40 protein-coding genes and 1 tRNA gene (1 of these 41 only partly in view) are annotated in these 57,671 nt (G+C 58.6%); 16 read left to right on the forward strand and 25 right to left on the reverse strand.

The window, feature by feature from the left end:
- Positions 1 to 95 precede the first annotated feature (95 nt).
- Positions 96 to 614, reverse strand: a complete 519-nt coding sequence (locus M2447_RS08130) for a peptidylprolyl isomerase (protein WP_277558163.1) — start codon at positions 612 to 614, stop codon at positions 96 to 98.
- A gap of 155 nt (positions 615 to 769) precedes the next feature.
- Between M2447_RS08130 and M2447_RS08135 the strand changes: the two genes are divergently transcribed.
- Positions 770 to 2,209 carry a GAF domain-containing SpoIIE family protein phosphatase gene (locus M2447_RS08135; protein WP_108826277.1) on the forward strand — a complete coding sequence of 480 codons (1,440 nt, stop codon included), beginning with the start codon at positions 770 to 772 and terminating at the stop codon, positions 2,207 to 2,209.
- Between the two features lie 51 nt (positions 2,210 to 2,260).
- On the opposite strand, the gene lpxK is transcribed toward M2447_RS08135, so the two are convergent.
- Complete coding sequence (lpxK, locus tag M2447_RS08140) at positions 2,261 to 3,454, reverse strand: tetraacyldisaccharide 4'-kinase (RefSeq protein WP_277558164.1); 1,194 nt, start codon at positions 3,452 to 3,454, stop codon at positions 2,261 to 2,263.
- A 113-nt stretch (positions 3,455 to 3,567) separates the two neighbouring features.
- Here lpxK and panD point away from each other — a divergent pair, with 113 nt between their 5' ends.
- Positions 3,568 to 3,933, forward strand: coding sequence for an aspartate 1-decarboxylase (gene panD / locus M2447_RS08145; RefSeq protein ID WP_277509564.1), 366 nt, complete (start codon positions 3,568 to 3,570; stop codon positions 3,931 to 3,933).
- A 102-nt stretch (positions 3,934 to 4,035) separates the two neighbouring features.
- Positions 4,036 to 5,124 (forward strand): alanine--glyoxylate aminotransferase family protein, encoded by a 1,089-nt coding sequence (locus M2447_RS08150; RefSeq protein ID WP_277558165.1) that lies wholly within the window; start codon positions 4,036 to 4,038, stop codon positions 5,122 to 5,124.
- A 63-nt stretch (positions 5,125 to 5,187) separates the two neighbouring features.
- Here the strand turns inward: M2447_RS08150 and M2447_RS08155 are convergent, their stop codons facing one another.
- Positions 5,188 to 6,138, reverse strand: coding sequence for an energy transducer TonB (locus M2447_RS08155; RefSeq protein WP_277558167.1), 951 nt, complete (start codon positions 6,136 to 6,138; stop codon positions 5,188 to 5,190).
- Positions 6,139 to 6,298: 160 nt separating this feature from the next.
- Between M2447_RS08155 and M2447_RS08160 the strand changes: the two genes are divergently transcribed.
- The 4 genes from M2447_RS08160 to M2447_RS08175 all read left to right on the forward strand — a co-directional run bounded on the left by M2447_RS08160 (position 6,299) and on the right by M2447_RS08175 (position 16,099).
- Positions 6,299 to 8,401, forward strand: a complete 2,103-nt coding sequence (locus tag M2447_RS08160; protein WP_277558169.1) for an alpha-ketoacid dehydrogenase subunit alpha/beta — start codon at positions 6,299 to 6,301, stop codon at positions 8,399 to 8,401.
- A 143-nt stretch (positions 8,402 to 8,544) separates the two neighbouring features.
- A complete protein-coding gene (locus M2447_RS08165; protein WP_277509567.1) occupies positions 8,545 to 9,069 on the forward strand; it encodes an HAD hydrolase family protein in 525 nt (174 codons plus the stop codon).
- Positions 9,070 to 9,087: 18 nt separating this feature from the next.
- Positions 9,088 to 10,995, forward strand: coding sequence for a hypothetical protein (locus M2447_RS08170; RefSeq protein WP_277558170.1), 1,908 nt, complete (start codon positions 9,088 to 9,090; stop codon positions 10,993 to 10,995).
- Between the two features lie 286 nt (positions 10,996 to 11,281).
- Positions 11,282 to 16,099, forward strand: a complete 4,818-nt coding sequence (locus tag M2447_RS08175; RefSeq protein WP_277558171.1) for an autotransporter outer membrane beta-barrel domain-containing protein — start codon at positions 11,282 to 11,284, stop codon at positions 16,097 to 16,099.
- 9 nt (positions 16,100 to 16,108) lie between these two features.
- Here the strand turns inward: M2447_RS08175 and M2447_RS08180 are convergent, their stop codons facing one another.
- Both M2447_RS08180 and M2447_RS08185 read right to left on the reverse strand, forming a co-directional pair.
- Positions 16,109 to 17,416: a HipA domain-containing protein gene (locus M2447_RS08180; protein WP_277509570.1), complete on the reverse strand. Its 1,308-nt coding sequence runs from the start codon at positions 17,414 to 17,416 to the stop codon at positions 16,109 to 16,111.
- Positions 17,413 to 17,811, reverse strand: coding sequence for a helix-turn-helix transcriptional regulator (locus tag M2447_RS08185; protein ID WP_277509571.1), 399 nt, complete (start codon positions 17,809 to 17,811; stop codon positions 17,413 to 17,415). The genes M2447_RS08180 and M2447_RS08185 overlap by 4 nt, the downstream gene beginning before the upstream one ends.
- Positions 17,812 to 18,118: 307 nt before the next feature.
- Here M2447_RS08185 and M2447_RS08190 point away from each other — a divergent pair, with 307 nt between their 5' ends.
- Genes M2447_RS08190 through M2447_RS08200 form a run of 3 tightly spaced genes read left to right on the forward strand, consistent with a single transcriptional unit; the run spans position 18,119 to position 22,305 of the window.
- Complete coding sequence (locus tag M2447_RS08190; RefSeq protein WP_277558172.1) at positions 18,119 to 19,678, forward strand: adenylosuccinate synthetase; 1,560 nt, start codon at positions 18,119 to 18,121, stop codon at positions 19,676 to 19,678.
- Positions 19,679 to 19,725: 47 nt separating this feature from the next.
- Positions 19,726 to 21,435, forward strand: coding sequence for a phospholipase D family protein (locus M2447_RS08195; RefSeq protein ID WP_277509574.1), 1,710 nt, complete (start codon positions 19,726 to 19,728; stop codon positions 21,433 to 21,435).
- 30 nt (positions 21,436 to 21,465) lie between these two features.
- Positions 21,466 to 22,305: an MBL fold metallo-hydrolase gene (locus M2447_RS08200; protein ID WP_277558173.1), complete on the forward strand. Its 840-nt coding sequence runs from the start codon at positions 21,466 to 21,468 to the stop codon at positions 22,303 to 22,305.
- 46 nt (positions 22,306 to 22,351) lie between these two features.
- On the opposite strand, the gene M2447_RS08205 is transcribed toward M2447_RS08200, so the two are convergent.
- From M2447_RS08205 to M2447_RS08215, 3 genes are read right to left on the reverse strand one after another with little or no spacing between them, the layout of a single operon-like run.
- On the reverse strand, positions 22,352 to 23,539 hold the full coding sequence (locus M2447_RS08205) for an AMP-binding protein (RefSeq protein ID WP_277558174.1): 1,188 nt from the start codon (positions 23,537 to 23,539) through the stop codon (positions 22,352 to 22,354).
- A complete protein-coding gene (locus M2447_RS08210) occupies positions 23,521 to 24,564 on the reverse strand; it encodes an o-succinylbenzoate synthase (RefSeq protein WP_277558175.1) in 1,044 nt (347 codons plus the stop codon). The genes M2447_RS08205 and M2447_RS08210 overlap by 19 nt, the downstream gene beginning before the upstream one ends.
- A 10-nt stretch (positions 24,565 to 24,574) precedes the next feature.
- Positions 24,575 to 25,438: a 50S ribosomal protein L11 methyltransferase gene (locus M2447_RS08215; RefSeq protein WP_277558177.1), complete on the reverse strand. Its 864-nt coding sequence runs from the start codon at positions 25,436 to 25,438 to the stop codon at positions 24,575 to 24,577.
- A 169-nt stretch (positions 25,439 to 25,607) separates the two neighbouring features.
- On the opposite strand from M2447_RS08215, the gene M2447_RS08220 reads away from it, so the two are divergent.
- Positions 25,608 to 26,156 carry a GNAT family N-acetyltransferase gene (locus M2447_RS08220; RefSeq protein WP_277558179.1) on the forward strand — a complete coding sequence of 183 codons (549 nt, stop codon included), beginning with the start codon at positions 25,608 to 25,610 and terminating at the stop codon, positions 26,154 to 26,156.
- A gap of 40 nt (positions 26,157 to 26,196) precedes the next feature.
- On the opposite strand, the gene M2447_RS08225 is transcribed toward M2447_RS08220, so the two are convergent.
- From M2447_RS08225 to M2447_RS08240, 4 genes are all read right to left on the reverse strand, one after another.
- Positions 26,197 to 28,512 (reverse strand): hypothetical protein, encoded by a 2,316-nt coding sequence (locus tag M2447_RS08225; RefSeq protein ID WP_277558180.1) that lies wholly within the window; start codon positions 28,510 to 28,512, stop codon positions 26,197 to 26,199.
- A gap of 21 nt (positions 28,513 to 28,533) precedes the next feature.
- A complete protein-coding gene (locus tag M2447_RS08230) occupies positions 28,534 to 31,206 on the reverse strand; it encodes a helicase C-terminal domain-containing protein (RefSeq protein WP_277558182.1) in 2,673 nt (890 codons plus the stop codon).
- A gap of 165 nt (positions 31,207 to 31,371) precedes the next feature.
- On the reverse strand, positions 31,372 to 32,010 hold the full coding sequence (gene eda, locus M2447_RS08235; protein ID WP_108826295.1) for a bifunctional 4-hydroxy-2-oxoglutarate aldolase/2-dehydro-3-deoxy-phosphogluconate aldolase: 639 nt from the start codon (positions 32,008 to 32,010) through the stop codon (positions 31,372 to 31,374).
- A gap of 181 nt (positions 32,011 to 32,191) precedes the next feature.
- Positions 32,192 to 33,556, reverse strand: coding sequence for an MBL fold metallo-hydrolase (locus M2447_RS08240; protein WP_277558184.1), 1,365 nt, complete (start codon positions 33,554 to 33,556; stop codon positions 32,192 to 32,194).
- A 107-nt stretch (positions 33,557 to 33,663) separates the two neighbouring features.
- Here M2447_RS08240 and M2447_RS08245 point away from each other — a divergent pair, with 107 nt between their 5' ends.
- From M2447_RS08245 to M2447_RS08255, 3 genes are all read left to right on the forward strand, one after another.
- Complete coding sequence (locus tag M2447_RS08245) at positions 33,664 to 34,221, forward strand: bifunctional nuclease domain-containing protein (RefSeq protein ID WP_108826297.1); 558 nt, start codon at positions 33,664 to 33,666, stop codon at positions 34,219 to 34,221.
- 71 nt (positions 34,222 to 34,292) lie between these two features.
- Positions 34,293 to 36,335: an O-antigen ligase family protein gene (locus M2447_RS08250; protein ID WP_277558185.1), complete on the forward strand. Its 2,043-nt coding sequence runs from the start codon at positions 34,293 to 34,295 to the stop codon at positions 36,333 to 36,335.
- 37 nt (positions 36,336 to 36,372) lie between these two features.
- Positions 36,373 to 37,392 (forward strand): FecR domain-containing protein, encoded by a 1,020-nt coding sequence (locus M2447_RS08255; protein WP_277558186.1) that lies wholly within the window; start codon positions 36,373 to 36,375, stop codon positions 37,390 to 37,392.
- A gap of 103 nt (positions 37,393 to 37,495) precedes the next feature.
- On the opposite strand, the gene tmk is transcribed toward M2447_RS08255, so the two are convergent.
- From tmk to M2447_RS08300, 9 genes are all read right to left on the reverse strand, one after another.
- Complete coding sequence (gene tmk / locus M2447_RS08260) at positions 37,496 to 38,215, reverse strand: dTMP kinase (RefSeq protein WP_277558187.1); 720 nt, start codon at positions 38,213 to 38,215, stop codon at positions 37,496 to 37,498.
- Between the two features lie 35 nt (positions 38,216 to 38,250).
- A complete protein-coding gene (locus tag M2447_RS08265) occupies positions 38,251 to 39,387 on the reverse strand; it encodes a PfkB family carbohydrate kinase (protein ID WP_277558188.1) in 1,137 nt (378 codons plus the stop codon).
- A 168-nt stretch (positions 39,388 to 39,555) separates the two neighbouring features.
- Positions 39,556 to 40,323 carry a Fic family protein gene (locus M2447_RS08270; protein ID WP_277558190.1) on the reverse strand — a complete coding sequence of 256 codons (768 nt, stop codon included), beginning with the start codon at positions 40,321 to 40,323 and terminating at the stop codon, positions 39,556 to 39,558.
- 183 nt (positions 40,324 to 40,506) lie between these two features.
- A complete protein-coding gene (locus tag M2447_RS08275; RefSeq protein WP_277558192.1) occupies positions 40,507 to 42,222 on the reverse strand; it encodes a DUF262 domain-containing protein in 1,716 nt (571 codons plus the stop codon).
- A 49-nt stretch (positions 42,223 to 42,271) separates the two neighbouring features.
- Positions 42,272 to 44,182: a threonine--tRNA ligase gene (gene thrS / locus M2447_RS08280; protein WP_343215384.1), complete on the reverse strand. Its 1,911-nt coding sequence runs from the start codon at positions 44,180 to 44,182 to the stop codon at positions 42,272 to 42,274.
- A gap of 119 nt (positions 44,183 to 44,301) precedes the next feature.
- A complete protein-coding gene (locus M2447_RS08285) occupies positions 44,302 to 45,657 on the reverse strand; it encodes a DUF4424 family protein (RefSeq protein WP_277558195.1) in 1,356 nt (451 codons plus the stop codon).
- A 115-nt stretch (positions 45,658 to 45,772) separates the two neighbouring features.
- A complete protein-coding gene (rimO, locus tag M2447_RS08290) occupies positions 45,773 to 47,185 on the reverse strand; it encodes a 30S ribosomal protein S12 methylthiotransferase RimO (protein WP_277558196.1) in 1,413 nt (470 codons plus the stop codon).
- Positions 47,186 to 47,520: 335 nt separating this feature from the next.
- Positions 47,521 to 48,429 (reverse strand): 1,4-dihydroxy-2-naphthoate polyprenyltransferase, encoded by a 909-nt coding sequence (locus M2447_RS08295; protein WP_277558197.1) that lies wholly within the window; start codon positions 48,427 to 48,429, stop codon positions 47,521 to 47,523.
- A 111-nt stretch (positions 48,430 to 48,540) separates the two neighbouring features.
- Positions 48,541 to 50,664, reverse strand: a complete 2,124-nt coding sequence (locus M2447_RS08300) for a thioredoxin family protein (protein ID WP_277558198.1) — start codon at positions 50,662 to 50,664, stop codon at positions 48,541 to 48,543.
- Positions 50,665 to 50,806: 142 nt separating this feature from the next.
- On the opposite strand from M2447_RS08300, the gene M2447_RS08305 reads away from it, so the two are divergent.
- Positions 50,807 to 50,882 (forward strand) — tRNA-Ile (locus tag M2447_RS08305).
- 81 nt (positions 50,883 to 50,963) lie between these two features.
- Here the strand turns inward: M2447_RS08305 and M2447_RS08310 are convergent.
- From M2447_RS08310 to M2447_RS08325, 4 genes are all read right to left on the reverse strand, one after another.
- Complete coding sequence (locus tag M2447_RS08310) at positions 50,964 to 51,860, reverse strand: rhamnogalacturonan acetylesterase (protein ID WP_277558200.1); 897 nt, start codon at positions 51,858 to 51,860, stop codon at positions 50,964 to 50,966.
- Between the two features lie 48 nt (positions 51,861 to 51,908).
- Positions 51,909 to 54,833, reverse strand: a complete 2,925-nt coding sequence (locus tag M2447_RS08315; RefSeq protein WP_277558201.1) for a Tat pathway signal sequence domain protein — start codon at positions 54,831 to 54,833, stop codon at positions 51,909 to 51,911.
- Positions 54,834 to 54,972: 139 nt separating this feature from the next.
- On the reverse strand, positions 54,973 to 55,287 hold the full coding sequence (gene rhaM, locus M2447_RS08320; protein WP_277558202.1) for an L-rhamnose mutarotase: 315 nt from the start codon (positions 55,285 to 55,287) through the stop codon (positions 54,973 to 54,975).
- A 51-nt stretch (positions 55,288 to 55,338) separates the two neighbouring features.
- Positions 55,339 to 57,510 (reverse strand): hypothetical protein, encoded by a 2,172-nt coding sequence (locus M2447_RS08325; protein ID WP_277558203.1) that lies wholly within the window; start codon positions 57,508 to 57,510, stop codon positions 55,339 to 55,341.
- Positions 57,511 to 57,532: 22 nt separating this feature from the next.
- Here M2447_RS08325 and M2447_RS08330 point away from each other — a divergent pair, with 22 nt between their 5' ends.
- Positions 57,533 to 57,671, forward strand: partial view of a hypothetical protein gene (locus M2447_RS08330; protein ID WP_277558204.1) — the 5' portion only. Its footprint extends 20 nt past the window's final position; the window shows 139 of its 159 coding nt (coding positions 1-139); the start codon lies at positions 57,533 to 57,535; its stop codon lies off the right edge, out of view.

The raw sequence follows: 57,671 nt of genomic DNA on the forward strand, positions 1-57,671 counted from the left end.
TGATTTTTGAATACAAAAAAAACACCCGCGACTGGATTACGGGCGTTTTTGTCTTGGATTGGGTTTGGGAGCGGCGTCGCGGCCGCATGCGCCGATCACGCGGCGGGCACGATTTCGACACTCGTGAGTCCGATGCGGTCGATGGGCGTGCTGCGCTCGCCGGTGGGCTGCGTCGGAACGGTGGCGATGCGCTCGAGCACGTCGTCGCCGGCGATGAGTTCGCCAAAGGCGGTGTATTGCCTGTCGAGGAAACGCGCGTCACCGTGGCAGATGAAGAACTGGCTGCCGGCGGAGTCGGGATGCTGCGAGCGAGCCATCGAGATGACACCGCGCACGTGCGGCTTGGCGTTAAACTCGGCCTTGATCTGGTAGCCGGGACCGCCCGTGCCGGGCAGGCCGCTTTCGCCGTCCTTGGTATTGGGGCAGCCGCCCTGAATCATAAAGCCCTTGATGATGCGGTGAAACGCGGTGCCGTTGTAAAAACCCTCGCGCGCGAGTTTCTTGAAATTCTCCACGGTCTTGGGCGCGACGTCGGGCCAAAACTTGATGGTCATGTCGCCGTAGGAGGTTTTCAGGATCGCGTGTTCTTCGGGTGCTGTGTTGGTGGTGCTCATGTGTAAAAGGCCGAGAGACTGAAGGACAGAAGGGCTGAAAGGGAAGCAGAAACGGACGGTCAAAATTGATGGAGGTTCGAAAATAAAAATGAACGTCGGCTGGAGATTTTGTTGAATGCGGAGCGCGCAGGTTGTTTCCTTGGAGCCATCCCGAAATGTATTTGTTTTTAACAGGCCTGCTCGTCGGTGCGTTCGCGGCATTTTTGTTTTATTGCCGCGCGCGCCGCGGTGCCGCGCCCGCCGAGGACGACCGGCAGGTGGTTTCGCAGGAAACGCAAATCGTGGTGGATTTCATGCACCACATGGCGGAGGCGATGGCGGACAATCCCCGCCGCGAGGCGCTCTATCAGCGCATCGTGCACGCGTCGATTTTGTGCACGGGCGCGCTCAGCGCGTGCATATTTGAAAAAACCGCGGGCAACATGATGCGCGGCGTGGCGGTGGAGGGGCTATTCCCGCCGCACAAGCCGCTGCCGGACTCGGGCCGGGCGGGAATCATTTCGCGGGCGAAGTTCATCGAGCAGGTTTTGAAGTCGGAAACATTTCCCGTCGGCGATGGCGTGGTGGGAAACGTGGCGCAGACCGGCAAGGGGGAGTTGATTCCCGATGCGAAGGCCGACCCGCGCGTGGTCCGGCATTACGACCCGGCGCTTGAGGTGCGCTCGATCATCGCCGTGCCGGTGACATTTGGAAAACGGTTTTTCGGCGTGCTCGCGGTAACCAACCCGGCGGGCAGCCATCCGTTCACGCAAACGGATTTTTCACTGGTGCAATCGCTCGCCGAGCAGGCGGCGATCGCGTTGCACACGGTCGATTTCATCAACTTCCAACTGGAGAAAAAGCAGCTCGACATGGATCTCTCGCTCGCGAGCAACATCCAGCAAATGCTGCTGCCGCACGGGGTGCCGCAGATCGATGGGTTCGACATCGACACGCGTTACTCGCCCGCGCAAAAAGTGGGCGGCGATTTTTACGACTTGTTTGTGCTGTCCGAAACGAAGCTCGGCGTGGCGGTGGGCGATGTTTCGGGCAAGGGCGTCGCGGCATCGCTGCTGATGGCGATTTGTCGCACCAACCTGCGCCAGATCGCGCCGCGGTTCGAGTCGCCCGCGCGCGTGCTCGTGGAGCTCAACCACGTGCTGTCCGAGGACATCCAGCAGGGGCTCTACATCACGATGGTGTTTGCGATCATCGACACGGAATACAACGAGGTCACGTTTGCGCGCGCGGGGCACGAGCTGCCGTTTTTCGCGCGCGAGGATCGCGCGGACAAACACTTCAAGGGCGAGTTTATCGGCTCAGAGGGAATGCCCATCGGCATGGTGGAGGAGATGATTTTCGCCGAGATCATAAAGGACCGGCACGAACCGCTGATGCGCGGCGAGTCGCTCGTGCTCTACACCGACGGGATCACGGAAATGCCAAACGAAGACGGGAAGGAATTTTCCGGCGCGCGGCTCATGGACGCCGTCCGCGCATCGCGCAAGGGCAGCGCGAAGGAAATCAACGACCACGTGCTCGAAAGCGTGTCGCGCTTTGCCGGCCCGGAAAAGCAGCGCGACGATTACACGCTGGTGACGATCAAGCGCGTTTGAGCCGCGCACATGGCGTCCCTTGCCAACAGCGAACCCGCGGCGCAAAACAAATCACGGCAACGCCGCGGCGCCCGGAAAGCAGATGCGCTCCACGGCCTCGTTGAAGTCGGCCGCGCCTTGAAGAATCTCTATCTCGAGCCGCAGGTAATAGATCGGCACGGGGCACGGCATGCCGGGATCGATGCGCACGGCGTCCTTCTCGGTGGTCACGATAAACTCCACTTTTTTCTCGATCGCCTCTTTGAAGATCGATTCGAAATCCGATTTCTTAAACCGGTAATGATCGAGAAACCGGCGCGTGAAAACAATCGAGCCGCCGAGATCGCGAACAAACTTCTCGAAACTCTCCGGCACCGCGATTCCCGAAAACGTGCCCACTCGCTTGCCTTTCAGAAAATCAAGCGGCTGCTTCTCATCGGCTCCGGCGCCGAAGCGTTGCAAATACTGCGGGCGGTGCGCGCACTCGATAATGTCGGCGTGCGGATTGTGTTTTTTGATAAGCTCCTCCAGCTCCAGGTCGCGCTGGCCGTTGGACTTCGTGAGGAAAACGTAGCTCGCGCGCTTGATGTGCTTGATCGGCTCGCGCAGGATTCCGCGCGGCAGCAGGTTGCCATTGCCGAACGGGTTGGTCTTGTCAACGAGCAGCAGATTGAGCCGGCCCTTGAGCGGCAGGTATTGGAAACCGTCGTCGAGCACGAGCGTGTCGCAGCCGAATTTCTTGATCGCATACATGCCGGCTTTCACGCGGTTTTTGTCCACGAGCACGAGCACGCCCGGCAGGTTTCGAGCGAGCATGTAAGGCTCGTCGCCCGCGTGCTCCGAGTCGAGCAGCACGGTCTTGCCGTCGCTCACGATGCGCGGCGGCGGCTCCGCGGCGTGCGTAATCCAGTTGAGCCACTTGCGCCAAAACGGGGGCGACTTGCTCTTGTAGCCGCGGCTGAGGATGGCGACCTTGCGCCCGCGATCGCGAAGCGCCGCGGCGAATTTTTCCACCACGGGCGTCTTGCCCGTGCCGCCCACCGTGAGGTTTCCCACCACCACGACGAGGCACCCGAGCGGCTGATCGTGAAAAATGCGCCTCCGGTAAAGCCAGTAGCGCGCCTGCACAATCCCGCTGAACATGAACGACAGCACCTGCAAGAATCCCGCGAACAATGTCGCCGCCGTCCCCTCCGCGCGCCCGAAGATCACATCGATGGCGAAAGCTTCGAAGCTGCGGATTTTTCTTTGAAACCAGGAGGACATTTGCGGTGCGGGCTTTTACAAAAGGCGTGGATCGTTGCGGTTGGGATTGAGTATTGACGATGAGGGCGGTGTGGCGTTCGTTGGCAGACTTCTATCACGAAGTTGATCCAACCATGCAACTCAATCTCGTAAAATCCAAAATTCATCGTGCCGAAGTCACCGACATGAGCCTCAACTACGAGGGCAGCCTTGCCATCGACATCGAGCTCATGGAAATGGTCGGCCTGCGCCATTACGAAAAAATCCTCGTGAGCAACCTCGCCAACGGCGAACGCTTCGAAACCTACGCCATCCCCGCCCCCGCCGGTTCGCGCATCTTCAGCCTCAACGGCGCGACCGCCCACCTCGGCAAGCGCGGCGACCTCATCACGATCATGAACTTCGCCTTTGTTGACGAAAAGGAGGCCGAAAACTGGAAGCCGCAAGTGCTCCTCCTCTCCGAGGCGAACAAGAAAATCGTGAAACTTTCCCACAAGTGACGCGCGGCGGCCTGAAAAACGCCAAGATTCAACCTAACGCACACCCGTGCAAAAAAATTTCAATCAATCGAAAATCCAAAATCGAAAATCGAAAATTTCCTCATGAGCTACAAACTCTTCATCCCCGGCCCGATCGCCGTCTCTGAAAAAACGCTCCGCGCCATGGCCCAGCCCATGATCGGACACCGCAGCGCCGACTTCGTCGCGCTCTTCAACGCCGTCCAGCCCGAACTCCAGGCGCTGATGTATACGAAAGACCCCGTTTACATCAGCACCAGCAGCTCGTGGGGCTGCATGGAAGGCGCGATCCGCAACGTCGTCAAAAAGAAGGTGCTCAACTGCATGAACGGCGCCTTTTCCGACAAATGGTTCGACGTCTCGAAACGCTGCGGCAAGGACGCCGGCGCGCTCAAAGTCGAGTGGGGCCAGCCCGTCGAACCCGACGCGCTCCGCGCGGAACTCGCCACCGGCCAATACGACGCAGTCACCCTCATCCACAACGAAACCTCCTGCGGCTGCATGAGCGACCTGCCCGCGCTCATGGCCGTGCTGCGCGACTTCCCCGACGTCATCTCGATCGTCGACACCGTCAGCTCCTGTAGCGTCGTTCCGATCAAAAAGGACGAACTCGGCATCGACGTGCTCATCACCGGCTCGCAAAAAGCGCTCGCGCTCCCGCCCGGCCTCTCGCTCATGTCGGTCTCCAAGCGCGCGCTCGAACGCGCCGCCACCGTCGAAAGCCGCGGCTACTATTTCGACTTCCTCGAATTCCAGGCCAACTGGGAAAAAGGCATGACGCCCAGCACGCCCGTCATCCCGCTCATCTACGCGCTCAAGTCGAAGCTCGACGACATCAAGGCCGAGGGACTCGACGCCCGCCACGCCCGCCACGCGCAGCTCAACAAAATGGTGCGCGACTGGGGCTTCGCGAAAGGCTTCAAACTCTTCCCGAAGGAAGGCCACGGCTCGCTTTCGCTGAACTGCTTTGCCAACACGCTCAACTACGACATCGCCGCCCTGAACAAAATCCTCAAGGCCGAGCACAACCTCGTGATCGACGGCGGTTATGGAAAGCTGAAAGGCAAAACCTTCCGCATCTCGAACATGGGCGACGAAACCGTGGAGACAATCACCTCACTCCTCGCCTCCCTCGACGCCGCGCTGGCGAAAACGCCGAAGCTCGCGGCGTAAAAAACGCATCGACGTTTTCAACAACTCATCAACAAAAACACCGCGCCAAAAGCGCGGTGTTTTTTATTCGTCCGAAATTCCGAAAACAACCTGAGTCTCAAACCAATTATCTTGAACCATGCCTTTTCTGGTGCCGGAGGTCCATGTCGTTTGCATGACATGCGCAATCGCATATCGGTCGAAAACTTCGTCACTCGATTCCTTCACGGCCATTCTGGTGGGAACCCCTTCTTCATTTATTCGCACACAAAGCACCACTCTGCCCGAAAAGGCCGAGCGTTTTAACTCAAGCGGGTAAACCAACTTTGGTTGCGATACTTTTTTGGGTTCGGCTATTTTCGTCTCCGTGGAAAACACGACACTGTCAAATGGATACAGCGCGCTGCTAACTTCGGAATCAACAAATGGGATGGGGTATTTTCGATTAATGCGCCCTTTTTTGTCAGGGGCGTCCTTGGTGGCATAATAAAACAATCGGGAATCGGCGCTAAACTCGGCCCAAAATACGCCCATCTGCCACGGTGTTTGATTTCTTTTTTTCATGCTTTCTCTAGCGCTCTCTTTAAGGCGAGCGGACATACGTTCACCCAAATCATAAAATCTCATTCCTTGGGCGTTACAGTAATATAGTTTCATGGATGTAATATTGGGATTATCGCCTGATTCATCGTGTTTCAGAGCGATTCCATAATATGGCTTCTCACTTTCATATGGCTTCTCACTTTCTTCCGATGGATCAGTTATTGCCCAATAGTATGTCGTCCCGTTTTCGTCTCCGACTCCGAATATCCATTTGGGGTTCATCTCTCCCCACACATCTGTGCCGACTTTTGAAAGAGGCATGGGCAGTTCCGCCAAGGCAATCGCGTATGACAACGCATTGATCTCATTTGGCGTTGCCCACTTGGGTTCCGGTTGGGGTTTGTCCGCGGCATCAAGCGCCAATGAAACAAACCAAAGGCAGACGATGCCGAAAAGTCCGGCACATTGGAGCAATTTGAAATAACGCATCATGGTTAATAAGTTTTAAGCCTGTCCGGCGATACCATCTAAATAAACGCTCGAATCCGAGTTTTATTAGCGAGCGAAATCTGAATTTCGCCCGTGTGACACGTCGCTTCTTTCCCTTGCCCGCGCCGCGTTGCGCATACAGCGTGTCGCCTTACATTCCGTCATGGCATCCACGACCAACTTTCCCGCACCGCCCGCCATCCTCAATGAGCGCGATCTCCGCGCAGCCGATTTCAGCGCGCCCGTTGTCGAACCTTCAGCCCTTCAGCCCTTCAGCCCTTCAGCCCTTTCCTCCCCCGCCCTTCTTCGCATTTACGCATGGATGCAACTCGCACGCCTCACGGACAACCGCATCCTTGACCTCTTCCGCCAGGGTTTGATCAAGGGCACCGTCACCGGAGGACAGGGACACGAAGGGCTCGTCGTGCCCCTTGCGCTGCTCGCCGACAAAACAACCGATGTCATTTCCTTCACGCATCGCGGACTCGGCGGACATCTCATTTGGAGCCAGCATCTCTGCACGCACCTCAACCAGTATTTTGCAAACTTCGAAAGCCCCACGCAGGCACGCGAGGGAAACGTCCATCGCGGCGACCCGGCGAATCGCTCGCTCCCGATGGTCAGCCATCTCGGCGCGATGGCGTCCAATGTCACCGGTTGCACCGACGCGCAACGCCGCGCGGGGAAAAATGCCGTTGGTATCGCCATTTTCGGCGAAGGCGCGTCATCCACCGGCGACATTCACGAGACGCTCAACCTCGCCTCGCTGCTCAACATCCCCGTTCTTTTTGTCATCGAAAACAACCGCTACGCCTACTCGACACCCTACGAGGAGGAATGCGCGCCCGGCGCGGCCCTCTGGCAGCGCGCCGCCGGCTATGGCATCGAGGGCCTCGCGCTCGACGGCACAAATCCCGAACTCGCCGCCGCCACGCTTGCCGCCGCGCTCGAAAAAGTCCGCGCCACTTCGCGCCCCATGCTCGTTGAAGCCAGTGTCGTCCGCCTCCGCGGGCACGCCGCTTACGACACTTGCGATTATTATCCGCCCGGCGAGGCAGAGCGCATCGCCGCCGCCGATCCACTCCCGAAATTCCGCGCCCGCCTTGCAGGCGCGGGCCACGCCGCGCAACTCGACGCAATCGACGCCGAGCTCTCCGCCTATCTCGAAACCTGCGTCAAAATTTCGCTCGCCGTGCCGCGTCCCGCCTCCGATGCCGCACCGATGCAACGCGACATTTTTGCCCCCGCCGCCGAACCGATGCCATGGAAACCCGCCATCGAGCTTGCCGACAACTCACCCTTGACGATGGCGCAGGCCATCAACGCCGCTCTTCGCAAAATCCTCACCGAGCGTCCCGAGTCGCTCATACTCGGGCAGGACATCGGAACCTACGGCGGCCCGTTCAAAGTCACCGAGCATCTGTTGCGCGATTTCGGACGCCCCCGCGTCATGAACGTCCCCCTCGCCGAGAGCGCCTGCACCGGTTTCACAATCGGCCTCGCGCTCGGCGGACGCCGTCCAATCGAGGAGTTCCAGTTCGCCGATTTTTCCACGGAGGCAGTCACCCAAATCACACAAAACGCCGCCACCTACCGCTTCCGCTCCGGCGCGCAAGTGCCGCTCGTTTTGCGATTCCCCTGCGGCGGCGGAATCACCCTGGGCTCCTTTCATTCGCAGGAACTCGAATCGCTATTCACCGCATTCCCCGGCCTCAAGGCGCTCTACCCGAGCAATCCGCAGGATGCGTTCAACGCCATCCTCGCCGCCTACGAGGACAACAACCCCGTTCTCGTTTTCGAGCACAAGGGTCTCTACCGACGCGGCAAGTCGCCCATCACGTGGGACTCGAATTACCGAGACATCTGGCAACCCGCGCATCTGCGCGCGGGCGACTTCGCCACTTTTGTTTCCTACGGCGAAATGACTCACATCGCCGCCGAGGCTTGCGATTATTTCACCGCTGAATACGAACGCAACCTCGACCTCTTCGACCTGCGCTGCCTCGCTCCGCTGAACCTCGACTCCATCCGCGAATCACTCTCGCGCACGCACCGCCTGATCGTGTTGCACGAAGGCCGGCGCTCGCACGGTTTCGGCGCCGAGCTCGTGGCGCAGCTCACCGAGGAACTTTTCTTTTCGCTCGAAGCCCCGCCGCTGCGCATCGCATCGCTCGACATGCCGGTGCCCTTCGCCCCCGAACTCGAACACGTCTTCCGCCCCACAAAGGACAGCGTGATCGAAAAAATCACCGCATGGATGGGTTGAGTCGATTTCGGATTTTTGAATTTCGCAAATGCCGTGTTTTCCAAAAAACATACAACGCACATTCAGCACTCCCATCCGTCCCATCTGCCTCATAAAAAATCTCATCGAAAAATCGCCACGCGCAAACAACATCCTCTTTTCCCATGCCCACAAAAAAATCCAAAAAAACAAAATCCAAAATCAGCGCCGCGCAGTGGCGTAAAATCAGGCTCTTCGCCATGGATGTCGACGGCATCCTCACCGACGGCTCGCTCATCGTCTCAAGCGACGGCACCGAGTCGAAAACCTTCAGCATCCTCGACGGCGCCGGCCTCATTTATCTCGGCTGGGCCGGCATCACCACCGCATGGCTCTCGGGCCGCAAATCCGGCGCGACAACCGTCCGAGCCAAGGACCTGAAAATCCCGTATGTTGTCCAGGGCCAGGACGACAAACTCGCCGAACTTAAAAAACTCGCCGCCAAGCTCAAGCTCACCGCCGACCAGATTGTCTACATGGGTGATGACGCCATCGACGCGCCCGCGATAAAATGGGCCGGCATCGGCATCAGCGTCTCCAACGCCCAGCCCCCCGCGCTCGCCGCGGCGGACATCATCACCAAAAAAGCCGCGGGCGCGGGCGCCGTCCGGGAAATCTGCAACTGCATCCTCGCCGCCCACGGGAAATAGTTTTCCGAAACAACGCGCGTGCGCGCCCTTCTCACAGCACTCCTGTTTTCCGCCCTCGCCGCCGGTGTTTTTGCCGGCGCCGGGGGCAGAAGCATTTTCGCAAACGTCCCGGTCAAGAATCCCCGGTATCCCGCGTTCAACGACGCCGGGCACCGCACATCGCTTATCTCCGGGGAACAGGCCACAATCATCAATACCCGCCAGATCGACATCGGCCGGCTCGAATTCATCCAATACCCCGGGGACGGAAGCGCCCGTGTCGTGACCCGCATGACAGCGCCCGTGGCAAGTGTGTTCGAGTTCGACTCGCCGGCACCGAGAATCGAGGGAAAAGAAAATGTCCGCCTCGCACGCGAGGACGAACTCGACGTGACGGGCGAGGACTGGGCCTATGATCATGCGCGGCAAAAACTCACGATAAACAAAAACGCCCGCATCCTCTACAAAGCCCCGCTCAAAAACATCCTCGGCCGTTCCGCCACCGATCAACCGGCTTCGCAAAATCCCCCGTCCGCACTTGAGCCCGACGAGACGCTCGTCACCGCCGATTCGCTCGCGCTCACACAAAACGAGACGAACGGCACAACCCTGGCCGTCCTCAAAGGCAACGTCGTCATCACCTCGGTCGACGGCCTGCGCCTTGCCTGCGATCACCTCGAAATCACCGCCGCGCGCCTCCGCGACAAAGACCCCGCGCTCACACCGCTCGACAAATTCCAGCTTCTCGTCGCCACCGGCAATGTCCGCCTCACCCAAGGCGCGCGCACGGTCACTTGCGGACGCGCCGATGTTTTTCCGCGTGAGGACCGCATCACGCTCACACAAAACGCCGTCGTCACCGACACTGAACTCAAGATCACCGCCGCCGGCGACCCGCTCGTCCTCCACCGCGCCGACCGCCGCATCGAAGGCAAAACCGGACGATTCATCCTCCCGCCCTGGCAGGCAACCGGCACGGAACCGCGCGCGGAAAATGCCAAGTTGGAAAACACGGTCATCACCGCCGGCAACTTTGTAATGCGGGAAACTCCGGACGGTCTCACCCACGCCAATCTCGATGAAAACGTAACTGTCGCCGCCACGGACACCCGGCTCACCTGCGATCACCTCGTGCTCGCCGTCACACCGCAGAAACAACCCGATCCCGACGCACCCGCGCCAAAAATCGCACCGCTGCACCATTTCCTCGCCACTGGCAATGTTCACCTCACCCAGGCCAGCCGCGAAGCGACCGGCGGCCAGGCCGAAGTCCTGCCGGATGAGGACAAAATCATACTCACCCAAAACCCCGTGCTCATTGATCACGAGGCATCCGCAAAAGCGTCGGCGGATACTTTCACACTTCAACGGCTCGAACGCCGCCTGACTGCCGAAAACAATGTCCGCATCACCCTTCCCCCGATCAAGGACCTCAGCGCGAACGCGCCCCGCGCCACCGCAGCCACGCCCGGCACCGACACGGTTGTCACCAGCCGGGCGCTCACCATGTGGACAACCCCCGACGAACTGTCGCACGCCATTTTTGACGGAGACGTCCATCTCGAGGGAACGAATCTCGACCTCGCCTGCAAACACCTGACGGTTGACGCAGATCCGCGCAAGACCGGGGCCCCGCCTCAATCGCCGAAACCGGATTCAACGCTCGACCCCAAACTGCAAACCATCGCCTCCAAGATTCTCCTGCTGGTTGCGACGGGGGATGTGCGATTCAAACAGCTTTCACGCGAAGTCACAAGCGGTCGCGCCGAGATCATTCCCGCCGAGGATCGCATCACGCTCACGGAAAATCCAGTCATCATAGATCGCTCGAATCCGGACGAAACAGTCACCTTCAGCAGCGAAAAACTCACGCTCATCCGCGGCGAGGAAAACATTGAGGGTGAAAAAATAAAAATCACCCGCACCACGACAAAACCGCAACCGTAGCGCCCAACCGTCAAATCCCCGTCAATCGGACGCGATACATTTTTTTGATTTTGCAATATCGCGGGGTGCGTCACGAAAAATGTTGTGACGAAAAATACTTGAAAAGTGGTTGCGATTAGTGGGATGTAGTTAAGCCATGAGTGGCTTTAGCAGCCTTTGACAACTTGGGCGGTCATTTATTTCTCTCTTTGCTCTAACCTAATTCATCCAATCCAACATAATTGTGCGAAAACTCCGGCCATAACAACACCGGTGCCACCCACAAAATTTTGAACTCCTTTCCTACATGAAAACCTCATTGAACAATCCGCGGACCTTTTTCGCCGCGATATTCCTGACAGCATGCGCGCTTTCACCGTTGCGCGCGGATGAAGCCCAATGGCAGGGCACCGGCACGGGTGACTGGAGCCGGCCCGAAAACTGGACGCCCGCAGCGCCCAGCGCCACTGGCACGGCCTACATCGACAACAGCGGCACGGCCGTGGTCGCCAACTCCACGTTTGAGGTTGGCGGCATTGTTGTGGGAAGCAATGGCGCGGGCGGCTTGATCCTTGGCACCGACGCGGTTGTCACGGCCACAGCCCCGACGGCGGGAAATTTATACATCGGCGAAAATGCCGGCGGCAACGGCTCGCTGATAATGTGGAGCAACGCCTCGCTTGAAACACTCCACGCCACGATTGGTTCCGACGGGACAGGCTCGGTGTCGCTGCACAACAACGCCTCGCTCAAAACCGACGGCGCCCACATCGGCTTGAACGCCGGCGCGGTCGGCACGGTGTCTGTTGACGGCAACGCGACATGGGATGCGGGCACCCTCCATATCGGCGGATCCAGCAGCGCCGCGGGCAGCTGGGGAACGGGACAGTTGACCATTCAAGGCAGTGGTGCGGTAACGAGCTCCGACAATATAATCGGCGCGGGAGTTGACGGAAGCGGTGAAGTCAAGGTGTCGGGCAACGGCCAGTGGACCATCGGCACTGCATTGACTGTCGGCGATTATGGCAGCGGTCTTTTGGAGATCAGGAACAATGCCAAGGTGGTCAGCGGGACGGAGTCCGATCTCTCGAGCGCATATCTCATCGGTTTCGATGCAGCCGGGACAGTATCCATTTACGACAATGGCATTTGGGACATGACCGAAGCCGATGTTGCAACGCACGAGTTTGCGATCGGCGGTTCGTCGAATGGCACGCTGAACATCAACGATCAAGGCTCGGTCCTCTTTCCCGGTGTGATCGCACTCGGAAATTACAGCACAGGCGTGGGCACGATCAACTTGAACGGCGGCGTGCTGGAAGTCGCCGGACTTGAAAAAAAGGCCGGCACGGCAGTGGTTAGTTTCAACAGCGGCACGATCCGCGCGGCCGCGGATTCGGCAGATTTTATCTCGGGGATTCCGACGGTCGCTGTTCTTGATGGAGGAGCGGGATTGGATACCAACGGCTATGATGTCACAATCGCCTCCAATCTCTACGGCATCGGCGGCCTGACCAAGACGGGCGCGGGTTCGCTCACCTTTTCCTCGGCGCAATCCTACTCGGGAACAACGACCATCAAGGCCGGCGTGATCACAGCGGGCGTCGCGAACATAATCATGAATAGCGCCGCGCTCGTGGTTGACGGCACATTCAACCTCAACGGCTACGACCAGCAAGTGGGCGACCTGTCCGGCGCGTCGTCAGGCGTGCTTTCGGGCATCGGCAAATTAACCGTGAACAACTTGGAGGACAGCACTTATTCCGGCGCCCTCAAAATCACGGGCACACTGGTCAAGGCGGGATCGGGCACGCTGACCATGGACGGAAACACCGCCGCCGCGGATTTCGGAGGTTTGGTGTCAGTAACCGCGGGCCAGCTAAATATCGCCTCAAACAACGCCCTCGGCGCCGGCACGATTGACAACGGCAGCGTCATTGAAATCGCCGACGGCGTGACCGTGTTCAGCAACACCATCACCGGCGCGGGCATCACCGAAGTCAGCTCCTCCGGCGTGAACCTAACCGGCACGCAAACAAATTACGCGGGCACTTGGAATATCACCGGAAGCGGCACAGTGGCCTCGCAAGAAAACCTCGGCGCGGACGCCACCGTCGAAATCGAAACCGACGGAAGCCTGACGCTCAGGACAGCCACCGCGGGAAATTTCCAGTGGAGCAACACCCTGCGGGGCAGCGGCACATTGACCGTGAATCTCACCGGCACGGCGGACGTTTTCAGCATGGACACCACGACGACCGGAGCCGGTTTCCAAGGCGCGGTGGAATTGAAAAACAGCGCCTATGTCATAGACGATTCGACGGAAGCTCTGCTCGCAAACGCGACCCTTTCCCTGGGCACAGGCAACGTCACCCAAATCGCGACAAGCTCCGGCACGCGCCAGATCGGCGGCATCACACTTGACGGCGGCTTGCTGCAATTCGGCGAAGTCGAACCGATGGCGGGCCAGGTCGAAACCGTCCTGAAAACAGGCACCCTCACCGTCGGCTCCGGCAGCATCCAGGTGGGATTCAAAGACCCCGGCTTGATCCCGAGCGGCACTAATCTCGCGGCACTGGAAGGCACGCCGCTGCTGAAGCAGGACGACGGCGATGTGCTCATGAAATTGATCGAGGCCGACTGGGCCTCCGGCAACGCCGCCAATCTCGTCATTCATGACGGAAGCGGCGCGGTGGTCAGCAATTCACACAGCATCAACCTTTCGCACGACGGCGTGACGACAGACGCCGTCGCCACTTACGACTATGTGGCGAGCACCGGCGCATCAAGCGACGGCCTCTATATTTCCTACGGCCTGAAACAACTTGATATCCTCGACGGACGCACGATGGCTCTCGATCACGACGACGGCACCGCCGCTGGCTCGACCCTGAACACAAAAATCACGGGCGACGGCAGCCTCGACATACAAGCCACCGATTGGATCATGCTCAGCAACGCGGAAAGCGATTACACCGGCACCACGAGCGTGAGCAGCGGCACGCTCCGGCTTGGCGCAAATGGAGCATTGGGGCAGACCTCCATGCTCGCGATTGAAAACGGCGCCGCGTTTGACGCCGGCAACTTTGCCCAGGAAATCGGCTCCCTCGACGCCAAGGAAGGCTCGATCCTCGCGCTCAACAGCGGCACCCTGCAACTCAACGCTGACGGCGAAATCCGCGGCACCGTCACCGGCAGCACGAGCGCAAACCTCATCATCAACTCCTCCACACTCGCCGTCTACGGCGCAAACGCCGAGCTGCATTCCAAAATCACCATCAACGCGGATTCCGCCGCGCTTCTCGACAATGCGGGTGGTCTCGGTGACGGCATTATCGAGTTCACCGACAGCACCGGAAGCCTGACCGTTTCGAGCACCTCAAACGGCACGCTCGAAAACACACTCGCCGGCAGCGGACGCTTGATTAAGGAAGGCGCTAACACACTGACCATTGCGCAAGCCAACAGCGACTTTGAAGGCGCCGTGGACATTAACGAGGGCCGTCTGCTCGCAACGCACATCTCCGCCCTGAACATCGCAACTGTTAACGTGGCCGCCGATGCGATCTATGAACTCTCGGGCGTGAGCGGCACGCTCTCAAACACGGTCGCCGGCTCGGGCACGCTCGCGCTCACAAACAATGCCGCCGTCACAATCACCCGCGCCAACACCATCGCCTCGACACTCGGTGTTGATATGAACAACGCCCGGCTCATCGCCGCCGCGACCGGCATGAGCCTTGGAAATGTTTACATGAACAGCAGCCGGCTAAGCTTCGTCGCGGGCACTCCAAAAACAATGACGATAGCCCGGCTCGACGGCGTGGACTCGATTCTCTCCCTCAATGTCGATTTCGATGAGGTGAGGCGGCTTGCCACCGGAAAAACTTGGACCGTGATTGATGGCGGTCTAGCGGGCGATTACCTGCAAATCAGCGAAAACGCATCCGGCGTGTTCGGCGTCAACATCGTGTCCACAGGCCAAGCCCCCGCCGAGGGCTCCTATGTGGAACTGATCAACTTCACCGGCGCAGCGGGCGACGACACCGCGCAATATCACCTCGTCGATATTTATGGAAACCAGATCGACGAACTCGATCTCGGTCTCAACAAATTCGTCTTGATAAAGGGCACTGAGAACACCGGGCTGCTCAACGACAACGCATGGTATTTGCAGGACACTGGACAATCCAGCGTCGTTGACGCCGCCATCGCCGCCGCGGCCATGCTCGGCAGGGATTGGAATTACGCAATGGACTCCATGCACCAGCGCATGGGCGAAATCCGCATGGAACGCGAAGCGCTTGCCCCCAACGCCGCCAACAAGGGCAACATCTGGCTGCGCGGACGAGGCTATCAACTGAATGCGGACGCGGACATGAGCGGACGCTCCTACACGCAATACGGCTACGGCGTCACCGCGGGCGGTGATCGCGCTTTCAACACCGAAAACGCAACCTGGCTCCTCGGCGTGTTTGCCGACGTCGGCGCGGTTGATCTAGATCTTGACAACAGCGGCGAAAGCCAAAGCCGCACGGTGGCATTCGGCGTGTATGGCAGCTGGTTGCACAAAAGCGGCTGGTATGCCGACGCCATCATCAAGGGCGGGCACCAAGAGCAAACCATCGACGCCAAGAGCCCGAACGGCCATGTGACCAACGGCGAGGACAACACCAACATGGGCGGAATCTCTGTCGAAATTGGCCGCCGCTTCAACTGGAGCAACGGCTGGTGGCTTGAACCTTCCGTGCAGGCGTCGATGTCATGGTTTGGAAAAGCGGAATATGAAACCACGTCCACAGTGAGCGCGTTCGATATAAACATGGAGTCGTTGCGTTCGCAGCAATACCGTGTCGGCATCCGCACGGGCCGCCAATTCCGTGACACAAAGTGGCATCCCTACGGAAAACTGGCCGCCGCAAAAGTGAGCAGCAGCGGCGGGCTCGTGGAGATACTTGACCGGGAGTTCACGCCCGATTGCGAGGGCTGGCGTTTCGAGGTCGGTCTCGGCGCCATGTATCGCCTCACCGACATCAGCCAAGTGTATTTGGAATATGAATACGCGACCGCCGACAACTACGACCGTCCATGGGCGTTCAACCTCGGCTACCGCGTGCTCTGGTAATCCGCGACACTACGCGAACTTTTTCATTCGCAAGTTTTGCTGGATGTGTTTCCGCCACACGGCGGGAACACCGGCCTGCCTCGCAAAATCAGGCCACTTGGCAACGGCGGCGCGCACCTCGTCGATAATCGTCCCGGCACGCCCGCGTTTCATGATCGCGTTTCGCGCGCACGCCCTGAAATCGGCCAGGGTGAAATCGTCGCGCTTGCCGTTCATTGTCATTTGATGCGTCGACGTCCAGTCGCCGTCTGGATTGTAACTGAAGGTCAGGTCGAATGCCGGTGACAGTGTCCAACGTCCGGCTTTGTTCATGAGAAAGGCGATGTTTTTCACATGGTCGTCCTGATTGCGCGCGATGATGTTGAAAACCATGCGCCGAAACTGCTCCTCGACCGCGTCTGTTTGCAGTCCGAGCATTCGGATCACCTGCAGCGCCTGTTCGTAGGAGTAGGCCCCCGCGCTATTGAAGTCGTAGTGTGCGAGCGCGCAGAGCGACTGCATGTGAAGCTTGCCGCCGCCGGGCTGACGGTCAAAACGGCGCGTCATGAAATGGCGCCGCCCGTGCTCCTCCAGCAAACGGCACTCGCTCATCGCAATGCCCGCCTCGCGTGCCATCAGTGAATACGCATACTCAATCGCACCGTAGCCTTTTGGGTCGGCGAGTTCCTTGTCGCGGTTGTTCGAGACGCCGTCGAATTTGAGCAACCAGTATTCGAAACCGTCACCTGCGCCGACCTGGCCCGACCGCACTTCATTGGTGCGGGGATTCCAAGCGATGACCGCCTTGGCGCGCGCGCCACCCGCGGATGTCCCGACCCGCAAGATGTCCTTGAGCGACTGCGCGCGTTTTTCGTCGGAAAACGTGCCTTTCAAATCGTTGCGATGCTTGAGCACGTCGGAGGCGAGTTTTACCAACGCGTCGATTTCGATTTTTTTCGCGGCGCGTGTAACGGGGCCAACCACCGGCGCAAATTCAAGCGCTCCCATGCCCCGCCCTCCCGTGTAACAAAGGCGTTCAACAGCGTTGAACGAGTCCGGCGTCCTTCCCTGCGTGGCAAGCCATGCGTTGATGAGCGCATTGCCAAATTTGTCCGGCAGCGAATCAGCCAGCATTCCTGGCAATCCATGGAATGTCCGCCATGGCAAATTGGGAAAACTATAAATGCGATCACTCAATGGCATCACAATGGGAGAAACTTGGATGCCGCTTTCTATGAATGCGCGCTCGTATTCAAAAACAGCAACGTCCGTCGGGCCATTCACCGAAACCGCGCCGATGGTGCGGCCCCAGAGTTTCACTTCCGCGATCGTTGTCATGTGTCGTCCCCCCACGTCCAGTTGCCGGGCTTCGGCTCTTCCAGCAGAAACTGCCCGGCGGTGCGATTGTGCTCGGAATACCTTGCCGAATCGGTGCGCGGGCGCGCGCGTTTGCGTTGACGGCCCCTCAATTTCAATTGCGTCATCGGGCTTGGGGGTAATTCAGGTATCAGGTCGTTAAAATGTTCGACCAATCCCAAGACACGACAGACACGGATGAGCGCAACCAGTTGGGATGAGCCGCCGTTTTCCATGCGTTCCAATGTGCGTTTGGACACGCCCGCAAATTTCGCAAGTTGTGCCTGGGTCATGTTTTCAGAGAGGCGTGTTTGCGCCAGTCTGATCCCAATTATTTTGAGAATTGGTTGATCGGACATGTTTTGCTCGATTTTCATTTTTCGTATTATTTGGCGAAAAACACTACTTTTGTCAAGATATTCGCCACTAAAAGCGATTTAATGATATGTATATAACTCGCGATTTTTGACAAATTATAGTGATTTATGGCGTTTTTTCGCCATTTTTCGCGACTATCATACATTGTAAAAAACTAGCTTTTTTCTAGGTGATATTTATGGGCGGGGGCTTTTTCTCGGTTGGGACATCGAATCTTTTATGGTTGCCGAAATGCGCGTCGTCTTCTTTCTGCTTCTCTGCAACAGGGGAACGCTCATGTGACTCCGGTTGCGCGAAACATCAACCATGTCACTTCTCCCATTCTCAAGCCAGCTCATCGCTGATGTCGGCATTTCCTTTGGCGACGAGGGCAAAGGCCGTCTCATTCCCGAACTCGCCAGTGAACTGCGTGGCACACCCGCCGCGGTTTCCGTGGTGCTTAAGGTCAATGGCGGCGCAAACTCCGGGCATACCGCCGCCGGTATCAAGCTCAATCTTCTGCCGGCCGGTGTCGTTGAACGCGAAATCGCGCATCTGGCCATCGGCTCTGGAGTTGTCGCCGATCCGCGCAAGGTCTGGTGGGAGGCGCTCCCTCTTGAGAAAAAGGGCTACCCCACCCTTTCGCGCCTGCTCATTGACGAACGCGCGATGGTTTCCGATTTCACGCATCGCCTACTCGATCTCGCTTGGGAGGATTACCGAACCAATGTTCTTCGCGAGGAGCCGCGCGGCTCCACCGGACGCGGCATCACGCCCGCATTCTGCGACGAGACCGGCCAGTGGCAGATCACCTTTGCCGATTTTCTGGCCTCGCCCGACGACTACCGAAAAAAACTTGCCCAGCGCGCCGATCGCGTCTGCCGCACCATTCAGCACGTCTGCCAGGTCAGCGCCGTCACATGGGACTCATTTTTCGAGAAACTGACCGCTGCGGAACTCCGCGCCAACGCCGAGGCCATCGAACTCGGTGTCTTCACTGCCGACGAATTTGATTTCAAGCCTTTTAAAGGCGCCGCGCCCTTCACGCTCAACCTCGACGCGCTCGCCGACACCTACTGGCGCGCAGGTTCTTCGCTCGAAAAAAACATCGGCGAAGTTCGCGAGCTCATCCTCAGCGAGGTTCGCGCCGGACGCACCATCATTGGCGAGTTCGGACAGTCCTACTGGCTCGACAAACGCCACGGCTTCTCGCCCAACGTCACCGCGTCGCACACTTTCGCGCCGGAGTTTTTCGAGAGCGCCGGCATTCCGCTCCAGCGCATCCACACCTTCGGCGTCGCCAAGGCCTATGACACCAAGGTGGGCACACACACCTTCATCACGCAAATGGACGACGCGCACCCGCTCGCCGCCAAGCTCAAGCAAATCGAATTTGGCACCAGCACCGGACGCCAGCGCATGGTCGGTTGGTTTGACGCTGTTGAAAAAGGCGACGCGCTCCGCTACGGCGGCTACCAAGACCTCATGATCAACAAGGCCGACGCGCTCACTCACGACGGCAATTGGCGCGGTGAACTCCTTATCTGCACCGCCTACGAAGACGCATCCGGCAAGCGCTATCATCACGTCCCCCGCAACGAGGCCGTCCGTCGCACCCTCCGCCCTGTTTACGCAAAATACGCGGGCTGGTCCGAGGACATTTCGAAAATTCGAAGCTTCGCCGATCTTCCCGAAAGCGCCCGCCGCTACGTCGCCGCCATGTATCGAACCACGGTAGAAGTCGCGTTCCACGGCGATTACGGCAACGACCTCTCGCGCATCCCCGCCTCGGCGCTGCCCAATTTCCGATACCTTGGCGTCGGCCCCGAACCCTCCCAACTCATCAAGGATATCCCGACTGCGATGGAACTGCTCAAGCTCACCTGAGTTCTTGACGCCGCCTCCGCTCCAGTCCGCCCGACAGCTGCCACACTGTGTTTGCCGCTCACAACAGCACACAAATCAAAAAGCGCGGAATTGCCTTCTCGCGCTTTGTTTTCACAGGCGGCAACACTCGCGGCACGGGCATCGCCATCTTCCTCACGCTATTTCTGCTTCTGGCCAGCGGTTGCTCGAGTGTTCGGAAAAATTACGCGAAAATTGCCTCCGAAGCGCTCCCCCCTCCTTCGCACACAATCAACACACGGCTTATCGCCGAGCAACTCGCCTTGCAGCCCGAGGGACATTCCGGCTTCCGACTTCTCGCACTCGGAACCGAGGCGCTCTTCGCCCGCATCGCGCTCGCCGACCAGGCCGCCAGCTCGCTCGATGTCCAGTATTACATGATCCACGACGACTCCACCGGTCGCCTTGTCATCAAGCACATCCTCGCCGCCGCCGACCGCGGCGTGCGCGTGCGCGTGCTCATCGACGACATTCATGTGATCGGCAACGACCGCAACATCCTCGCCATCGACTCGCACCCCAATGTCGAAGTCCGCATCTTCAACCCCTTCAAAATTCGAAAGAGCCTCGCGCTAGGCCTCGCCACCCAGTTCCTCTTCGATGGACGCCGTCTCAACCGGCGCATGCACAACAAATCCTTCATCGTCGACAACCAGGCCGCCATCATCGGAGGGCGCAACATCGGTGACGAATATTTCGACGCCCGGCAGGACATGAACTTCCGCGACCTCGATGTTCTCGCCGTCGGCCCCATCGTTGCCCAAATCAGCCAAAGCTTCGACGACTTCTGGAACAGCAACGCCGCCTACCCCCTCGTGGCATTTTACGACCATGTCAAAGCTTCCAAAAAACTAATCGCCCTCCGCGCCACCCTTGAAAAAAACGCGCGTGATTACCCGGCGGCTGAAAACATCCGCGGCCTCTTCGCCCCGGCCTTCGCCATCGACGACGACCCCGATGACCTCTTCGAGGACGATCTGGTCGAATCCCAGGCAGAAACACTCCATCCCCGGCGATTCAACTGGTGCTGGGCGCCTGCGCAACTCATCGCCGACGATCCCGGCAAGGCAAACCCCTACGACGCCCCCAAAAAAGGCCCGCACATCGGTGAAAAACTCGCTGAAATCATCACCACCGCCAACGATGAACTCCTCCTCATCTCGCCCTATCTTGTCCCCCGTCCCCAAGGTGTGGAAATGTTCGGCAATCTCGTCAAACGCGGCGTCGACGTAAAACTCCTCACCAACTCGCTTGCGTCCACCGATGTCGCCATCGTGCATGCCGGATACGCCCGATACCGCGCGCCGCTCATCGATGCCGGCGTCCATCTCTACGAACTCCGCGTCATCCCTTCCTCGACTAAAAAACGATTCTTCCGAGGAAAACGCACCGGCATCAGCCTCCACGCAAAAGCCTTTGTCATCGACCGACGAATTACCTTCATCGGCTCCATGAACATCGACCCCCGCTCCGAACTCCTCAACACCGAGATGGGTGTGCTTGTCGAAAGCCCCGAGCTCTCCCGCGAACTCGCCGCGTTCTTCAACGAGGCCATTGAGCCCGACAGCAGCTACCAAGTCCGCATCACCAAGCCCGACACCGAAGGCAACCGCAAACTCTACTGGACCGGCACCCCCGACGGCAAACCCGCCACTTACAACACCGACCCCAACGCCAGCGTCTGGCGCCGCGTGAAAACCACGCTCCTCCGCATTTTCCCCATCGAGGGACTCCTCTGAATTTAGCACCTCGCCCGAATCCTTTTCACCATGCCTCGCATCCCGATCGAAGACAATTACGCCGATATCCTCGGCAAAGCCCAGCGCGGCCTCCGTATCACCGACGAGCAACTCGCCGCCCGCGCTGAAATCACGCCTGCCGAACTCGCTTCGCTCAAAGCCGGCCAATTCGACGAGGCCGCCGCACGCCGTGTCGCGCGCCACCTCCGCCTCCACCCCGGCGCGCTCGTCAACCTCGCCTCAAAAAAATGGTATCCCACGCATCCCGTTTTTCGCAGCGGTTTCGCCGCCTTCAACGCACCTCACGACGACATGACCGTGAACAGTTACCTCGTCTGGGATCACCGCTCGCGTCAGGCCGCACTCTTCGACCCCGGCGCGTCCGGTGAAAAAATCCTCGACTACCTCGCCGCCGAAAAACTCTCGCTCCGCCAAATCTTCCTCACCCACGCGCACGAAGACCACATCGCCGACCTCGGCAAAATCCTCGCCGCCATAAAAACAGCCACGCCTCCCGAAGTCTGGATTTCCGCGCGCGAAGCCTCCGACGTTCCCGAGGCAAAACCCTTTGCCGACAACACCATCTTCCACATCGGCGACCTCACGCTTCGCAGTTACCCGACCTCCGGGCACTCCCCCGGCGGCACCACCTACTACACCACCGATCTCTCGTATCCCCTCGCCATCGTCGGCGATTCGCTCTTCGCCGGCTCGATGGGCGGCAGCGCGGACGCTTACGACGACGCCATCAAAAACAACTGGAAATACATCCTCTCGCTCCCACGCGACACCGTTCTCGCCTGCGGCCACGGCCCAATCACCACCCTGGCTCAGGAAAAGAAAAACAACCCCTTTTTCGCTCGTTGGTAAAAAACACGTTCGTGCAGGAAAACGAAACCCTGCGAAGCCGCGCAAATTATTTTGTCCCCAACGCCGCCTCCACCAACGCAGCGCGATTCAACTTTCCCTGCGCGTTGCGCGGCCACTCATCGACCGGCACGTATGACTTCGGCCATTTGTATTTCGCCAGCGAATGCAGCGCCGACTCAACCCGGCGCATATCGAGCCCCGCAACTGACCGCGCCGGATAACACGCCACCACACGCTGCCCCCATTTCGGGTCGGGCACGCCAATCACCGCCACGTCGGTGAACACGCCACTCGTGCGCAAAATCTCCATCACCTCGACCGGCATCACCTTTTTGCCACCCGTGATTATGACCGCGTCACGCCTGCCAACAATATTCAAACACCTGCGCGCATCCCAATGCGCCAAATCCTCCGTTCGGAAAATCTTCCCCTCGCGTGCATCAGGAAAAAATCCGCGAAACAAACTCTCCCCGCTTATCTGAACCAAACCCGTTTGACCGCGCGCCATTTCGAGCCCCGTCCCCGCGTCAACAATCTCCACGTTCACATGCGGCATCGCGCGCCCGCTGCTGCGGTCATTGGTCTCCAGAAAATCGCTCGCGCCCTGCGCCGTCACCATCGCGCCCGTCTCCGTCATTCCGTAACTAAGCACGACCGGCAGCTTCGCATGCGCGGCATCCTGCACGAGCTGCGGCCACACCGGTCCGCCCCCGACAAATATGCATCGAAACTGATGCAGCCAAAACAACGCCCGCTCGCCTGACACCAGCAGCCGCTGCAACTGAGTGGGCACGAGCGAAACCACCCATCCTCCCGGCAGCTCCGCCTCGCGCGGATAGTTCCCCCGGTCAATCTCCTTCCAATCCCAGGGTAAATGCTCGCCGCAGGTCGCCGCGCAGCGCACGCGCGACATGAAGCTGCTCACATGATGCGCCGGCAAAACATCCACCGCATTCACCCGCGCCATTTCGAAATGTTTGCAAAAACCCGACACCGCCACCGCCAGCGTCCGCTCATCGTGCCGCGCAAATTTCAGCTCACCACTCGTCCCGCCCGTCGGCAGGCACAGCCAGCCGTGTCCGGGCTGATCCATTGCGTCGGCAATTTTCCCGAATCGCTCAAACTGGGCAGTCTCTCTCGCGCCCCATTTCGGATCGCACAAAAAAACAAACCCGCCGCGCCTTACGGCACAGCCCGTTGCCTCCGCCACTCGCATCAATTCAGCGCGTTCCATAAAATCTCCGGTTTGAATTGTTCCAACTCCTCCGCGCGCACAAACGGCGCCGCCCGGGGTCCGTCAAAACGCGCGTCCTCAAACAACGGCCACACGCCGAACCCAAGCGCGCGCGGTTTTTCCGTGTCCGCGAAAAACTCGAACGCCATGTTCAGCGCCGTCTTCGCCCCCACCCCCGTCTCAATCGCCGACGAAAACACTGTGCGTTCCTTCGGCAGCCGTTTGAGGGCGCCATCCGCATCACCCAACAACGACGGCTTGACCACAAAAATTCCCGGCCAGTCCATCTCCAGCCAGCGTCCGACATCCCCCGCGCCAACCACCGACTCATCCAGCGCAATCGGCACCGGATAATCAGTCGCCAGTCCAAGCAGCAAATCCTCGGCTCCGGCGGCGTCCGCCGCGACAGGTTGCTCGATAAATTCCACCGGATATCCGACACATCGCGACAGCCAGCGTTCCGCGTCGCGCCGACCCCACGCGCCGTTCGCGTCGAGTCGCAACCGCGCCCCCGCCGGAAGCGCCGCGCACACATCATCGAGCAACGCCAGTTCGTCCGCCATGTCACCCGCGCCCACCTTCCACTTGAACGTGCGAAAACCCGCCTCCGCCAACGCCGCGATTTTCCCCAACGCCGCGCGCCCCGCCGGCAACAACGCCGCGACCGGAAGGTAGGGCGAAGCCTCCGGCTGAGCCGTTGGCAGATGTTTCTCGGGGAAAGACAGCCCGGCTGATAACTTCGCCCTGCCCAGCGCAAACCGCAAACACGGATACCGCGCCGCGTCGATTTCGCCAATCCGCTCATCACTCGCCCGCGAACCCAGCGTCGCGCACGCATGGGCCGCCTCGGCAACCGTCTCCGTGCCAAACCAAGGGATCGGCGCGCACTCGCCAAAACCCACTCCGCCGTCCTCGTGCTCAAGCCGCGCAAGCAATCCCTCGCGTCGCGTCCACAAACCGTGCGCCGTGCGCAAAGGCGTGCGAAACGGAAGCGAATAACGACGGTATGCAAACGTGTAATTCACGGCGATTTTATCAAGGCGCCCGCAGCAACACATCCGACCACTCGCCCATGGTGCGGTGCTCGATTTTCCACTGCGGCACTATTTTCGCATACGCATCGCGCACCTGCTCGTTTTCACTGGCGAGAATCCCGCTCAAAATAAGCACGCCACCGGGAGCAACCGAATCAGTCAGCTCCCTCGCAAACTCAATCAGCACATTCGCCAAGATGTTCGCCATCACGATCCCGGCCTTGTGACCCGCGAGCCCCGTGACGAGGTCGCCGGTAAAAAAATCCACCCGCCCCGCCATGTCGTTGAGCTCCGCGTTCTCGATGCTCACCCGCACGGCATCGGGATCGTTGTCAAATCCGCGCACATTTTCGTAGCCGAGCTTCGCCGCCGACAGCGCGAGAATCCCAGACCCGCACCCCGCGTCAATCACCCGCGCATCACGATTGAACGGCAACTCGACAAGCCGCTCCACGCACAACCGCGTCGTCTCGTGATTCCCCGTGCCAAACGCCATCCCCGGATCGAGCCAGATAACCTCCTCGCCCCCGGGCAGCGTGAACTTGTCGCGTTCCCAAACCGGAACCCAGTGCAAGCGTCCGAATTTCCACGCCTTGAAGTGCGCCTTGTAGCTGTCGCGCCAGTCGCTGTTGCCCAGCGCGCGCAACCCGGCCTCGCCAATCGGCGCGCCGCCCAGTTGCGGCCTCAACGCGTCCCATTGCGCGCGCGCCTCGTCGCCACTCTGGAAAATGCCGACAACCCACGCGCGCTTTTCAATCACATCCTCAAGCAGGCTCCACCCCTCAATGCCCAACTCGAGCAAAAGATTGTCCGTCTCCTCAACGGAGGCGGGCGTGATCTCGACCTTTATTTCAAATAAATCCATGCCGCACACGACACGCCGGACCTGCATCTTCGGCAAATTGATTTTTCAAAGAATCCGATTTCCCCGTCAGCGCGCAAAGCCGCGCAAAACCGATCCGCTTGACTTTCATCGCGCAACTCTCGTCCATCGAACTATCAACCACATATTCAATTTCGCCACCACGCAGATCATGCTTCCCACCCTTCACACCACGCGCCTCACACTCTCTCCATTCACGCCCGCCGACGCCCCGCTCGTGCAACGCTATGCGGGCGACGCCCGCGTGGCCTCGATGGCTGCGTTTATTCCTCATCCGTATCCCGACGGCCTCGCCGGGCAATGGATCGCCTCGCACCTGCCCGATCACCTCGCGCGCACAAGCACCACGCTCGCCATCCGCGCGCGCGATACCGGCGAGCTGCGCGGAGCCATCGGCCTCAATCTCACACTCGAAAAACGCCTTGGCGAAGTGGGTTACTGGGTCGGCGCGCCCTTTTGGAATCAAGGCATTTGCACCGAGGCCGCCCGCCGCATCATTCAATATGGTTTCGACGATCTCGGTCTCGAAACAATCCGTGCGCATCATTTCCCCCACAACCCCGCATCCGGACGCGTCATGAAAAAAGCGGGCATGACACGCATTGGTGTCATCCCGCGCTGCACGCCCAAGGACGGTCAGCTCCTCGACGCCATTCAATGGCAAATCCTCAAAACTGATTTTGACACACAAGGAGAATAAACCACCCGCCCCACGCGATATTCCAACACAAATCGGCAACTTAGGGCTTCTCGCACGCGACCATCTGCAAATCCGAGCATTCGGACACGTCCGCGGTAATCGTGAAATCGGCTTTGTATGATTTCATCTTCCCCGTAATAATATCCTCGACCTCGTCGCCCGTAATTTTCATCGGAAGCTCGACCGTCAAAGTATAATGCCCGAAAGGCATGTTTCTGAAGAAAACTCTATCACCGCGTATTGAAACCTCGCCCGTCTTTCCAGAATCCATCTTCCAATATCCCTTATAGTATAATGGCTTATGGGTTTCGTTGTCGGGAAAACGTAGCCTCATGATTGCATCCACACGAGGCGCTAGTGTGGCTGCGTGGCGAGATTTTGCGAAATGAACAACAGCTGATTCCTCTTCTCCAAATTCACCAATATTGATGGAGATATTATACCTTCCAAGGGCGACGGACGGAAAGACAACCGACTCGGACAAGCGGATGATACCTATGGCGCGATCTCTGCTTCCTTCCATTCTTTCATCATCAGACATCCACACAAAACACGCATATATCGGGACTTTATAGTCAGCTATTGGGTGGGTTAAATTAAAATCAAATATCATCGGGGCGCTCTGGATGTCCACGGAAACGATCTCTGATGTTTGCAATCTAGCGACCGGAGCCTCCGCAAAAAAAACCGGCACCTCCGGCAACGCCTCGCCTCCGTATCTGGAAAACACGAGTCTCCCGCCGCTTCCTGTCGCGCGCAAAATAAAATCTCGGTCTAGCTTCAAAATACCGTTCTCATTTGTTGAGCCTTTCCGAGTCGCTACTTCGCGGCGATTCCCTTTGAAAACATACAGTGCCGACCTGACTTCCGTGTTGGCCAGAGGCTTCCCGTTTATGGAAATCTTATAATAAACCGGCCCCGGTTTTTTTGGCACAACCGGTTCGTAACCGGTAATGCCCTTGATTGCCGTCACAGCCTCGTCGCACACTGTTTTTGATGGATGCGTTCTTATCACCGCCCGCAAGGGATCGACTATCAGCGGAGACTTGGTTTGGGCCAGACGTTTGATGACCTCCCTGCACTTTTCCGGGTTCGATTCGGGCGCGAGAAGTGTTGTCATGAACCGTATGATGTCATCGCGCAGCCCATGCGAAATTTCCATGCGGCCACCATACCCATAGGGTCGTTTGCGGTTTTTTGCGTCACCCGAAGCATCAACCAATGCAGAAAGGAAATCCAGTTCATAGGATGACAACAGATCATTGTCGCGCATCTTTTCAGCCTCTTTCAGTGCCACGCGTATCGAAGGTTCATCACCCGCTCCCACAAGCAGCCTTAGCGCATAAGGGTTAAACCTTCTTTCGGGACTGATCCTCGCGTCAACATACGCGCCGCGGCAAAAAGTTTGATAATCAATGCCGCATAATTCGACAAGTCGCTGAAACATTGGCACCCTCTCGGGAGAAAACCAGAGCGTGCTATAGTTGTCACTGAGCACTGAGGCGATCGCCAGATCATATCGCTCCTCCATAAGCAAAGCGATGAGCAACGCCTGCCGCTTGGCCTCAAAAAATCCGAATGCATTGGTGCCACAATCGGCCATCCACTCCCATAGAAAAATCTTCTCGGCACTGACCGCGCGTTTCCCTGAGATCATATCCTCCACCATCTGCCAAAACTGGTCTCCCCTATAGGTGTATGACAGACGCCTGTTGTCGGCGACATAGCCATGGTTTTTCGCAAACACAGAATCATTCCACGGCTGCATAATCCGCCTGTATGTTTTCCATGCCTCAAGCTCATCCCTTGAAAGATGCGATGCCATCTTCTCGATTTTGTCATCATTGCTTTCAATTACGATTGGTGGCGGGCGAATTTTCTCAAGCTGAGCCAATTTCCAACGAAGCCAGAAGGACGTGAAATCCTTCATGTAAACTTTCTTGAGATAAGATAGCGGATTGTTGACAAACAACTCCCGCAACACGGGGAAGTCTTCCGGTGCGCCATGTCTACAAGCTTGGCCAAAAACAGTTCCGAAACAGGAATCCAACGACTTGTCCGTTTCACGAATCAAAATTATGCGCTGGCATATTTTCAGAAGATCACCCGCGTTGTTTTTGGGATAAGTGGAGGCGAAATCCTTCCACTCAACGGCCTTCAACGCCATCGCAAATTCCTCGTCGGTTCCGGCGGACAATACCGCCGTCAAAACATCCGGAGCATCAGCATGGACGCTTGGATTCTTTTGAGCCGCAACAACGATCAGCCACAGGATTCCGCAGCCCATCATTGCATACAGGAGCGACTTCAATTTCATATTTTCAAGCAACCAGCGCACCAGAAGCCTCGCAAGCACAATGACATTGCACCTCAGCTCCTAGACGCCTTGCCCCAGCCAATTCTTCAGTTCCTCGTCATTCGCAATCCGCAGGGACGCGCGGTATTCGGGCGCGAGAAGATCGTGAAAACTTTTGTCGGCAAAGCGGCGGCAATGGAGAAGAACCTTGGCACGCTGTCCCGGGGCGCGAACCAGGCGGCCCAGGGCTTGATTCACTTTTTGAATGCCGGGGATTTGATAAACACGGCGCGCGGCCTCGTCGCGTCCGAGATTTGCATAGGCCGCGAGACGCGCGCGCTGGATCGGGTTCACCTCGGGGAGCGCGGGGCCGACGACCATCGCGTGCGAGATGCGGCCGCCGAGCAGGTCGATGCCCTCGGCGAAGCTGCTGCCAAGAACAAGAAGCACCACGCCGGGCGCTGATAGGGATTGCCCCAGCCATGCGTTTTGCGCGGCAAGATCAGGGAGCTTGGGTTGCATCGAAATGCGAATCGCTGGATGCATGTCGGCAAGCTCGCGTTGGATGGTTTCGGCATAAGCGTAGCTGGGAAAAAACACAGCCACGTTGCCGCCCGACGCCGAGGCGAGCGAGGCGATGGTGGATGCGGTGGTTTCGGAAAACTGCGCGCGTTGCTGGTAGGTGGTGTTGACGCGGGTGTCGATGGCAACGTCGTAGGCGTCATCGCGCCAAGGCGTGGCGGCGCGGACATAATGCGGCACGACGGTTGCGCGGGCTTCGTCGAGCGCGAGCAGATCCGCGGCGGAGGTGAGCTTGGCGAATAGTTTTTTTGTGTCGCGCTTGGTCAGCGCGCCAAGCTTATCGAGCTTGGGAGAAGAGGATGCCGGGCCGGGCTCCGGTGTTTCCGGCGAATCCAGTCCGCATGCGGCGGTGAAGTTTTCGACAGGAGTGAGTGTCGCCGAGGCGAGGATGGCGCCGCCAAATTCGGCGATGGCCGGACCGATAGCGTCTGCTGCGTCAAGGCAGGTGATTACGAGGAGCGCGTTTTGCGGGCTCCACCAAAGACGGGGAAGGTCGAGCGACGCGAGATCGGCGGCAAGCTCGGGAATCGACCAGAGCGTCTCGCTGATCCCGGCGGGCATTTGCGCGTAATCGAGCGGCGTGGCGGTGATTTGACCGGCAAGAGTGTCGATGAGTTCGCGAGCGTCGTCCTCGGTCGCGAGCGTGTGCGCGCCGTTTGCCTTGAGCGTGGAGAGAAAGTGGACCCAATGACTCCACGCATTGGAAAGCGCCGAGGGAACCCGGACCATGTTGAACCAACTGCCGACCGCGCGCGCATCGTCCGCGTAAAATGCATGGCTGAAAACATCGGCAACGCGCGACGGGAGATTGTGAGCCTCGTCAACGACGAGCAGCGTGCGCTCCGGATCGTAGCCGGGCTGCCCGGTAAAAATGCCGCGATTGGCCGGCGAAAAAATGTAATTGTAATCGCCGATCCACACGTCGTTGAACGGAAGCGCGGCGCGGGAAATTTCGTAGGGACAAATGCGCGCGTCGGCACCCGCGGCGCGAAGCGTGGCGATGTCGCGCGGATGATCTTCGACAAGATAAAAGCGCGACAGCCCGCTCTTCGGCCAGCGAGTTTCGAGATCGTTGAGATAGGCGCAGGTGTCGCGCGTGCAGTTGTAAGCGGTGTTGATGCAATGCTCGCGCTTGGGGCGCATGAGCCAGGCGGTGACGGGCGTGGCACGGGCCGCCAGCTCGCCGGGGCGGGGATCGTGCGGCACAGGCATCCCGTCCGTGGAATCGGCGGCGACGGGGATTGCGCACGCGGGAGCCACTGAGGGTTGCGATTCGATTTGGTGAAACGAACCCTCCGGATGAGTCGCGTCGATAAACAGCTCACCCGGAGGGTTCGCCCTACCCTGGTCTGCCATATCCGCGAGAGTGCGCGTAACCTGGAGTTGTCCGGTGGCTTTGCTCGTGAGGTAAATGAGTCGGTCAAAACGGCCCTCGCGCATGTGCGAAAGCGCGAGTTCGAGGAGAATGCCGGTTTTGCCGAATCCAGTGGGCGCCTCGAAGAGAACAACCGGGTGTTCGGCAAGCGCGTCGGCAAGATCGCGCCCGGTCGTCTCCTGTCCGGGCCGGAGCGTGGCGAACGGCGAACGATAACGAAGACTGCGAAGACGCTCGCGGGCGCGAAGGCGAAGGTTGAGAAACTCGGTGACTCGCTCGAGTTGCGCGCGAAAAAGCGTGTCGTCGATTGCGGTGAGCGTGATCGTCTGGGCGAGTCCGCTGGCAACTTCGACGAAATGGAGCTCGGCGCGGATGCGCGGGGATTGATTGCCGGTGTCCGCAAGGCGACGCAACTCCGCGTAAGTGGCGAGCTGGACAAAGTAAGCGGGATACTCGGCGCGCAGCTCGGATTCGTCAGCGGGAATGGGACGCGTGACGGTTTTGATCTCGCGAAGGATGAGCGGCGTATTTTCGGTCGCGGGAATGAGCTGGTCGATACGACCGGTGAGCGTGAGTATCCAGCCGCGATGAACAATTTTCCCGGTGATGGGGATTTCGAATTGCGCGGCGGAGTTCTCGGATGCGATTTGCGCGCGGAGCTGGTTATGCCAGTGGGTGCCGAGTTGCGCGCGCCAGAGTCCGCTTGGCGCGCCGGACGCATCGCGCGGCCCGAGGGTGAAATCTGAAAGTTCACCCACGCTCAAGCTGGCGGTGCGTTGTTCGAGATCGAAATCCATCGGAGAAATGCGGAACTCGAAATGCCGAATGCGGAACGACGGTCACGCAAGCGTGTTTTCAAAAAAGAAAAAAGCAGACCGTAATTCGGTCTGCTTGAAAAAGCGCAAAAATGCGCGAGGCGTGTTTGAATAAGGGGACAACGCGGCAGGATGCCAATTCCACACTTATTTGATTGCCGCCACGGCGTCGGCGAAGGCCTTGGCCTTGGCGGTGATTGTCGCCCAGTCTTTTTCCTTAAACGCCTTGGCCTGGACGAGCGAGCTGCCCGCGGCGGTGGCGGTGGCGCCGGCCTTGATGAAGTCGGCCACGTTGTTCTCGTTGACGCCGCCGGTGGGCACGAAGTCGATTTGCGGGAAGGGCGCCTTGACCGACTTGATGTAGTTCGGGCCGAAGAATTCGGCGGGGAAAATCTTCACCGCGTCGGCGCCGGATTCCCATGCGCGAAGAATTTCGGTGGGCGTGAACGCGCCGCTGAAAACCGGCACGCTGTAACGGCGGCAGAGTTCGTTGACCGCGGGAAGCGTGGCGGGCGTGACGATGAACTTCGCGCCGGCAAGGATGCCCGCGCGCGCGGTTTCGGTGTCGAGCACGGTGCCGAGGCCGAAGATAAAATCGGGCAGCTCGGCGGTCGCCTTTTCGAGCAGGCGGATCGCGCCGGGCGTGGTCATGGTGAGCTCGATGCTCGTGAGCCCGCCCGCGGCGAGCGCGCGCGCGCAGTCGATGAGTCCGTCGGGACTGTCGGCGCGAATGAGGCCGATCACTTTGTCGGCTTTGATTTTTGAGAGGATGGCGTCTTTTTTCATGGTTCGGATGATTGGTGGCGAGTTGTGAAAAGTGCAAAGGCCGCAAATATTAAATCGCGAAGTGCGGATTACGAAATCAATGGGAGCCCAAGCGCAAAACGAAATGCAGATGACAGTTTGATGGATTGTTATTCCGCATTCCGTTTACGAAGTAGCCTTGGAAATCCGCACTCCCCATTCGTCAGATTTGATATTCCTGCAACGGCACGGGGTCGGTGATTTTGGCCTTGGGGAGCGCTTCCGTGAGTTGCTCCATGAACCAGGCGCGCGAGGCGGGTTCGCCGTGCGTGAGCACGATGGAGCGCGGGTTGCATTGCACGGCGTATTGCAGGAGTTCCTCGCGGTCGGCGTGGCCGCTGAGTTCGAACTTCTCGACGCGGGCCTTGATTTTCGCCTTCACGTTGGCCGCCTTGAAGAGGTAGGTGTCGCCGTTGCGCGAGGCGAGGATTTCGCCGCCGGGCGTGGAGGGATCGCAGTAGCCGACGAAGCAGATGGTGTTGTTGGCGTTGCCGATGAGGCCCGAGGCGAGGACGTAGGAGGGCGTGCGCTCGACGAGCATGCCGGAGCTGATTATGTAGAGCGCGTTTTGCTTCGGGTCCTCGCCGGGATTGAGTTTGCGGGGCGCGGGTTTGATTTTGAGTTCCTTGATGATGCCGCGGTTGAAATTGGCGTGTTTTGTTTTGCGCGAGATTTCGTCGAGGTAATCGGCGAGGTCCATGCCGAGGCCGGAGGCGTAGATGGGGCAATCGACGAGGCGGCGGAATTTGCGCGCGTCGTGGATAATCGAGAGCACCTCCTGCTGGCGGCCGAGCGCGAAGACCGGGATCAGGCAGGAGCCGCCGCGCTGGATGGTTTCGTTGATCGTGTCGACGAGACGCACGACTTCGTTGGCGCGGGATTTTTCGGGCGGGCGCTCGGTGTTGCCGCGCGTGGTTTCCATGATGATCGTGTCGAAACGGTCCACGGGAAACTTCGCGCCGTTGAGCGTGCGCTGGTTGTCGAAGAGCACGTCGCCGGTGATGAAGATTTTGCGGCGCTTGTGCTGGATTTCGACGCCCGCGGCGCCGGCGACGTGACCCGCGGGATGGAGGATGAAGGTGATCGCGTCCTTGTTGCCTCCGGATTGCACGCGCTTGGCCTGGCCGAAGGGGATGCCGGTGAAGCGTTTTTTGAGGCGGTCAATTTCCTCGTGCGTGAAGAGCGGATACTCGGGAATGTTGGCCTCCTCCTTCTGGCGGAGCATGACGTTGGCGGAGTTGTGCAGCATGCGCTCGAGGAGCATGGCGCTGGAGGTGGTCATGACGACGGGCGCCTCGGGGTGCTCGCGCATGAGCACGGGCAGGCTGCCTATGTGGTCGAGGTGGCAGTGCGTGATGATGATGAGGTCGAGGTGGACGCCGCGGATTTTGCTGAAATCGGGCGTGGCTTCGCGTCCGGCTTTTTTCGGATGGAGGCCGGAGTCAATTATGACTTTGAGTTCGCCGATTTGCAGATATGTGCAGTTGGCGCCGATGGCGCCGTCGCGGTTGAGGTCGATTAGCTTCATGTTGTGCGCACAAGAAAACGTGCGCGCGGGCGGCGGCGCAAGTGTGAATCCCGGGACGGCGCAAACACTCTTGCGCTCCGGCGGCGGCGCAATAACGCTTCACCCCCATGAAAACCGATGCCATCGAAGTCTCCGTCAAAGCCGTCATGCCGACCGCGAACGGCTGCGCCGTGTTCCTCGGCGCCGAGGGCAGGCACTTTGTGATCTACGTCGATCATTTTGTCGGCAGCGTCATGCAGATGGCACTCGACGGCGCGAAAAAAGAGCGTCCGCTCACGCACGACTTGATCGGGCACATCCTGCTTGGCCTCGGCGCGGAACTGGAGCGCGTGCTCATCAACGACGCCAAGGAAGGCACGTTTTTCGCCCGCATTTTCCTGCGCATGGAAAACGAAATCGGGAAAAAACTGCTCGAAATCGACGCCCGCCCGAGCGACTCCATCGTGCTCGCAATCCAGCATTCGCGCCCGATTTTTGTCGCGCGCAAAGTGTTCGACTCCGCCGAGGACATGACCGAATTGCTTGAGCACCTCATGGCGCAGAAGGCAGTCGAAGAAGATGACGACGAAAGTGATGACGACGGCATCGACGACATCCTTTCCGAACTCGCGGAAGACGACGAAACAGAGGACGAGGATTCCGACGACGAGGACGACGAAAAATAATATTCCATCCCGATTCAATCCGTCGCGGCTGCGTCTCCAGAAATAGTTTTGCCTCAAAGCACACCCGCGCAATGCCCCCCGCCGCAACCACACAAAATACCGCGAAGCCCGCTTCGGCATGGAACCGCGTGAAAGCGCGCCCTTGCGCGGCGCTCCGCCCCGCCGTTCTTTATTCGGCCGGGGAGTGGCTCGTCGCCATTCTGCTTTCGGTTAATCTTGCATGGACTTCGCTCTGCCTCGGCGGCGTGCGCGCAGAGACGATGGTCTGGTCAAGCGCGCTCACATTCGCAACCGCCGCAATCGCGATGATTCGCATGATTTGGAGCGGCTCCAAATCCCATTGGACCGCGGCGTGGCTGGTTCCTTTTCTCCTCTACGCCGGCGCAAGCGTTTTATACATCACCCCCGTGCGCTGGCTCGGCGCGCGCGAACTGATGTTGTGGATTCAGGCATTCCTCGTCTTCGGCATTGCGCTCGAAAACCTGCAAAACAAGGGGCCCCGCCGTCTCGTGCTCGGCACGGTCGCGCTGCTCGGCGCGGTTGCGCTGGTTCTTTCCGCCTACCAGCTCAACGGCCATGAAACATGGTTGATGCTTGGACGCGTGCAGGCCGGGCAATACGTCGGACGCGCAAGCGGATTTCTCGGCAATCCCAATTCGCTCGCGGCATTCTACCTGCTATTGATTCCGCCCGTGCTCTCGCTCGCCTGGCGGCGCGGCGCAAACGGCGTGCAACGCATCGCCTGCGGATATGTCGCGCTCGCGCTCATGCTCGGCCTCGTGCTCACGCTCAGCCGCGGCGGCGTGCTCGCGTTCACCGTCGCGCTTGTTTGCTGGCCGTGGTTTGTCGGCGAGTGGCGTTTTTTTCGGCGCGCGCTCGCTTGTGCCGCGGTTCTGGCCGTTGCCGCGCTTGCAGCGCTTGCGATCTGGACCACCCTGCCCTCCGCGCGCGAACGAGCGCAGAAACTCGTCCTCGATCACGGCGAAAAATCGCGCGTGATTCTCTGGCAGGCGTCGCTCGAAATAACCGCCGGCGCGCCCGTTCTCGGCACCGGCGCGGGCAGCTTCAACACCGTTTTCGAAAAACACCGCCCCGAGGGTTTTCTCAACAACCCGCAGTGGACGCACAATGAATTCCTCAATTTGCTCAGCGACTACGGCATCGCCGGTTTCGTGCTTTTTTTCGGCGCGGTGTGCGTGATCGCGTGGAAAAGCCGCCGCAAGCGCCCGCGCATCACCAACACCCCGCGCACGATTCCCGACGGCGTTTTGGCCGAAACCGCGTTCACCCGCGCGCTCGGCATCGGATTGCTCGGCTTTGCATTTGCGTGCATGGTGGATTTCCACATGCACATCCCCGCGCTGGCGATGATAGTCGCAGTTTGCGCCGCCGAAATCGTAAAACGCCGCGAAGCTAACACGCAGCCTTCGCAAACTGCACAGGGTAAAAATGCGCCGCGCGATATTCCGAAAAAAGCAGCCCAAATCGCCACAGCCCGTGTTTTCGGACAGCGTGTAATTGGCACCGCAATCACCCTCGCAGTGCTTGCGCTGGGAGGGATTGTCTTCGTGCAAACCTACCGGGCCGAGGCCGCGCGCGTTTCCGGACGCGAACAAATCGACGCGCTCGCGGGTCGCGATCTGAAAACCGCATCCGACCGCGCCGACCGCCTGCAAACATTGACCCGCTCCGCCGCGTTTTTCGACAAGGCGATCCGGCTCGATTCCGACAACGCGCAAGCTTGGTCCGACCGCGCCTATGCGCTCGCCCTGCACGCGCGCATTGAAAAACAAAATGCCGCGCAACTCGGCGGCGAAGCCGAAACCGCGGCCCGCGCCGCGCTTGATCGCGCGCCGGAAGTGTCCGAGTTCTGGCTGCGTCTCGGAGTCGCGCTCGACCTGCAAGCGCGCACCAACGAGGCAGGCGATGCCTTTGCCCGCGCCCTGCAACTCGCGCCCGCAAGCCCGCTCGCGTGGTATCACCAAGCCTACCACCTCAGTCTTTCGCCCGTGAAACGCAGCCTTGCGCTCGCCGCGGCCGACATGTGCTTGCGTCTTGACCCCGGCCACACAGACGCAGATAGTTTGCGAGTGAAATTGCAATCAAACCGCTGATGGCAAACACCATTTCACCGCCAACAACCTTTCACGCATGACGAGATTTCTTCCCAAATTTTTCCTATTTGCCACCTTGTGCGCCGCCCTCGTCAGCGCCATGCGCGCGCAGCAAGAACCGGCGAAGGAGCCGCAGGGCGAGCTGCCCAAAAATGTCGCCAATATCATCGTCGTGCAGGTGACGGGCGAGGTGTATGTTTTCACCTCGGGGGAAACCTATCGTTTCGCGTTGCGCGCCGGCTCCATGGTGACCGAAGGCCAGATGATCGCCACCGGCCCGAAGGCCAGCGTGATGCTCGCATTCTCCAACGGCGCCACCGTGACTATCGGCGAAAACTCCCTCGTCGCGCTCGACGAGTTCACCCAAACCCCCTTCGGCGCGGTCTTCAAAATGTCAGAGGCGCTGAGCGAACCCAGTTCCTCGCAAACCAACCTCGACCTGGTGCGCGGCGAGTTGATCGCCAACGTGAAAAAACTCAACAAGGAGGAAGGCTCCAACTTCAAGGTCAACACGCCGCTCGGCGTGGCGGGCATTCGCGGCACGACCTTCCAGATTTCCTACATTCCCGACAGCCTGCAATCCAAGCCCAACGCACGGGCCGATTCGCTGACCGCCGACTTCGCCATCGTAATGCTCGAAGGTCTTGTCGAAATGAACGTCCCGAATCGCTCGCGCCCCATCCTGATTCCACAGGGCAAACAACTCGTCCTCGAAAATGTTGACATGGCCGACACCAGCGGCGCGGCGCTCGGCGACGACAGCGAGGCATCGGAACCATCAACCTCATCCGCCGCCGCGCAAGCCATGCTGATGCAGCGCGTGCAAACAATGCTCAATGCAACCGCGGACATTTCGATCCCCGGAACACCCGGCGCCAAAACATACACGCCAAATATTGCCGGCGCCGTCAGCGACACCGCCAGCGATCAGGGCAACCAGCAACAAAGCGCGGACACCTCCGCTGAAACCGACTCATCCGGCGAAAGCCTGTCCCCCTCGCCGCCCCCGCAACCCGACGCCCCCCGCCTCTCCCCGACCGACGGCACCGGCGCGTGAGTGTAGTTTCCGTGACAGGGCAGTTTCGCCGTCCCGAACGTCAGCGATATTCCGCCAACCGTCGCGCCTGGCTCTCGTAATTCTCGACGCGCCCTCCCCCTGATTATTTTTTCTTCGCGGTTTTCTTTTTCGCTGCGGCCTTTTTCATTGGCAGCGTCTTGGGGGCTTTCTTTTTGAAGACGCGCTTTAGAAGGGCGTTCCAAATTTCCTTTTCAATCGCGGCCGCGCTCTTGGTGCCGTTCACGACGACGAACCGCTCAGGCATTCCCTTCGCGAGCACGAGATACCCCGCGCGCACTTTTTCATAAAAGTCGATGTTCTCGCGCTCCATGCGGTCGGGCTTCGCGCCCTTGCGCTTGCTGATGCGCGAAAGGCTCACCTTCGTCGGCACGTCGATCACAACTGTGACATCCGGCATGACGCTGCCGATGGCGAAGCGGTTGATTTCGTTGACGGGGTCGCTGCCGAGATTGCGGGCGATGCCCTGATAGACGGTCGAAGAATCGAGATAGCGGTCGCTCAGCACAACGGCTCCGCGAAGAAGCGCGGGCGCGATGACCTCGCGCACGATTTGCGCGCGCGCGGCGGCGAAAAGCAGCAGCTCGGTCTCGGCGAACATTTTGTCGCTGCCGGCATTGTGCAGGAGGATGTCGCGCACCTGCTCGCCGATCTTGGTGCCGCCGGGTTCGCGCGTGGTCACGATTTCGTGGCCGAGTTTTTCGAGGCGTTTGACGAGGCGAGCGATTTGCGTCGTCTTGCCGCTGCCCTCGGAGCCTTCGAAGGAGATGAGAATGCCGGTGCGTTGTTTGTTGGAAAGAGGCATGGTCGGAATCGGTTTATGCGCGGACTATGGAGAATTTATTTCCAACGTGCGAGGAATGTTTCGAGGTCCGCGAGCGACGGGCTGTGCGCGCTGCGCACGTAGTGGCCGGAGGTCGAGACGCCGAGCGCGAGGCACGCCTGCGGGCTGAGTCCGAGCAACTGCCCCGTTGTGAAACCGGCGTTGAAGTGGTCGCCCGCGCCCGTGGTGATGAGCGGTTTTTCGCAAAACGGTCCGGGCACCCAAAAGTCGCCCTCGGGCGTGGCGCACGCGGCGGATTTGCGCGGATGCACGACCACGCACGCGACGGCGAGCTTCTTGCGGATGGCGCCCGCGGCGGCGCGCAGGTCGGCTTCCTCCTCGCCCTCCAAAAGACCGAGGCCGAGCGCGGCGTGCACTTGCTGCGCCTCCTTGAGATTCAGGCCGAGCGTGACGGCGCCGTGTTTTTCGTATTCCGCGATGACGTTGAGCGCGTCCACCAGATCGTGCGCGGCGCGTTTCTCCGGGTCGCAAAGGTCGAAGAAATAAATGCGGCGCGGCTGCGCGGCGGCGCGCGGCGGAAGCGCGGGGAGGACGTTTTTGAGCACGCCCTTGTAAACGTCCGTCATGTTCGGGATCATCGTCCAGTTGACGAGCGCGACGAGATCGGCGGCGGCGAATTGTTTTATGAGGCCGTCAACTCCGAGTGTCTCGACGAGTTTTTCGTATGTGATTTCGTCGAGCGAGCGCATCTGTCCGAGCATGAGTTTGCCGTCCTCGAACTCGACCGCGGTGGTGCTGGCGGCCGCGCAAAGCGAAATCGCCTCCCTTGCGCGCTCGGCCATGTCGGCGAAGACGGGGTGCGGCCCGCCCTTGCCGATCGCGCCGACGTAGGTGAGCGTCGTGCCGGAGGCGAGGAGCGCGTTGCCCATGATCGGGCCGTTGCCGCCGAGTTTTTCCATGCGCGGGTAGAACTCGATGTTGGTGGATTTGCCGGCGGCGCCCAGGACGCGCTGGCCGAAATCGGTGATCGTGGCGATGGGCGTGAACGCGTCGCCCTGCGCGGTGCGAAGCGCGACGGGCGTGACAATCGTGTCGACAAATCCGTCGAGCCCCACGAGAGCGTGCTTGGGCTGCTTTTCGTAAGCAGCTCGTTTCTGGGAAAGTTCGGCGAGGGTGTTTTGCTGGAAGGACATGGTGGATATTGGATTTCTATAAAGTTAGGCCACAAAATTGGATCATGCTTTTGGAGTGCGGTGGCAGAGCGCAGCGGCGACACCGCTTTGAGCGATTTACGGGTTTTTTATGAGTGCAAAAGCGGTGTCGCCGGGCTGAGCCCTCTGCCACCGCACTCCAAAAAAGGATCACTGTTTTTTATAAATTTCATTAGTCGGAGCCGTATTTTTCCCCGAGAGATTTGGGTAGAAATAGGAAACCCACTCCGCATAGGTGTCTTGCGCCGAGAGGCAGGTGTCCATGAGGAATCCCCGTATAGTGGCGAATTCCCCAAGGCCTCGATAATAGAATTGCTTGTGCCGTTCGTCTATTATGAAGGGAATAATATTATTTTTCAGACATTCCCGGAACATTAGCAGGCGGCCAACCCTGCCGTTGCCATCCTGAAAGGGATGGTTTTTTTCAAAGCGCCAATGGTATTCGATTATATTTTCAAAGGAGACTTTTTCGATGCGGGCATACCATTCGTTTATACCATTCATTTCCGCATCCACAGCCTCCGGTTTTGTTGTTTCGACACCGCCCACCTCGTTTGGCAGTGTTTTCCAGTCACCCGTCTTAAACCAAGGCTTGGCGTCGTCTGATGTTCCGGTTTTTAATATGCGATGAAATTGCCTTATAATATCGCACGAAAGCGGCTCGCCCAGCGTGTCAAGGAGATGATCGAAGGCAAAAAAATGATTTGATGTTTCAATAATATCATCAACCGAAACCGCCTCCTCGTCCTTGAAGCCGATGGTGCGGGTTTCGAATATATAACGGGTTTGATCCTCGGTCAGCCGGCTGCCCTCGATCCGGTTCGAATTGTAGGCAAGGTTCACTTGCGTTTTATGATACAAGCCGCCCTTGCGCTTAGTATGCTTTTCCGTAAAAAAACATGTCACAAGGTTATCCATAAATTTTATTTACATTTCATGCTTTTCATGGATTAATTCCAAATTAACCTCGAAGGGAAGTGCATAAAATTAATCGTAGTGGCATTGAACATATTTTTTTTGAAGTGATTAGTGTTGATTGCCGTTAGTTGGAATGGATTCGTTTTCCTGTGATAGCCTGCGCGTTTTATTCGTAGTCAATCCTTATATTAGAATCATTTTTAATTTTTCTGTAAGTAAAATTTTTCGTTCATTTATAAATTGATCGAAATTAGCCAAATTCAAATCAACGTCTGGGATGAGATGACTTGCAAGAAAGACATTTCTGTCTTTTTCTAAAGTTTCAGTTTTCACCCAATCAACCAATAAGGCGTCCTGTTTCGACATGTTTTCATTAGCATCTAACATTTGCAGGTTCATTAAAGAATTGAACACATGCCAAGGATATTTGCTTTTATCCTCTTCTGATAAATTTTCATACATTGAAGCAGGATGAAGATGGTCCTTGTGAAAATTATTGTTTTTATAATCGAGATTCGGATAAAGCAATGCTAGCAATGAAAAAGCGTATGCGTCATCTTTCTGCGTCAAAAGAATGTTATCAATAAACTCATCTGTAATTCCGAGATCCTTACTGAACTGATCTTGAATTTTATCAACAGGAAATGACGACACCGCAGGCAGGATTTTTTCTTTGGAAATGTCACTAGTGAAGGCTTTTCTGATTTGGCTCAAAATTGAATCTGAATGGCCGCCGAAAATTCTCTTAACTAAAGCCACATGCATCCATTTTTTTATAATTTCTCTATCAATTTTATGTTTTTGAATGGAGGTGAAATTTTTAAATATTTTACGATGATATAAATAATAAATAACGGGCAGTAATGCATTTTTTGAAGTAAGCGTCTTGTCCGTAAACCCGAAAGACTTCACTAGATCAAACACTGACAATATGGCGTCTCGAATATTATCCCAGTGTTGCTCAAAATCTTTTGCATTTTCTTTAGAGAAGTTAGTAACCTTGAATTTAATATCTTTGCTATAGAGATATAAATATGCCTTCAGAATAAAATCTCTTGATGTAGAATAACCTTTATCTCTTATATTATCAACTAATGAGTTTATTTCGCACCGGGCATCCTTTTTTTCCCAATTGGCGACAGCAATTGACATAATCAAGTCTGAAAAATCGAGTGGAAGTCCTCCGCTGTTAATGCGTATAAATATGTTTAGCGCTTTATCTAAATCCTGAGTTTTTTCTAGAAAGAAATTAATTATTTGTTTAGAATGAATAACATTCTTTAATGTCGATAGTGATCGATAAGAAAATTCATTATTTTTATACCCATTCGTGTCTAAAAATTTGTTAAATTCAAAATCATCTGCTAAAGAAAATATATCGGAAACCTTGAACCATTTTGAAGGATCAGAGAATTCTTTTTTTGTTAGAAATTTAAATTCATGAATGCGGCCATCCTCTTCGCCAGAGATCGGTTCTTTTATGTTTAAATAAAGATGTCTTGTAGGATAGACGCGTTCAGTGTTCTCTTCCCACAAACGAGGTCTCCTATAGGCGTAACTGCCCCTTAGGCCTATATACAGTGATGTTAATCTTTGCTGCCCATCAAGCACAGCGGTGAAATCATTATGTCCTTTCGTTGGAAATTCTTCATTATGTGTTTTGTAGGTTTCTTTGTAGTCCCTCAAAAATTGATAAAATCTGTATTTTTTCTTAGTTTCCCCCTCTACTCTCCAAAAAAGAAATGAGCTAATGGGATAGTCTCTCATTATCGAATCAAACAACCATTCAATTTTACTATGCTTCCATTCAAACTCGCGTTGAATTGATGGCAATAAGTAGTGATTGCTCTCTATGTTTTTGATGGCTTCTGCAATCGTGATCGGAGTTTGAAATGACATTTTATGAATTCTCTTTTTTGTTAAATGTTATATTATTTTTTTGAGTGTCTTAATATATTTTCCTAGTTAGCGTTTTGAGTGTCACTTCGGTTTTTGCGCGTTCGAGATATTGCGCGAAGGGTTGCACACCTTCGTCGCCGGCGGCGCGGGTGCGCACGCTGACGGACTTGGCCTCGGCTTCCTTCGCGCCGAGCACGAGCACGTGCGGGACTTTTTCGAGTTCGGCGCGGCGGATTTTTGCGCCGAGTTTGTCGCTGTGCTCGTCCATCGTCGCGCGGAGGCCGGCGGCGCGCAGTTGCGCGAGCAGGTCGCGTCCGTAGTCGAGCACCTTGTCGCTGATCGGCACGAGGCGGATTTGCTCGGGCGCGAGCCAGAGCGGGAAGTCGCCCGCGAAGTGCTCGATGAGCACGCCGCAGAAACGTTCCATCGAGCCGAAGGGCGCGCGGTGAATCATCACGGGGCGGTGCGGCTGGTTGTCGGGGCCGATGTAGGAGAGGTCGAAGCGGATGGGCAGGTTGTAGTCCACTTGCACGGTGCCGAGCTGCCATTCGCGGCCGATCACGTCCTTGATGACGAAGTCGATTTTCGGCCCGTAGAACGCGGCCTCGCCGGGTTCCTCGGTGAAGGGCACGCCGAGCGTCTTGGCGGCGTTGCGGCAGGCGGCCTCGGCCTTGTCCCAGTTGGCGGCGTCGCCGGTGTATTTGTTGGAGTCGGGATCGCGGAGGCCGACGCGCACGCGGTAGTCGGACATGCCGAGCGTGGAGAGAACGATTTTCACGAGCGAGAGGCAGCCGAGCACTTCGTCGGCGACTTGTTCCTCGGTGCAGAAAAGGTGCGCGTCGTCCTGCGTGAATCCGCGCACGCGTGTCATGCCGTTGAGCTCGCCGGACTGCTCCCAGCGGTAAACGGTGCCGAACTCGGCGAGGCGCACGGGGAGGTCGCGGTAGGAGTGCGGCTGCGAGGCGAAGATTTTTATGTGATGCGGGCAGTTCATCGGCTTGAGCATGAAGCCGTCGAGCAGGCGGTCGGCGTCCATGACGCGGTCGGGCGTGATCATGTTGGAGCCGGTGCGCTCGTTCATTTGCGCGGCGAATTGCGAGGTGACGGCTTCGAGGCGCGCGGTCATTTCGGCGCACGAGCAGCCTTCGCCGGCGATGCGCGCGAGCTGGTCGGGCTCGGCAAACGCGGGGAATTGCGACTCCTTGTAGTAGGGGAAATGGCCGGAGGTTTTGTAGAGCGCGAGCTTGCCGATGTGCGGCGTGAAGACTTGGAAGTAGCCTTGTTTGCGAAGCTCCTCGCTGATGAAGGTCTGCAATTCCTGGCGGATGATCGAGCCGTGCGGAGTCCAGAGGATGAGACCCTGGCCAACATCCTCGTCGATGTGGAAGAGCTTGAGGTCGCGGCCGAGTTTGCGGTGGTCGCGGAGCTTGGCCTGCTCGAGGCGCTCGAGGTATTGCGCGAGCTCGTCCTTTGTGGGGAACGCGGTGCCGTAGATGCGCTGGAGCTGCTTGTTCTTTTCGTCGCCGCGGTGATACGCGCCGGCGATGGAGAGGAGTTTGAACGCCTTGACTTGTTTTGTGTAGCGCACGTGCGTGCCGGCGCACAGGTCGATGAACTCGCCGTTTTGGTAGAACGAGATTTTTTCGTCGTCGGGGATGTCGTCGAGGCGGCCGAGCTTGTAGCGTTCCTGGCCGATTTTCTTGATGATTTCCCTGGCCTCGTCGCGCGAGACTTCCTTGCGGGTGAACGCTTGGTTTTCGTCGATGACCTTTTTCATTTCGGCCTCGATTTTGGCGAGGTCGTCCATGGTGAATTTGTGATCGAGGTCGAAGTCGTAGTAGAAGCCGGTGTCCGTCGGCGGCCCGATGTCGAGTTTGGCCTCGGGAAAAACGCGGAGGACCGCGGTCGCGAGGATGTGCGAGCAGGAGTGACGGATTTCTTCGAGCGGAGTCATGGACATGATGTTTGGAAAAAGACTGAAAGACTGAAGGACGGAAAGGCTGAAGGAAAGAAAGTTTGCGGGCCGTTGGCTATGAAAAATCCTCGGCCACGGTGGATGTCCCCATCAAAGATAAACTCTCACGATTCCGGGAGATCGGGCAGCGATGGATTCGGCCAATCAAGAAAGTCCGGCAAATCGTATTTATTTTGTCTAATCGCTTCCCGAAGCGCTAAGTCGGAGTCATCGCCCCAGCTTTTGTCGACAGCGCCCTTCCACAATCGGATGCATTTATCGTTTGGGCAGTTTTTGGACGCTTGCCGGATTATGGATGCCTGTTTCTTTGTAAGGACATGCGACCCGAACCAGTGTCCGTATGCCGCATAATGGAACCTCCAGTAATTTGCCAAATAGACATTCCATGCCTCGGCGTTGCGGCTGTCTTTTTTGAGGACGTCGAGAAGCAGCGCCTCGCCTTCTCGCACAAAGGAAATCTGTGAATCTTCGTCCCGATAGCCCGCAGTTGCCAATATCATTACCAAAGACCTTCGTTCCCTGGTCCATTCGGAACTGCTTTGCTGATATACGTCAGTATCCGCAGCTTTCACGTAATGCTTGGTGAATATCCGCCTGTCTTTTTTGGAACCGATGGATGCGACGATGTTTTCGTATTCCTCATTCGAAAAACGCTCTGGCAGAAAGCCGCTGTTTGATTTGGCATAACCGAGCACAAGCAGGCACTTCGCCAATCTAACAGCAGTTGTCGCGGATTCCGGATGATGTTTCAACTCATTCCGCAATCGTGTAATTTCACTCATCAAACGAGGATGCACATAAGTTATATCAATATCGAATTCATTGCCCGCGGGCTTGAAATTCTCAAAGACCCATGTAACACGCGAGCCCTCGACTTTGCCGTTCGCCGGCTTCACTTCTATAATTTGATCGCGGGCGATATCCGTGGGAAAAGTAATTGTGACGGTTTCCTTGCCTATCGCGTCAACCCAGTTGCGCCCCGTTTCAATGCAATATCTCAAGCGCTCACGAAACGGCGCGGCATATACCTCCGATGCCTGCATCGTGGTGCTGACCTCAACGGTTGTTTTTCCCGGAACGAAAGAATGTTTACACTGATACCATATCCAGTTGGTTCGATGAACCCGGCCCGGCGTGCCGCTAACAGGACCATCGACGGGTGTGCGCACACCATCGAACGCTATGGTTAATTTTTCAAGAATATGCGCTCGATTGTATTCGTCGGACGGCATGGGAAACCCCAGCTGCACATCTTGATTTGTGTCGGACACATTATGCATCACAAACTTAGCGCGAAGCACGCAAGGCGTTCCCCATATAATTTCCACATCAGCGGACTCCATTTTTATAGTGCTCACGCTTACAGGGACAATGCCACCGCCGTGATATTCCATCGGCGCGATGTCGGCCCATAGCAAAACGCCAAATAAACTGAAGAAAGCAGTGCAAAACCATTTCATAACTTAGAGGTAATATTCGTAATAATGCGCATGCTTCCTGAGTATGACTATAAAAAAACGTCTCAAGTAACGTGGGTTAACACAGGGGCGACCTTAATCGCGCCGCCCTCGCGCGTCACTGCGCCTGCTTTGCAGTCTTGAACTTCGCCGGCTTTTCGCCGGGCGGGAGCGCGAGCAGGTCGTAGTCGTGGTAGCCGGTGATTTTTACCTCGGCGAATTCACCGACGGGCAGGGTCTTCGGCACATACACACGGCCGTCGATGTCGGGCGCGTCGGCTTCGCCGCGGGCGACGCCGGGCTCCTCAACCAGAACGCGCAGGGTGCGTCCGACAAACGCGCGGCTCACCTCCGACGCGATTTCCTTTTGCAGCGCCATCGTGCGATGCCAGCGAGCCTCCTTTTGTTTCGCGGTGATTTGTCCCTTCATTTTCGCGGAGCGCGTGCCCTCCTCCTGCGAATAACGGAAAACGCCCAGCCGCTCGAATTTCGTTTCGCTGATAAACTCGCATAGTTCATCGACGTCGGCTGCGGTTTCGCCGGGGAAGCCGACGATGAACGCCGTGCGCAACGCGATGCCGGGCACGCCCGCGCGGATGCGCCGCACCAAATCGCGAATGTAGGCGGAGTTGGTTTCGCGCTGCATCGCGCCGAGCATGTGGTCGCTGATGTGCTGCAGCGGCATGTCGATGTAACGCGCGACCTTGTCACATTCGGCGATGGTGCGAATCAACTCGTCGCTCCAATGCGCCGGATGCGTGTAGAGGAGGCGTATCCAAAAGTCGCCCGGGATCGCCTGCAGCTCGCGGATGAGCGTGGTCAGCGCGGAGCCGCGCGCCGAATCGACGGGCGTGCGCGGATTGGGGCGCTGCGCCCAGGTGTCCATGCCGAAAAACGTCGTGTCCTGCGAAATCAGGTTGATCTCGCGCACGCCCTCGGCGACGAGCCGGCGCGCCTCGGCAACCACGCTTTCGACGGTGCGCGAGCGGTGGCGTCCGCGAATCCGCGGGATGACGCAAAACGTGCACGGATGATTGCAGCCCTCGGCGATTTTCACGTAGGCGTAGTGGCGCGGCGTGAGCCGGAAGCGCGGCGTGTCGTAGTCGGGAATGTAACTCGAGCGCGGCGTCACGAAAGTTTCGGAGGCCGCGTTTTTCGCGCGCTCCTTTTCATAAATCTCCTCGATGATCGACGCGACCTTGGTGACCTGGTCGAGGCCGAGGTAGGCGTCCACTTCGGGGAGCGCGTCGGGCAGCTCCTTCGCGTAGCGTTGAGCCATGCAACCGGCGACGATCAGCTTTTGCTCCTTGCGGCGCTTGCGCATGCCGCGGTTTTGATGCGCCTCGAGAATCGTGTTGATCGACTCCTCCTTTGATGACTGGAGAAACGAGCAGGTGTTGACGATGACGACATCGGCCTTCGCGGCCTCGGGGATCACATTCATGCCGGCCTTGCGCAGATGCCCGACCATGATCTCGCTATCGACGAGATTCTTGGCGCAACCGAGGGAAATGAGACTGACGCTGATCATGAGAAGAAATCAGCACGAAGGGCGCGGAGCCGGAAACCATTGATTAGTTTTTCTCCGGGCTCTCCGTGTTCTCCGTGGTTGGATAAAAATCATTCTACAAAACCAAAAACCGCAGCGCGGGGCTGCGGTTGAAATGCGTTCGGAAACGAAAACTTCCGTTGGCAAAACCTTATTTCTTCGCGGCCTTGGCGGGTTTTTTGGCAGCGATTTTCTTGCGTTTAAGATAGGCGATGCGGCGCTTCTTCTTGATGGTTTTGTTGTATTGTTTGCCCATAAATGTGTGTGTGGTTTTGGTTGGTGAAAGGCGAGAGAGTGACGAAACAGCCCGCCGCGAGTCAAGTCCGCGTTCCCAGCAACAATCCCGCGCTAAAAAGCACCGCGTAAAGCGCGAGCAATTTGCCCGTGTCGCCCAAAAGCGCGATCTGCTCCGGCGGCGTTTTGCCGGTTCGCAACCGGCGCGCGTGCGTCCATGCCATCGGCGCAAGCGCGAGCGGCAGCAGCGTCCACAACGAGTAACCGCGCGCGCACAACACAACCGGCGCAGCAAACGCGACCAGCAAACCGCACGCGAATTGCGCGCGTGAAAATCCGCGCCCGAAACGCACCACGAGTGTGCGCTTGCCCGCGCGCGCGTCGGTCTCGGCGTCGCGATAATTATTCACCACAAGGATGTTCACCGCCAGCGCGCCCACGCCCGCGCCGACTACCCACGCCGCCGCCGTGACCGTGGCCGCCTGCACAAAATAAGTCGCGCCCACGGCGACAAAACCGAAGAACACAAAAACAAAAACATCGCCGAGCCCGTTGTAGCCGAGCGGATACGGGCCGCCCGTGTAGGCGATGCCGCAGATCACGCTCGCCACGCCGATGGCCAGCAGCGGCCATCCGCCGAAGCGCAGCAGCGTCAGCCCGCACCCGAACGCCACACCGAACACAATCCACATCGCCGCGCGCATCGTGCGCGGACTCACCCACCCCATCGCGACGGCGCGCCTCGGCCCCACGCGCTCGGCGGTGTCGGCGCCCTTCACGTAATCGTAATAGTCGTTCGCAAAGTTGGTGCCGATCTGGATGAACAACGCGAACAGCAGGCACGCCAGCGCCGCGGGCCAGTGAAACGCGCCGTCGTGCCATGCGAGCGCCGACGCGACCATCACCGGCGCAACCGCCGCCGGCAGCGTGCGCGGACGCGAGGCGAGTATCCAGATTTTCAATACGGAAGGTTTTTCGGCGGCGTTGGACATTTTTGTTTTCGGCTCAATAGCCGCAAAAAGGCGCAAGAGGCGCAAAAAGAAAAACAAACCGGCGGGCTGTTTTATTGCGCTTTTTTGTGCATCTTTGCGGTCGTCTATTTTCTATTTCAACGCATCCAGCACGATGCCGGGCGTGAGCAATTCCGGCAGCACAACAGGCTCCGGCTCGCCGGGTTTGTAGACCAGGTTGAAGGGCACGGCGGAGCGTCCGAACTTCGCGAGCTCGGCGGTGATTTGCGCGTCCTTGTTTGTCCAGTCGGCCTTGAGCGCGACGATGTTTTTGTTGCGAAACACGCGGTTCACCTCGTCCGAGCTGAACACGAGTTTTTTGTTCGCCTGGCAGGTCGCGCACCAGCGCGCGGTGAAATCGACATACACCGTTTTTCCCGACGTTTGCGCGGAGGCGACCGCCGCCGGGCTCCATTTCTCCCAAACAATATCCGTCGGCGCCGCCGCGCGCGGCCAGCCAAGCAAGCCGCCAAGCAGCAGACAGACAAGCGCGCCCGCGATGCCGATGGTTTTGCGCCTGGACGAATTGCCCGGAGCCGCGTAGCGCCCGTAAAACCACACGCCCAGCGCAACCAAAACAAACGCGAAGAGCGCCATCAAAAGTCCGTTTTCGGAAAGCTGCCCCGCGAGCACCCAAACCAGATAGCCGACAGTCGCGTAGAGCGGAAACGCCATCGCCTGTTTGAAGGTTTCCATCCACGCGCCGGGGCGCGGCAGCACTTTCACCGCGCCGGGAAAAATCGAGAGCAGCAGATACGGCGTCGAAAGCCCGAGCGCGATTGCCGTGAAAACGAAAAACGACTCGCCCGTTGACATGGCCAGCGCCGCGCCGAGCGCGGGTGCGAGAAACGGCGCGCTGCACGGCGTCGCCACGACAGTCGCCAGCACACCCGTGAAAAACGATCCGGCGTAGCCTCCCTTGGTTTGCAGGCCGCCGCCGACCGATGTCGCCGAAAGCCCGAACTCAAACACGCCGCTCATGCTCATCGCAAAAATCAGCAGCAGCGCCGCCAGCGCAAAAACGAAAACCGGCGATTGCAGTTGGAAGCCCCAGCCAAGTTGTTCGCCGCCCGCGCGCAGCACCGCCAGCAATCCCGCCAGCGCCCAAAACGAGACCAGCACGCCGACCGTAAACGCGATGCCGTGCAGCGTGACCTTGCGGCGCGACGCTCCGGCTTGGTTTACGAAGCCGAGGATTTTTATGCCGAGCACCGGAAACACGCACGGCATGAGGTTGAGGATGAGCCCGCCGACAAACGCGAGCAAAAGCGTGCCCGCAATTTCCCCGGCGCTTCCAGCGGACGCCCCCGCGGTTGTCGCGGACGATTTTCCCGCTCCCGCGCCAGCAGCGTCATCCGAGTCGCCGATCACCACGTCGATATCATAACCGCGCCAAACGTCTTTCGCATCGGTAAACGCGAGCACGCCGGCGAGACGGCGGCCATCGCCATCGTAAGAGTCGGACACGGGCAGCGTCAGCGAAAGCGCGCCGTTTTCGATTTTGGCGGATTGCGCCTGATCGTATTGAATCAACGCGTCGAGGCCGAAAAAATGCGGCGCGGCATCATTCGCCGAAACCGGCGACGGCGAAAAAACGAGCGTCACGCTTTTCGCCCCCGGCGCGCGCGAGGCCGTCACGCGGGCGCTGCCTGTTTTTTCCGGCATGGGCGGTGTCGCAAAAACCTTCGCGCGCAACGCGGACGGTTTCGGCGCCGCCGCGAGCACGGGCAGTGTGACGGAAACATCCGCGCCACCGGGTTCACACACATCGGCGCACATGAGCCAGTCGGCCCTGCCCTTCAGGGTGATTGTTGTTCCGGGCGCAAGGTTTGCCGGAGCCGTGAGCGTGACGGGCAGATAAACGACATCGTCGTATCCGTTGCCGGTAATGTTGCCCTGATGATCCTTGATGGGCGACGGCACCGGCCACTGGATTTCGCCCGCCCGCCAGCCCTCGGGAAGCTCCCACGCGATCGTGGTCGGCAGACCGGTGCCGGCGTTGATCCAGTAAGTGTGCCAGCGCGGCGCGTGCTCGAGCTTGAACGCCACGGTCACCGTCCCGCCCGGCTGGACGGACTCGTCGAGCGCGACCAACGACGCCCGCACCTGTTGCGAACCGCCGAACGAAAACAAGGAGGCAAACGCGGGCGCGCTTGCAACCGGAAGAAATCCGGAAACGACGACCAGCGCGAAGACTAAACGGAAACGTGAAACCATGACAAATTTGGCGAATAGCGGAACCATGCAGATTTTTCCCACTTTTGCCAGCCGCGCATGAAATAGAAAGGGCTGTTTTGATTTTTACGTTCGTTTTTATTGCAGGAAGCGGAAATATCCCTCTTTCTTTGCAAACTTTCGGGGGCCTTTAGCTCAACGGTTAGAGCAGGGGACTCATAATCCCTTGGTTGCGGGTTCGAATCCCACAGGGCCCACCAATTTTTTGTCCGGTGTTGTTTCCCGCGCGTTCGGGATGCCGGGCGGGTGCAATGCGGCGAGAACGTTTATGACGTTTGGGATCAGGGGACAAACGCCGGAACCTTCCCGCCGTCCTCGGAAAGATACGCGGCCAGCGGATTATCATCCTTGAAACTGTTCAGGCCCGAGACAACGGCACGGGCGTTGAAAGCCGCGCCTTCGCGAGTGGTGTGCGTGCCTTTGTCGGCGAAAAACGGCTCGATGGCGGCGCGCCCGAGTTTCTCGTAACCGCGCGCGATGATCTCGTTGAGGTCGACAAACAGCGCGCCGGACTGCTCCGCCGCCTGACGCGCCCACAAGCCATAACTGCCCGAGGCGCGGTTTATTTTGGCGCTCGCGGATTCCGAGTCCCAGCTTTTGCGCGGCACCGGGGAGCAGACCACGGGAATCGCGCCCTTGGACTTGGCGGTGGCCACGTAGTTACGGATATACCAGCCGTAGCTGTGAACGGTTTCGGGCTTTCCCGTGATAATGTTTTTTTCAACAAAAACGGTTTCGTCGCCATTGCCGCGAATGGTGCCGCGCGCACGCGTCTTGGAGTCGCGCGGGGGCTTTTCGTTTATGGGTCCGGCGTCGTTGTGCCCGAACTGCATGATGACAACATCACCGGGGCGCAGCTCTTTCAAAATGGCGTCCCAGCGTCCGTCGGTCAGAAATGTTCGCGAGCTGCGTCCGCCGATGGCGCGGTTGACGATGTTGATTTTGGCCGTGTCGAAAAACGGCCTGAGTTCGTCGCCCCAGCCGCGCTGTCCATTGGTGCCGACGCGCACGGTGGAGTCGCCGATAACCCAGAGCGTCGGCAACTCGGCGCGCTCTTTTTTGACGAGACCCGCCTTGGAAGCGTCCTCAACCGGACGATCATCCGAGGCCGCGCCTGTCGCCGCCCTGGCAAGGCAAAGTGTGAGCAAACCGAGTGTGATAAGTGTGAGATGACGCATGATGAAAATATACCAAATGCAGTGCCGATTGTTCACCACCGCGCCCACTTACGGAATGCTGTCGCCGACGAGGGCGAGGCATTGCATGGCGGCGAGGCCCCACTGGGAGGCGTCGTTGGTCGAGACCCAGGCGGCCTCGTCAACAGGATTCAGCACGGTCGGGCCTTCGATGCGTTTCGTTTCCAGCAAGTGGCGCGTGCCGGAGGAATCACCATGGTCGGCGGCGTCGTTGCGGAAGAATTCGCTCCAGGCGCGGGCGGCGAGTTTTTTGTCGCCCGTCATCTTCGCGGCGTAGGCGGTGAGACGCGAGTGGGCTTGCGCAAGACTGCCGCCGCGGACATCGGCGCCGAGCGCGGCCTTTTTCTCGTCCTTCGGCGCATTGTAAAGCGTGCAGAAGTGCAGCCAGACTTTTTTGAAACCTTCGTATTCGGGCTGGCCCTCGGTGAGCTGAATGAGCTCGGCGAAGGTTTCGACTGCGCCGAAAACGGAATCGAGGTGCGAGACGCCGATGGTCGCCGTGCTGTTGCCGGGACGGCCGCGCACGGTGAGCGGCTCGAGGCTGCCGTCGGCGATTTTGTAGCCGTAGCGGTCGCTCGTGAAAAAGCCGAGCGGCATTTTGCCCCAGTCGCGCATGCCGCGAAGGAGTTTGTCGCGATACTTCATGTCGCCGCCGCGCTCCCATTCGGTGAGCCAGGCGACGGCGAGGTTGGCCCAGTCGGTGCCGAAGCTGACGCGCGAATCGTAGGCGCCGAGCGGCGTGGCATTTTCAAGTTTCCGGGCGGGGTCGATGTCGTTGAGTTTTTTGTCCACGTCCAGGAGCTCGCGCATGATGTCGCCCACGCGTTCGTCGGCGGTGAGGTAATAGTAGATGCGGCGGTAGGCGGCGGTGGAGATGCGGACTTGTTTCGCGGAGCATCCCCAGTGCTGGACGTTGTGGCGTGTGCCGAGCCCGGCGAATTGCCCGGCGTGATAAGTGTCAACCTCGCCGGTGTGGCGCGTCATGGCCTCGGCGAGGCGGAAGACATCGGCGCGGCCCGTGCGCATGTAGTAGGTCCAGAGCCAGAGGTCGGGCGAGAGCTCGGAGTTGTCCCACGCGTAGCCGCCGACGTCGTATTTCCAAACGTGGCGGTCGCGATCGTAGGAGTGCATCACGTCGCCGTAGTTCCAGAATCCATACCAATGGCGCTGGTCGATTTGTTTTTTGTAATAATCGATCTGCCAATCGAGGCGTTTTTCGAGCGCCGCTTTCACGGGTGTGGACGTGTCGGGCAGGCCCCAAACGTCGCCGAAAACTTTTGCGGCGTGGATGCGCGCGGGCGGGCAAACGAGGTGCGCGGGATTGCGGACGAGCGCGGCCATGTCGGCAATGGTGTCACGCGAGGGCGTGGCGGCGACGGCCCAGAGGAACAGCTCGCTCGAGCGGGCGATGCCGTGCGCGTCGCCGTAGCCGGGCTCGTAATCCTCGTAGGTGATGATGAGGCCGCCGTCGTATTGTTTCTTGAACGTATCCATGCCCATGCCGTCGTGGTAGAAGCGCAGATCCATCGCCGGCGCCTCGGGCGAATACATCCAGACGGTAACCTCGGCGGCGTCGGTGTGGGCGTTGCGCACATCGAGTTGCACGGGGTGGCGCTGCCAGAAATCGCGGAGACCGAAGACAACGCCGCCACCTTTTGCGCCGCCGATGTAACCGGTGCCGGATGCGCGCGTGCCCTGGTCGACATCGACCCAGGCGTGCCCGGCCTTGGTGCGTTTGCGGATGGCAAAGCCGTTGGCGGAGAGTTGCGTGAGCGTGGAGTCGCCCCATTCGGGAATGTATTGGATGCGGTCAGAAACTTGTTTGTTGAACGTGGACAGCGGCGGGCAGGCGAGGCCGGCGAGTTGGGCGGACTTGATTGCGTTGCTGCCGCGCTGGTCGGGATCGCGGCGCAGGCCGGTGAGGCCCATGACGGCCTCGGCCCAGAGTCCGCGTCCCTCGCCGACGTAACGAACGTGACGGTCGTAGGGCGCGTCGGCCATGGGCACCTCAAAGCGCACGCCGAGTCCGCGAATGAAATCCTTCTCCGCATTGCCGTCGAAAACGAAGCTGTGCATCATGCGCACGCATTCACCGTCGGCGTAGAAATAGAGGCGCACGGTGAACGGCAGCCAGGTGGCGGCGGCTTCGCCGCCTAATGAAGAATGAGAAATGGATAATGAAGAATGGACTGAACTTTCCTGAAGGGGCGTGTCACCATTGCCGGTTTTTTCATTCTTCATTAGCGCGCAGCGCGCATGAACGCCCTCAATCCTCACGACGGCGCGCACGGGACCGTTTTGCTCGACGGTGACGGCGATGATTTTGCTTTGAAACGCGGTCGTGGTTTGCGTGCCGGCGGAGCCGTCGAGGTCGGGCGCGGAGGAACTGAGCGCGACGAGGCGGCCGTTGACGAGAACCGGTTTGTTTTTCGAATCGTTGCGCGTGATTTTTTGCACGAGCACATCGCCCGATTTTGCGATGACGCAGCGCATCACGCCGGTGTCCACCTCTACGCTGTCGCCCGAGTCTTTTACCGAGACCGGTTTCGCGGGCGCGGCGGGTTTGCCGGGGGCGAGGTCGAGGTCGTTGCCGATTTTGATTCCGGCGGGCACGGCGGTGGCGGTCCATTTGATCGAGCCGTCGGGCCACCAGGCGGTTGTCCAGGTTTGCGCGGGGATGGATTTTCCGGAGGTGTCGCGGAGCGCGAAATCAGTGTCCTTCGCGGCGGCGCCCATCGGCCACGGCGTGCCGAAAGTCGCGCCGACATTGATCGCGGGGGCGGAGCCGTCGAGCCAGCGGATGGTTTTGACGTCCGGCGAAATGGAGGCGGCTTTCGCGGGCCTGGCGGCCCTGGCGTCGGCGCCGCGCGCGAGCGACGCGGCGAGCGGCACGGCGGCCGCGGCGATGGCGGCGTTTTTGACAAAGGCGCGGCGGGTGATGGAGGCGTTTTTCATGTTATAAGATTGGGAGGTTTTAATATAAAAAAATTAACCACGGAGCGCACGGGGGACACGGAGATTATATTATTTCGCTCTCCGTGCCTCTCCGCGTCCTCCGTGGTTAATATTAAACAGGGTTGTTATTATTTGCTTATTATTCGAGGTGGAAAACCTCGTCCAGGTCGCGCGACACCGGGCTGTTGTCGGGATTGCTCGGCATGATGTCGCCCATGAACTTCCACCAGCGCCGGCAGGCGTCGGTTTGCGCGACTTGCGCCCAGCGTTCCTCGCTCTCGATTTCCACGTAGCCGAAAAGCTGGAGCGTCTTCGGGTCGAGGAAGATCGAGTAGTTGTGGCTGCCGTGGTTTTTAAGCTCGGCGGCGAGATCGGCCCAGATGGGATTGTGGCGGCGCTGATACTCGGCTTCCTTGCCGGGATTCACGCTCATGACGAATGCTTTGCGGATCATTGTTGGAGTGGTTTTTTCTGTTCGGTTTAAGTCGGGATTCGGAGATGGCGTTTACCCGCCCGAGGCCAGCTTGAGCAGGCCCCAGAAGAGCGCGATGATGGCGCCGGAGGCGGCGCAACATGCAACGAAACCGACGGCGTCCTGCCTGTCCCACTTTCCAAATTCCCACGATGAGTTTTTGCCGAAGAGCTTGGTGTGGTCGAAGCGGCGCGGGTTGCGGCGCGTTTCCTCGATGGCCTGCGCCTCGAGTTCGGGCGTGTCGCCAACGGGCGTTTTCATTTTGCCATAGAAGAAATCGACCTGCCCGGGGTTGCGGTTCCGCGTCAGGAGGCTCATGAGAATGAGAACGATGAAGGGCAGCGCGGCGTCCACATAGTAGCGGAGGTTTTCGCGATTGCGCGCGCTCATCGTGGCCGAGTCGACGATGCCGAGCTTGGTGGCCATGAAGTTCTCCATGTCGAAACGACCGCTGCCTTTCAGCGGACTGTTGGGATTGTCCTTGTCCACGCGGGTGACAACCTCCCAGTAAACGGGGGCCGGTTTGCCATCCTTTTCAATGGAGGAAATCGCGAGCGACTGGTTGTTGGTCATCGCCGGAATCCACGGCGCGACAATCGGGAATGCGACATTGAGCGCGATCGCCACGATGATCGCCGTCCACGCGGCGGGCAGCGTCACCCGGCGCCAGAAAAACATAACCATGATCAGCACGCCAAAGGGCACGTTGACGGTGATGACGAGCTTAACGACCGCCATCATGTCCTTCATGAATGTCGCGGCGAAAAGCCCGACGACCAGAACCACGCAAATGGTGCACCGCGCAACAAACACACTTTTCGTCTCGCTGGCGGCGGGATTGAACACGCGGTAGATGTTGCGCGTGAACAAGGCCGAAACCGCGATGGATTTTGCGGCGAGATTCGACATCACGCCGGCGATAACCCCCGCGAGCATGAGGCCGATGAATCCGGGGATCGGGCCGAGCAGCCGCTCGGAAAGCATGCCCCACGCCGTGTCGGAATCGGCAAGCGCGTCAGGCCCGACAAAGAGCGCCGCGGCAATCAGGCCCGCGAACGTCCACAAAATGATCATCAGGCGTTTGCCGTAGAGACCGGTCACGCCCATGCGGGCGGCGGTTTCGTTTTTCGCGGAGCCCATGATGTTCATGTTCGGGCTGAGCGCGTTCATTTGTATAAGGCTTACCAGTGTGATCGCAAATATGCTCCAGCCCGTGAGCGAGCCGCCGAACAAGTCGAACATCTTTGCAGGCACCCTCTCGGCAAGCTGCCCCCAGCCGCCGATCGCGTAGAGTCCGGTCGGGATGAGCAATATGGAGAAAATAATAATCAGCGTGCCCTGCAACGCCTCCGCGACCGCCGCGGCCTGCATGCCGCCGAGCACCATATACGCGCCCACGACCGCGATAAACATTATATAAAAACCCCATTTATACACAGGCGGGCGAAGCACCGACACATTGCTGTATATATCGCCGCGCGCCTTCGCGTCGCGCAAGTCCGCCAGGCGTTGCTGCTGCGCGGGCGCGAGCGGGGTGATGTTTTCAAAACTCTTCGTGTCCGCCGCCATGTCATGGGTGATTTCGGCGACGCGGGCGCGCTGCGCGCCGGTGAGCGCATCGGGCGCGATCGCATTCAAACCCGCCAGCTCGGCGGCGATGATCGACACGCGCTGTTGTGTTTCGAGGGCGCGCAACTCGCGGAAACTTTCGACGGCGGCGCGCTCCTCAACCGTCCATGAATCCTCGGCCTTGTTCACCAGCGACGCCGTGATCGTGTAAGCCGTGAAACTGCCGAAACCAATCAGCAGCACCGCCACGCAAATCTGGAACAGCGAATAAAACACGCCCATGCCCTTGCTGTTGAAACGGTCGACAAAAAGATCGGCCATCGTGAGCAGGCGCACGCGGCGAAACCACACGTTCATGAACCAGTAATACGGGTTGATGAACACCGTCTGGAACGAATACCACGCGTTCGACGCGCCGCTTCTGTAAACGAAGCTCGCGTTGGAAACCGCGCCCTGCGGCTCGGTGGCGTTGCCGAAGTTGAGGAACGCCTGATAGAGCTTGCCGAGCTTGCGGCCCGCGAGGAAGTAACTCTCCTCACCCTTTGACGAGGCGGCCTTGGCGCGCCTCCCGATGTAAACAATCGCCGCGAAATAAGCGAGAACCACCAGGATGTCCAATATTCGGATGCCGTTCATATAAAAATGCGAATTGGGTTATTTGATTGATGAAATTGAACAACCCGCCGCAGTGCGTTTTGGGGCGGATATGGCGGGTTGGTTACGGGTGTTTGTCATCGGGGAAAGCGAAACGGGGCGCGTGCGCATTATCAGCACATTCAACCCGGCTTGCGCCGGCA

The sequence above is a fragment of the Ereboglobus sp. PH5-10 genome (assembly GCF_029504735.1).
Lineage (GTDB): Bacteria > Verrucomicrobiota > Verrucomicrobiia > Opitutales > Opitutaceae > Ereboglobus.

Coding starts and splice junctions, on each gene's coding strand:
- panD (WP_277509564.1), top strand. CDS start 3,568: ATGCAACTCAATCTCGTAAAATCCAAAATTCATCGTGCCGAAGTCACC.
- M2447_RS08165 (WP_277509567.1), top strand. CDS start 8,545: ATGCCCACAAAAAAATCCAAAAAAACAAAATCCAAAATCAGCGCCGCG.
- rhaM (WP_277558202.1), bottom strand. CDS start 55,287: ATGATCCGCAAAGCATTCGTCATGAGCGTGAATCCCGGCAAGGAAGCC.
- M2447_RS08150 (WP_277558165.1), top strand. CDS start 4,036: ATGAGCTACAAACTCTTCATCCCCGGCCCGATCGCCGTCTCTGAAAAA.
- thrS (WP_343215384.1), bottom strand. CDS start 44,182: ATGTCCATGACTCCGCTCGAAGAAATCCGTCACTCCTGCTCGCACATC.
- M2447_RS08175 (WP_277558171.1), top strand. CDS start 11,282: ATGAAAACCTCATTGAACAATCCGCGGACCTTTTTCGCCGCGATATTC.
- M2447_RS08205 (WP_277558174.1), bottom strand. CDS start 23,539: ATGGAACGCGCTGAATTGATGCGAGTGGCGGAGGCAACGGGCTGTGCC.
- M2447_RS08130 (WP_277558163.1), bottom strand. CDS start 614: ATGAGCACCACCAACACAGCACCCGAAGAACACGCGATCCTGAAAACC.
- rimO (WP_277558196.1), bottom strand. CDS start 47,185: ATGATCAGCGTCAGTCTCATTTCCCTCGGTTGCGCCAAGAATCTCGTC.
- M2447_RS08200 (WP_277558173.1), top strand. CDS start 21,466: ATGCCTCGCATCCCGATCGAAGACAATTACGCCGATATCCTCGGCAAA.
- M2447_RS08215 (WP_277558177.1), bottom strand. CDS start 25,438: ATGGATTTATTTGAAATAAAGGTCGAGATCACGCCCGCCTCCGTTGAG.
- M2447_RS08315 (WP_277558201.1), bottom strand. CDS start 54,833: ATGAAAAACGCCTCCATCACCCGCCGCGCCTTTGTCAAAAACGCCGCC.
- M2447_RS08190 (WP_277558172.1), top strand. CDS start 18,119: ATGTCACTTCTCCCATTCTCAAGCCAGCTCATCGCTGATGTCGGCATT.
- M2447_RS08230 (WP_277558182.1), bottom strand. CDS start 31,206: ATGGATTTCGATCTCGAACAACGCACCGCCAGCTTGAGCGTGGGTGAA.
- M2447_RS08275 (WP_277558192.1), bottom strand. CDS start 42,222: ATGTCATTTCAAACTCCGATCACGATTGCAGAAGCCATCAAAAACATA.
- M2447_RS08180 (WP_277509570.1), bottom strand. CDS start 17,416: ATGACAACGATCGCGGAAGTGAAACTCTGGGGCCGCACCATCGGCGCG.
- M2447_RS08245 (WP_108826297.1), top strand. CDS start 33,664: ATGAAAACCGATGCCATCGAAGTCTCCGTCAAAGCCGTCATGCCGACC.
- lpxK (WP_277558164.1), bottom strand. CDS start 3,454: ATGTCCTCCTGGTTTCAAAGAAAAATCCGCAGCTTCGAAGCTTTCGCC.
- M2447_RS08135 (WP_108826277.1), top strand. CDS start 770: ATGTATTTGTTTTTAACAGGCCTGCTCGTCGGTGCGTTCGCGGCATTT.
- M2447_RS08160 (WP_277558169.1), top strand. CDS start 6,299: ATGGCATCCACGACCAACTTTCCCGCACCGCCCGCCATCCTCAATGAG.
- M2447_RS08310 (WP_277558200.1), bottom strand. CDS start 51,860: ATGCGTCATCTCACACTTATCACACTCGGTTTGCTCACACTTTGCCTT.
- M2447_RS08240 (WP_277558184.1), bottom strand. CDS start 33,556: ATGAAGCTAATCGACCTCAACCGCGACGGCGCCATCGGCGCCAACTGC.
- M2447_RS08270 (WP_277558190.1), bottom strand. CDS start 40,323: ATGGATAACCTTGTGACATGTTTTTTTACGGAAAAGCATACTAAGCGC.
- M2447_RS08155 (WP_277558167.1), bottom strand. CDS start 6,138: ATGATGCGTTATTTCAAATTGCTCCAATGTGCCGGACTTTTCGGCATC.
- eda (WP_108826295.1), bottom strand. CDS start 32,010: ATGAAAAAAGACGCCATCCTCTCAAAAATCAAAGCCGACAAAGTGATC.
- M2447_RS08220 (WP_277558179.1), top strand. CDS start 25,608: ATGCTTCCCACCCTTCACACCACGCGCCTCACACTCTCTCCATTCACG.
- M2447_RS08185 (WP_277509571.1), bottom strand. CDS start 17,811: ATGAAAATCGAGCAAAACATGTCCGATCAACCAATTCTCAAAATAATT.
- M2447_RS08255 (WP_277558186.1), top strand. CDS start 36,373: ATGACGAGATTTCTTCCCAAATTTTTCCTATTTGCCACCTTGTGCGCC.
- M2447_RS08265 (WP_277558188.1), bottom strand. CDS start 39,387: ATGTCCTTCCAGCAAAACACCCTCGCCGAACTTTCCCAGAAACGAGCT.
- M2447_RS08300 (WP_277558198.1), bottom strand. CDS start 50,664: ATGGTTTCACGTTTCCGTTTAGTCTTCGCGCTGGTCGTCGTTTCCGGA.
- M2447_RS08250 (WP_277558185.1), top strand. CDS start 34,293: ATGCCCCCCGCCGCAACCACACAAAATACCGCGAAGCCCGCTTCGGCA.
- M2447_RS08295 (WP_277558197.1), bottom strand. CDS start 48,429: ATGTCCAACGCCGCCGAAAAACCTTCCGTATTGAAAATCTGGATACTC.
- tmk (WP_277558187.1), bottom strand. CDS start 38,215: ATGCCTCTTTCCAACAAACAACGCACCGGCATTCTCATCTCCTTCGAA.
- M2447_RS08285 (WP_277558195.1), bottom strand. CDS start 45,657: ATGAAATGGTTTTGCACTGCTTTCTTCAGTTTATTTGGCGTTTTGCTA.
- M2447_RS08325 (WP_277558203.1), bottom strand. CDS start 57,510: ATGAACGGCATCCGAATATTGGACATCCTGGTGGTTCTCGCTTATTTC.